We start from the raw sequence: 57,671 nt of genomic DNA, 5'->3' as shown, positions 1-57,671 counted from the left end.
ATCTAGAATTTCAAACCAAACTAGAATCTACGCCACCCCTACCCCTGCGGATGCTAGATTACTGGGTACGCTTGTATCGTTTGTATCGTCTACCAATAACGCAAGTTGTCGTATTACTGCTTCCCCCTGCACCAGGAACAGTAATTGAAACTGTCTTCTGTGTCGAAACTACCCGTCATGAATATCGCGTGATTCGTTTATGGGAAGAAAATCCTGAACTATTCCTCAATGAGCCCGCTTTGTTACCATTAGCACCACTGGCGGCAACCACGCAACCCCAAGCTTTGTTGCAACAAGTTGTGGTCAAAGTTAATCAACTTGAGCCAAGACAACGACCAGAAATTTCCGCGTATACCCAAATCTTAGCGGGGTTAAAATACAATCAAGACTTGATTCGACAATTATTTCGGGAGGGTATGATGCGCGAGTCAGTGATTTATCAAGAAATTCTCGCTGAAGGTGAACAACGCGGCGAACAACGAGGAGAACTAAGAGGACGAAAAGCAGAAGGGCAATTACTCATTCTCCGTCAACTTACTCGACGGGTGGGAGAATTACCCCAAGAGATGCTAGACCGGATTGAAACTCTCTCTTTAGAACAATTAGAAAATCTTGGTGAAGCATTGTTGGATTTTCAGGCGATCGCGGATTTAGAAACCTGGTTTGGTACATTAGACGTAGGAGTGAAAATAACGTAGGTACAATTTATGAATTATGCCTACCAAGGATTTCGGGCAACGCATAATTAATTTCACTCCTATGTCTATTAGATGAATTTTTCCATTTGAGCCAATGTCTGATGGCACTAGGGGAAAAAATAGTTTCAGAAGAACGAAAGCGAGTTGAGCTAGTCAGATTGCCATATTAGAGTTCAATTAACTTGAATCCCCAAGGTTTGAGAGCCGCTAAAGCTATTTCTTCATTTACACCCTCATAAGCTTCCCATTCCAACGGGTGTTCTTTAGGATGTCCGTCGCCGACATTACCTGCAACTTTAATTATCGGACAGTTGGCAATGCGATCGCGCTCTAGCCCTTTTGGGACTACTAGTTGGACTTTGTGACCAATAAATTTGGCTGTACTTTCTTCAGCAATCGATTCACGGATTAAACAAATATCACCAGCTGTCCCCCAAGTAGTTTGGTAGATGTGGAGGAATGATATATAAGGTGCTGGTTTGATGGATCTTTTTAGAACATGCATTATCTGTAATCCTTACACTATGAATCAAAAATCATAAATCATATAAGTATTTTCTATCACGTTCGTAGGGAAGAAGAATGTTTTTAACTCACTTTTTGCACTTAGTCTAAGTGATTAGAGACTTCTTGGTGGAATATAGTGGTTTTCTAGTCATAATACAGACCTAACCCCCAGCCCCTTCCCTTGTAGGGAAGGGGAGCAAGATCAGAGTGGAATGGCATACAAAGGAGCGATTGCTAGAACACGATAATTGCCCATAAACTAGCTGCCAAAGCGATCGCGGCTAGGTGTTGCCCAAGGAGGGATTTCACTGGTTGCTTGGCAATTTTTTGAGTTAATAACATAGTCATTAACACTGATAAAATTATCGTTGCACCTTGCAAAAAAGCAATCACAGCCGGGTGAGCAACCAATATTGGCAATTGTTCTCCACTCAAACCAAGAGTAGCAAAGGTAACAGGTAAAATCCGCCCGCCTTCGCCTAAGCCCAAACGCAAATAGTGAGCCAAGTTTCCGCCCAACACCAATGGTAAATAGCCATAAGCAAGTTCTACAAATGATTTTGGCTTTCGGTTAAAGTTCAACAATTTCAGCAAGCCATAAGCTCCAAAGGTAAAAATCGCTGGGATAATTAACACTAGCAGCGATAATCCGAAGTGCTGCCAAAACTGAGTTAAATCCAGTTGTAAACCCAACCAAGATTGTAATTCTGGCAAGCGATGCAGATATATCCCACCCAACAGCAAAAACAATAATGCTACTTCATAAGTGCGGGGTACATGAGTTGTCCACAATTCAATTCCAGGGGGACGCAAGTTGAATTCAACGGAACGATGGGGACAGGCTTTCAGGCAAGTCATGCACAATACGCAATCTCTGTTATCTTCTAACTGCGCGGGGTGGGAGTATAAAGGACATCCATTAGTCTCCATCCCTTCGCCCTTTTGCGGCCCACCTTTATAGCACTGATACGTCGTGCAACTGGCAGAACATATTCCTTGCTGGGCGCGGAGTTCTGTCATTGAGAGTTTGGCAAATAAACCATTCATCCCACCAATGGGGCAGAGATATCGACACCAAAACCGCCGCTCAAAAATGGCAGAGAAAATCATCGCCCCGGCGGTAATTAACAGCAGCAAACAAGCGCTAAGGTAAGCGGTATTTTCTAAATGCCAGAGTTCTTCCCATAAGAAAATTAGGGTGAATAAACCAAACATGAACCATCCGCCCCATTTTTCAGCTTGCTGTCTTGGCCAGCGTTTGAGTTGTCGTGGCCACAGCCAGAGAGATAACTTTTGGGTAATTTCGCCGTAAATCATGAAAGGACAAACAGAACACCAGATGCGTCCCAAAAAGGGAAAGAGAAATAAGAAGAATGGCCACCACCAAGCCCAAAATAGATTTAAGACGAAATTGCGATCGCGGGTTTGTGGCCCAATAAATAATATTGCAACGATGATTGCAAAAGCCGTTGCAGTAAAACCATAGTTAATGCGATCGGGCCACCAAGGACTACGTAAAAACCGCCGCAAACTAGGATAGGCATTTAACAGATTTACTCGAAATCGTTTTTTCTTAGTTTCGGCTGGCCAGAAAATTTCTTCTGTTAATTCATCAGTACCCTCAGCTTGCACGATCGCTCTTTCAACCAGATTTTTCAGTTCTTTGAGGTTCCCAGGAAAATCATAAGACTGGAGGCGACGCAAAGCTTCTGGGGTAATATGCGGTTTCGGAACGCCTCTAGAGCGAATGTAGAGACTAGTATAATATTCAACCTGCGCCTGAATATCAGCTTTCCGCACCCTTAGCGGCGGTACTTTAATAATATGACCAATACAGCGTTCAATTGTCGGCTGAGTTTTTTCTGAAACAATCAGAATTCTGGCTTTACTGGGGCGAGGTTCGGGTGCTGTTTCTCCAGAACGACTGACGGGGGTATACATGCCAGTTTTGAGCAACTGCGTCACGGTAGGTAATAATTCTTCGGGTAATTCTTGGATGTTGTTGAGAACTAAAGTACCTTCTCCCAACCATTCCAACAGTCCTGGTTTACCACCGGCTCGACCAAATAAGTCTGCGCCGCTAGTTTGCAGAATACCGCAATTTACTTTAATGATTGGTTCTCGCCGTTTTGGAGAACCAAAGTGGATGAGGGCTGCTATGTTATCTTTTTCTAGCCCTGGTTCTCCGAAAATATCCACTGATTTGCGGTCAGCAGCCGCTTCTCGAATTTGCTCCCGCAACCTCACAGCATAGCGACTTGTACCGACAATACCCCGTTGGGCTTTGGTAACTAAATATGGCCGCAAAGCTACAGAACGTTCTTGTTCATAGCCAAGTGCAGATGTTGCCTGAGCTAGTTCTTGAGCCAATTGACGCGAAAAAGCCTGAGCAATTTCGGGGTATTGGGTGACTAATTTCCGAAATTTATCAGCAGGTACAACCCACAAATGACATTCAGTTACTGTAGTAATTGTGAATGGAGTTAATTCTTCCAGCAGCAATTCTTTGAGTTCAATCACTGCTCCGGGAAGGAATCCACAAGCTAAGGCTGGGTTGCTTTGATTGGTGCTATTGCTTTCGAGCTGACCTTCTACAAGAATATAAAGGGCTTCTGGAGAATTGCCTTCACTAACCAAGTCAGTTTCGGCTGGTACAACTTGTTCTTCAATTACTTGTGCGATCGCATTTAACACTTCATCAGAGAGAATTCCTAAACTGGTGCGTTCTTGTAGCCATATAACCGTTTCTGGAGATGTCATCTTAAGTTCTCCGTGTAGGCTGTTATGTATAACAAGGATTAATTATCCCTTGAAAGCTGGTTAAAGAATTCATAATTTAGAACGAAGTTCAGATTGGACTACACTTTACCTTTTCCCTTAATTTCTCCAGTAAGTTCCAAGACCTATTTTCATTCTCAGAGATAAACAGAGGAAGCCAGTAGACTGCTTTCTCGATCAACCTATTACTATCATTATTTAAATCTTCAATTAATTTTACTACTGACTTAAATCCCAGTTTAGGAATTGCAAAATCTAACCATAATTTAATAGATTGAGCATTGGATTCTAAAACTCCATAGCTAAACATTTTTGTAACATAATCTTTTTTATGCAAGACCTTCTTTGCAATTACAATAGTAACAAGGCTTTTTTGTTCAACCATGATCTTGATAATTTCATATACTGCAACTTCTGGTATTGATTTCAGATAATCTAAAATTACCTTTTCCTCCTGAGAAGTTAAGGATCTATAAGTACTAATCTGTATTAATTGTTGAACACGAGCATTCATAAGTTATTGTCAAAATCCATAAGGTATGAAAAGGTTTAATGGCAAACCAGCGTTACCTGCTGAATTAGCTGATGGTTTGTAGTGACCAGAAACATTATTCCAATATTTAATTTGACCTTTATTATTTTTATTATGACCAAAGCGAATTTGACCTGCAAAGTCAACGTTGTTACCTCTTGCAATATCAATATGACTTCCCAAACTAAATTTTTGCCTTGCTATATATATCTGGCCTCTCTGTACTACAAAATTATACTCTCCATTAGGTGTAAACACTTTTTTGTGAGGTGTTTTATATCTCCACTTCTTGCCATCAAAGAAAAGTTCATTACGTCGAATATAAATAGGAATATCTTCGGGATATAGATTCGGAAAATATTCTACTCCTGAACTACCTCCTGATGGCAGTCCTGAATCAATAGTATGCCAAGGGCTAGGAAATAGTGCAGAATATTTTGGTACGTAAGAAAGTCTAAGTTGCACATCTGGTAAATTAATTTTAACAATCGATTCAGGAAAATTATGGCACTATATCTAGACTCAGCGATCGCATCTGAAGCCGAAGTTGTTCAGCTTTGGGGATGGGTGAAAGGCATTACCACAAATCCCACGCTGTTGTCTCAAAGCGATACTCCACCAGAAACCACGCTCAAAAATTTGGTTGCCTTGACCTCTGGCCCGTTATACTATCAACTTGTAGCATCTGATAAAGCTGGGATGCTAGCTGAAGGTAGAAAAGCTTTCAAGATTATTGGTTCACAAACAATTTTGAAGATTCCCGCAACACCGTTAGGTTTTGAAGTGGTGGCGAGTCTATCCTCAGAAATTACCTGTTCAGTGACAGCAATTTACAGTGCAGCACAAGCAGCAGTAGCACGGGAAGCAGGAGCTAAAATTGCCATAGCTTATGTAAATCGAGCTACGCGGTTGTTAGGTGACGGTATTGCCTTAGTGCGGGATATGGCTAGCGTCCTCAAAGGCAGTGATACAGAGATTTTGGCAGCTAGTATCAAATCTCCTGAAGAAGCAGCCGCATCATTGCAAGCCGGGGCCCATCATTTGACTTTACCATTGGCAATGTTGCAAGCGATCGCAACTCATGAATTTTCACAGAAAACTGTTGAAGAATTCGCTAAAGGAGGCATTGGTTTAAGATAATTCGTAATTCGTAATGGGCTAACGCCCCGCTCCGCTAACGTAATTCGTAATTAAATATGAGTTGGTCAGATATTCCTAATCTTTGGGTTCCTCTAGCACTTTTAGGTTTAATTATTGTCGCTGCTGTATTTTTTAGTCGTAGCAATTGATTACTAAAGTATTACAGTTGAAGTGGAGGTATTAGCTCTATGTTCGCTGTTGTCACACCCGATACAATCCATTTGCCCCCAGGCACAGTAGTACGCCTACCCGGAAGTTGGCAAGATTATCAAGCACTGAATAAACAACTAGGCGATCGCTCTTCGCCTCGTATCAAGTATCGAGATGGAGAAATTCTCTTGATGGCACCACTACCAGAACATGGGCGTAAAGTAAGTGTAATTGCAGATGTAGTAAAAGTTTTGCTCGATCATCTGGGGCGAGAATACGAGGCATTTACCCCAATCACAATGGAACTACCACAGGAAAGTGGTATAGAACCAGACTACTGTTTTTATATTGAAAACTGGCAGGCAATTGCAGGTAAAGATCGCATCAATTGGGGTGTTGATCCATCTCCCGATTTGGTGGTAGAGATAGACATCACCAGCTACACCGATGTAAATGACTACCTGCCTTATCGAGTACCAGAAGTTTGGTTGTTCAGGAAGAACCAGCTTGTAATTTACAGATTGCAAGGCGATGTCTACACTGTTGAAAGCAGTAGCCGTTATTTCCCTAATATCAATGTGTCAGAGATAGTCACAGAGTGTTTAAAAATTGCCTACGAGCGTAATACTAGCCCGCAATTCGGGAATTACGACGGAAGTTGACGAGTGAGAGTTAAAATTCCTACCTTGCGATGCTTGCTAGGACTACATACGTTTTAAATCTTGTAAAACTGCGGCGGCTGATTGATAGCGATCGCTAAAATGATAGCAAACCATTTTATCTAAAATGACCGCCAATTCTTCCCTGACTGGCACTGTATGCCGCCACATCACATTCCCCGTTTCTGGATCTGGATGGAGTTCTTGCGGTGGTATTCCAGTTATGGCTTGAATACCAATCATTCCTAAAGCGTAAATGTCACTACATAGGCGGGGATGACCGGCAAATTGTTCTGGAGGTGCATAACCCCGCGTCCCAATGGCTACTGTAGCTAATTCTGTTTGCTCGCTAGTCGGGGGTTGCATCAATTTGACTGCACCAAAGTCAATCAATACCAGCCGATTATCTTGATCGCATCGAATTATATTAGTTGGTTTGATATCACGATGAATCACTCGATGCTGGTGAACAAATTCTAGAACTTCTAAAACTTGCTTTAACATCTCTATGACAAATGATTCGCTTTGCACATCCTGAACAGGTGGTAATTCTTCACTTAAAGTATGTCCTTCGATATATTGTTGAATTAAATAGAATTCTTGGTCATCTTCAAAATAAGCAAGTAGTTCAGGAATCTGATGATGTTTACCCAAAGATTCTAATATCTCAGCTTCACTATGAAACAACCTGCGAGCAACTTGCAAAAATCGTGTATCTTGACGGGCTGGCATTAACTTTTTAACTACACAAGTAGGATTACCCGGTCGTTGAGTATCCTGTGCTAAATAAGTTCGACCAAATCCACCTGAACCAAGAACTTGAGAGATTTTGTAGCGTCCACCCAAAAGCAAATTACCTGATTTTATTTCTGGTGAATCAATTGGGAGAGGAAAACCAAGAGACGAATCGGGAATTGCGGTTTTGTCTTCTAAGAGTATATTTAATTGTGCGATCGCTTCTTGTTGTTTTTCAACTTGCAGAATAATCACCTGAGTTTGTCGCTGATTTTGGTAACTGGTATAAGCAATCACACAAATACTACTAACAACCAAAGTAAGAGCAGAGGGAATTAAAGGCACCCATCCAGCCTGCAAAAACAAACCAATGCAGATTCCTACTAACCCAAGTAGAGTTGTTCCTCCCACCACTAGCAACAGCAACGGATTTTGCCATCGCCATACGATAATTCCACCTAAAAGCGACCAGCACCACATCCAAATAAATTCTGCCCAGTCGGGCCAATACCAAATTAGAGGTCGCCCATCCAACACTGTACTGATGAGTTGACTTGCTATCTGTGCATGAATAAACAGAGCAGGCATTCTGGCTGGTTGATCTGGCAAAGTACTGTAGGGTGTATAAAATCCGCCTGGAGGTAAATTAGCCGCAGTAGTGCCGATAATTACAAGACGGTCTTTGAATAAACTGGAGTTAACTTGACCACTGAGGACTTGCGTAAGGGTTACTTGATCGGCAAAACTGTTAGGGTGACGATAATTTAATAATATTTGATAGCCATCTGTATCCAGATGTTGATAGCTACCGGAATTAGGTTGTAAACGTGGAAAGAGGATTTTACCTAACTGTAATTCTTTTTTATTAGTAAACTTGTATTCAATACCTTGTTTCTCTAGATAATTAATTCCTATTAGCGCCCCAAAAGCAAATGATGTTGTACATTTATTGTCTGTAGAGTAAGCAAATAACAAACTACGACGGAGAATTTGGTCGTTTTCATTGTCAGAAACGACATCGCTAAACCCAACATTATCTATAGGAAAATTGGGTGGTGGTGGAATTTCATCTCTACCCAAACTGCTGAACAAACAAGTGCTGACGATGTTATCTTGATTTTGGAAATTAATAGCCAAATTGTTGTTTTCTGGTTGGAAAAGATATAAACCAACAACTCGCGGTTGATAAGACTCGATTTTTTTTAATAGCTGATTGATTGTCCGATCTGATAGAGCCCATTTCTCTCGTTTAAGATCGTCGTCAGTGATTTTTACTAGCAAAATCCGCTGATCGGGTGCTTGTGCTGGACGCGATCGCAACATTTCATCATAAACTCTTAACTCCCAAGGCTGTAACCATTTGAGTTCCCGAATTCCCCAGATAAACACGGTAACTCCCGCACTGGTAACTAAAATAATCTGCAACCAGCTTTTGTTCTTGGAAGTTTCACGGGAATCCTGAACTTTGATAAAAGGGACACGGAGTTTTTTTAATAGTCCACTAATCACAGCATTGCGGCAGTAGCCTGAATTGGGTAGATGTTGCAGGCGGAAAAGTTAATTTTCGGACTCTAGGTTAAAAGCTAATTAACCTCAGCTTCTCTATTAATGTAGCAATTTACTTGCTAGTGAGAAATTTTGGCATATTCCTACTCTTAAAGAAAGCTGACACGCAGCATTACCAAAGAAATAAGCGATGTCTACGACAGGCTATGACGCTAGTTAGCTCTTATCCTCTCCCATTGCTCGCCATCGGAGTCGCGCAATAGCACTAATCATCTTTTTGAGATGTTGGAGTATCTTCAACAGCACTGGCAATAGAGAAAGAAATAGGATTAGTAGATGGTGTTAGTGAATCTAACCGGGGTTGTTCGAGCGATGCTTCGATACTCGGCTCGTCAAAATAGGAGCCCACAATCTTATCATAGTTAGAAGCAACAGCTAAAAAAGCGCCACCCAAAATATAGATAGGTAATGGCAGATTAAATTCTTGCAACCAGTCAAATAATTCCGCCAAGGCAAACAGCACTAAAAAGCAAGCAAGCCAAACTCTCATATTTTCTATTTCCTAGATTGGAACAACTCTATTAATAGCTTAAATAGCTTGCATGATAGTTGATGTAGTACATAACGATCAAATTACAACCTTTATAACCATAGATAGGTGCAGTCAGAGTTATAGCATCTGCTATATTGCAATATCTTGTAAAAAAATATATTTAGCCTATGACTGCAATCAAACAGCCAAGCATTGCACTGTTGGTTCGTGAGACTCGGCAGTGCCTCAAATTATCACAGGTAAAATTGGCAACGATGTTAGGGGTTTCATTCCACACTGTAAACCGATGGGAAAATGGACGAACACGACCTTCGCCACTCGCTATGAAACAAATTGAAAAGCTATTATACCAGATGGGAGAACCAGGTGAGGCGCTTTTAACGAAATATTTTTAATGGTAAATGTAACACCAGTAGCATCATAGATGAAGTACTACTACCCCATTCGTGAAAAATTAATGCCAAGCAAGTACTTTCAGCTTAATTTCACAGCCATCTTGCCAAATTATTAGAGCAAGGTAAATTAGTAGAAGCGATCGCTAACTTAATAGCTGAATAAACCTGCCTCTATGTGATTATTGTCGCTTTGTGTGATGCTTCCTAAAAGGGTTACTCTGGTGTACACAGAGATGTGTGTACACCGAAAAGAAAGGTTGGAAGAGAAGTCCTTCCAAAATTATTGAATTTGTGTTCTAAACCTCATCTATATTGAAACCTAGAGTTTTTTAAAAGATATATTTATGTAGGTTGGGTGGAGTGAAACGCAACCCAACATTACCACCTTCCCTATTTATGTTGGGTTACGCTATCGCTGCACCCAACCTACAAAACTACGGTTTTCAAGGTAGACGAGGTTTAGGTATCATAATCTGATTAGTTTCTATTTTTCGCTGATCAATGTTGGTGGAGTAATAGCTGCATATTCTTGGGATGTCAGCAGTGCTTCCTGAACATCAATCTTTTTGGGCAAGATTTTTTCGTTATAAAATAAATCGGCAACATTTTGTTGAGCTTTCATCAATTCTGGGGTAATTCCTTTTAATCGATAATTAGCGCGTCCAGAAATTATTTCTTGAATGGGTAAATCAATTTTAAGTACAGGTGCTATGAGTTTGGCTACTTCTTGACGATTTGCTTCAGCCCATTGACCATTTTTATCAATCTCTTCCAAGATAATCCGAAGTAATTCGGGATTTTCCTTAGCAAACTCCCGTGTTCCTACATAGTATCCGCCTGGAGTACCGATATTTGTCGCATCTCTCAGCACCCGCGCACCGTGGAGTTTTTCTACCAAAGCTAAATGAGGATCGCCAGTTACCCAAACTGGAATAGTGCCCTGAATAAATGCACCACGGGCTTCCACATTGGGCATACTCAAAACTTTAATATCACTGTATTTCAAGCCCACTTCTTCTAAAGCTTTGATGATGAAATAGTGAGAAGCTGAACCTTTTTGAAAGACTACTTTTTGCCCTTTGATTTGCGCTAAACTCTTAATTGGAGAACCTTTAGGAACTACGATCGCACTCCCTTTACCGGAAGTAGCAGTAATTCGTCTACCAGCAAGATAGACAATTCTTGCACCAGCAGCTTGGGCAAAAATAGGAGGAGTTTCTCCAACTGAACCGACATCAATTTTGCCAACATTCATCGCTTCCATAAGTTGCGGCCCTTGGGCAAATTGTGCCCACTCAACTTTAACACCCAAGGATTCTAAACGTTTTTCTAAAACTCCTCTCACTCTCACTAAGTCACCAGAGCTTTGATAACCCATTCGTAGAACTTTTGTTTTCAGAGCAATGGTTTTTGTTGCTGCTGGATCTGCTTTTGGTTCAGTTGCACTATTTGTATTTTCACTGGTCGATGTACAACTAATTAATGTGGTAGATAAAGCCAAAAAGCTAGGCATTACCAACAATGCAAATCTTCTGATAATTGGTGAAGTTTTGATTACCGTATTGCTCAACATTTTTACGACTCCAGGATAAAATAATCTTTACTATCAGGAAAAGATAAACTTTTAAATGATTTCAGCTTTCTAAAGTTAATGATTTTCTATTTAGATTTAATTGATTCTGGTATAAAAGCCGCATATTCTTCTGGAGCTAATACACCATCTCTAACATTAACTTTCTTTGGCAAGAGCCCTTGGCTGTACCATAAATCAGCAATTTGTTGTTGTTTAGTGATAACTTCTTCAGTAATTGGTAGCAATCCATAAGCTGATTTAGCTTGAATCTTTTTCAAGGTAGTAACATCAATACCAACATCAGGAGAAACAAGTTCTGCTAATTTATCGGGATTCTTTTTAGACCACTCATCTGCTTTTGTCAGCTCCTCCAGAAAAATTTTGAGAACTTCAGGATGCTCTTTCGCAAATTTACGCGAGGTAGAATAAAAGCTCCCTAAGTTTTGGAGTCCTTGTCCATCTATTAATACACGACCAATATTTTTTTGTACGGCTCTTGTAATATAAGGTTCCCAAGTTACCCAAACATCAAGTCCACCCTGGCTAAAAGCAACATTTGCATCTGGAGGTGGTAAGAAAATAGATTTAACATCAGTGAGCTTTAGCTGATCTTTTTGTAGCGCTTTCAGCAAAACATAGTGAGCAATAGAAGCTTTTTGAAAAGAAACTTTTTTGCCTTTAAAGTCAGCAGCACTTTTAATTGGAGAGTTTTTTGGCACTAGAAAAGAAACTCCTTTACCATTAAATGCTGTAGTTACCACATAGACAAGTGGTGTACCTGCTGCTTGAGCAAATATAGGTGGTGATTCAGCTGTGGCTGCAATGTCAAGAGAACCTGCGTTTAATGCTTCTAAAGCTTGTGGCCCAGCAGCAAACTCTAACCACTTGACAGTAAAATTTTTCGCTGCCAAACTTTTTTCTAGAGTTCCCTGTTTTCTCATAACTGCAAGAGAACCAAGCTTAGAAGAAACAATTCGCACTTCTTGCTTTTGGGGAGTATTAGAAACTGATTGATTTTGAGCATCTGTACTAATTGTAGATGCTTGGTTCTGAGTTGTTTTATTTTCTTGGCTGCAACCAACTATGCTGATTGGGATTGTTAGGGAGAAAGCAGCTACAAGTAAAGATAGATAGTTATGTTGAATTTTATATTTAGCTTTTGTTTTGATAGTTAGGCTTTTATTAGATATCAGATTTACTGTTCGCAAAAAAGGCTTTAAATTCTCGATTTTAGATTTTATCGGCTTGTTAATTGATATATGAGATTGCTGCAAATCTTTAAAAAATGCCATAAAACTCTATTGTCTCCTTCAATAGAAAACTTTTTACTGTAATATTATGTTTCAGCAAATTGGTTATTAAATACAGTTTATATCTCAATACGGTTCAGTTAAGGTTAGCGCTCTTTGTCAAAGTCATTTTTTTAATGAACCGCAGAGGCACAGAGTACACAGAGAGAATAAAGAGAAGGGAAAAATTGCTTGATTGAACTGTATTGGTTTATATATTATCGGATTTGGTCTTGGAATAAAGTGTTAATAAACACTACCTGGCAGAGATAAGAAGGTTTTTTGTAAATTTATTTTTGTGAGTGTGGTTTGAGCAATATTTATTTTAAGAACTAAAATTAAATAGAGTTTGTATTTGATTTATAAAAATCAGCACAACTCAAAAAGGGTTATTTAAAATTATTTTTGAAACTAATAAATTTCAGAGTAAAGTCAGATTAATATATAGATTTATTATGATAAACTAAGTGTTTTTTATTGTTTCGTTTAGAAACGAGGGTGGATGACTACCACCCCATTTTTAAAAGTAGATTTCAGTTTTTCAAGGCGTTATATCTATCTAGATAATAAAACCTAAAAAGGACGGCTACCTGCAAGACTAACTCGCTTCAAAACCCGTCGCTCATTTGGATCAAATGCTTGACGGTAATGCAAGGTAGCTTGATTATCCCAGTAGACAATATCACCTACAGACCATTTATGTTGGTAGTAGAATTTGGATTGATTTAGATGCTGGCGCAACTGTTCAATCAGTTTAGATCCTTCTTCTGGCTCTAACCCGACAACTTCCACTTCTGTAGCTGCATCTAAGTAAAGATGCTTTTTACCACTCTCTGGATGTGTCCTAACTAAAGGATGGGGAAAGATCGGACTGATTAAAGGAATAGTTTTGTCTAAACGATATAAAGAGCGGGGTGCATTCCGATCTCGCAAAAATGGGTTGTAGGTAATCAACTGCAAATCTGCAATCCGTTCTTTGGTGGTTTCATCTAACGCCTCATAGGCCAAATTTGTATTTAACCAATAAGTATTTCCACCATGAGTTGGTATTTCCAAAGCATAAAGCAGCGAACCACTAGATGGTGTGGGAGTCCATTTATGGTCAGAATGGAAAGTTAGTTCTCCAGTACCGGTATAGCCGCCATCGACATTAGAAATCGGAATCACCACTGGGGTTTCTCCTGGTTTAGAAGCCAAGACTGGAGTTTCATCAGATGGTACAAAGAGTGCGCCAAAGTATAGAGCGAAGTTCAAAAGCTGGTTATCAGAGAGTTTTTGGTCTTTGAAGATCAAGATATGGCGATCGCGCAGTGCTTGCTTAAGTTGTAATATAACTTCAGGTGCGATCGCTTGACTGGCATCAAGATCGGTAACTATCGCTCCCAAAGGAGCATCGATAGGACTTATTTTAACCTTGGTCAAAGTCGAGGTAGGCATAATATTCTCCTGTGCTTTAATTTCTTTTTGGGTATAACTACTTATTAGCTAATACATCTGAAGGAGTAATTTTGGCGTACTCTTCAGGGGTTAAAAAGCCATCTCTAACATTCACCTTTTTCGGGATAAGTCCGAGGCTGTACCACTTATCTGCTACTTCTTGTTGCTTGGTAATAGTTTTCTCAGTAATTGGTAGCAACCCATAATCATATTTATTGTGCATTATTTCTAGAGTCGGTGGATCTAGCTGAGTTACAGGAGCAAGCAGTTGTGCTACTTCTTTCGGATGAGCCTTAGTCCAGATTTCTGACTTTTCTAACTCCTCTAAAAACACTTTGATTACATCAGGATGAGCCTGATAAAATTGGCGCGAAGTTGAGTAAAAATTGCCAGTATCCCGCAACTTATCACCATCTGCTAAAACACGAGCTATTTTATTTTGTACATTTCTGGTACCGAATGGCTCCCAAATATACCAAGCATCCACCTTATTTTGGCTGAATGCCGCATTTGCATCTGCCGGTGCTAAGAAAACTGATTGGACATCGCTCAGTTTCAGCCCCACATCTTCTAATGCTTTAACTAGTAAATAGTGGCCGATAGAGGCTTTCTGAAAAGCTACTTTTTTACCCTTCAAATCAGCAACACTTTTAATTGAAGAGTTTACAGGAACTAAAAGTGAAATAGCTTTACCACTAGGACGTGTAGTAGCTAGATAAACAAGGGGCGCTCCTGCTGCTTGTGAAAATACAGGGGGCGATTCGGCTGTAGATGCAATATCCAATCCATTTGCATTCAAAGCTTCTAGCTGTTGTGGTCCAGCCGCAAACTCAGCCCACTGTACTTTAAAACCCAGAGGCTCTAATCGCTTTTCTAAGGAACCTTGCTTTTCTAAAACTGCTAAAGCGGAAAGTTGTTTTGAACGTACAATCCGCACTACTTGCTTCTCTGTAGTGCTAGATATGGCCACCGACTCAGGAGAAGCTGCTGACTGTTGAGCGTTATTTTTGGCTTCACTACAACTTGATAAGGTCGTCGATAGCATTAAGCAGTAGCCCAGAGCAAATAACAAAGAACGACGTGTTGTTCTCGGGCTTTTTCTGAATTCAAACTTTCCTTTTAAAGCTGGCATGAGTTGCTTTATTGATTCCCTCTAGGTGGTTAGAAAATGATGATTAATTGCAATATCAAGAACGAAAATGTTTTTTTGAAAGCTCCAATCAGTAAATGTTTTTATAACTTCAAAAACTTTACTTATGAAATTAGGGAAGAGAGTGGGTAATACCCACTCCGCAACGACTCGAGGAACTGAAAATTTAATAGTTAGGAGGCAAAAATTTAGGAAATGGAGTGAGAAAGGCTCACTCCAGTGTCGTGCTAGTGGAAGATTGAAATTTTTGAGTGAAACTCTGTTTTGTCAGCGTTCAATTTTGCTAGTGCTTCCAAGCGACTAGGATTGTAGCTTTGAGTTCTTCTGTGAAATGTCCAGATGGCTCAACTGCTAGTAGCGCTTCTCTGAGATCCTTTTCAAATGCTGGAGCTTTATCGCCATAGAAAATTTTCAAAGAGAAGGCTGTAGTGTATAAATAGCCGAGATAGCTATCGATAGTCCAAGATTTTTCAAATGGCACTTCATAGTTTTCTTGACGAGCAAAAGCTGAATTGCTAATTACGACTTCATGGGGAGGATCGACTGGCTTACGAGTCCCTTGTCCTCGTTGTCCAGTCCGCCGTTCTTCACCTAACCATTTTTTTACTACTCCAATAGCAGCTTGTTTCCAAGGTAGATTGCTTTCCCAAGGGTTATCACCAGTCTGAAGCAGTGCTAATCCACCATCATCAGTTAGCAATTCATAAAGGCGTTCAAGCACTAGTTCGCGTTCCATCCAATGGAAGGCTCTACCAATAGTGGTTAACTTAAATTTCCCTAAACTAGAGTCGATTAACTCTGCTCCTTGTTCTAACCAAGTAATATTATTTGCTCCGACTGCTGCTGCTTGGCGTTTAGCTTCTGCAATCATTTCTGGATCGGGGTCGATCGCAACAACTTCCTCAAATTGGGTTCGTAGGGGAATTGAAATTAATCCTGGGCCAGTACCTAAATCCAGGAGTCGTCCTTGACCATTGAGATTAAATATTTCGGCTAGTTTATCAAATACAATCGGTGGGTATTTGGTTCTATATTGAGCGTAGCCCTCAGCGGCTCCCTCAAATAAACTTGGGTCGTAGGTGGGAAGTGTTTTTAGTTGAGTCATATCAATTTTGGATTTAGGTAAGGGATAAGAAATAAATTTATCCAAATAAACGAACCACAGAGGCGCAGAGAAAGCAGAGAGAGGAGAAATAGAGAGGATTTTTGCATCAGTTTTAGGATATTTTTTCAACTCTTATTTCTCCGTGTCCTCTGCGTCTTTGCGGTTCGTTATTTCAGAGAAATGTAGAGTGGGCAAGGCCCACGCTACAAGTGAACAGAGGAAATGGAACATGGAACGTTGTAATTGTCCTTTGTCATTAGTCCTTTGCAAATGACCAATGACTAATGACTAATGACAGTTATTTCTTAGCCGCTAAATATTCGTTTGCGGCTTTCTCAACACCTGTACCCTTGAAGAAGTCTTGATTGAGGCTGGTGTACAACTCTAAGGGATGGATGGAGAGGAAATAGCGCAGGTCTTCTTCGGTAATGATTTCGCGTTCTGCCATTGAGTAAGCGTTGGCAGTAACGGCGGTGATATCTGGCACATCCCAGTGACCGGAATCTGAACCTAAGAAGGCTTTAACTCTATCGCCAAAAGGATTAGCTGCACGATTAAAAGCTTGGCTTACACGGGTATCGTCTGATTCTGTACCGAAGTAGAAATGATTCAAGAAGCGATCGCGCACATCTTCTGGCTTCTCAATTCCCGCTAGTTCAAATTCGTCGAGTTGGCCAGGATCTTCTGGCGCTAATAGTTGATGGTGGAATCCTAAACCGTCACCAATTTTATCTAAGCGTCCATCTACAAGTTCGCCACCGTAGCGAGTATACAACTCTACTAATGCTTCCTTGTCAATCAGGGCAGGGTTGTTATTTGACAACAAATGTTGTTTGTTGCGGGTTTCCCAGTGCCAAATAATATCAGCGTATAGACTAGCACCCCAAGCTGAACCACCTTCTAAGAAGGCAAACTTTAATTGTGGGAAGCGGCGGGTAACTCCACCAAAGAACAGCGATTTGCATAATGCTTCGGCTGCAAAGGCAAAGTGATTAATGTGATTGTACTGAGCGTTGGTGACAGAACGCTGTGTTGTCCAACCTTGGCTAGAAGCGTGAGTTGTGGGTACAACTTTCAGTTCTACGCACTTAGCCCAGAATGGATCGTAATCATATTGGCTATCTAAGCCAAAGTTATCAATCCAAACCACTTCGTTAGCGACTTCTTTGCCATATTTTTCAAAGGCAGGAATTGGCCGACGGACGTAACCGGGGATTTGAATTGCTTTGAGTCCCAGAACATTTACCGCATATTCCAATTCTTCAATCCCTTCTTCGGGAGTATGCAGGGGAATGGCGGCGATGGGTGTTAAGCGATCGCTATAAGGACGGAAAATATCAGCATGGTAGGTGTTAACTGCTCGACAAACAGCCCGCCGCATTTCTTCGTTGCCGATATTCGGGGCCATCGTTGCCAAGTTGGGGTACACAACGGCAAAGTCTGTACCTGCTTCTTGCAAGCGCTCATGCAACAACTTGGGCAAGCTAATGGTAGCCAAATTCAAAGTATTTTTTGTTGGACGACCCCACCAGTTAGGGCGATTGGAGCGATAAGCAAAACGTTCTTCCCAACTTTGCTTGTACCACTTAAAACGGGAAGCTCCCGGTAAATTTTCTTTGAAACGTTCGACAATTTCAGTTCCACCAACTTGCTCTAAATAATCCAAGACTGCTGGTTCAAATTCTTGGGTATGTACATCAGTGTCAATGATCGGATAACCAAGTTTTTCCCGAATTTGAGCAGACCTAGTTTTTTGTGGGCGGTCTAGAGCGATCGTCATGATAGTTTACCCTAATTATTCAAATGTTTGTAGGGATTGGTAAAGATGTAGAATCAATCCTTTGTAGAGACGGCGATTTATCGCGTCTCTTAGCTTAATTTCCCAGCCACAAATTCATCTGCTGTTTTCTCGACGGCCGTACCCTTAAAAAAGTCACGATTCAGGCTGGTGTACAACTCCAAGGGATGAATTGACAGGAAGTATTGCAAATCTTCTTCGCTGATAATCTTGCGTTCTACCATTGAATAAGTATTAGCAGCGATCGCAGTAATATCAGGTACGTCCCAATGACCAGAATCGGAACCCAAGAAAGCTTTAACGCGATCGCCATAAGGGTTAGCTTTCCGGTTAAAAGCTTGAGCTACACGGGTATCATCTGATTCTGTGCCGAAGTAGAAATGATTCAAGAAGCGATCGCGGATATCTTCTGGCTTGGTAACTCCTGCAACGGCGAATTCATCCAAATCACCAGGCTCTAGGGGAGATAATAACTCAGCGTGGAAACCTAAACCGCTACCTAGTTGATCCAAACGGCCATGTACTAATTCGCCACCGTAACGGGTATATAGTTCTAGTAATTCTTCGCGCTCGATATTGGCGGGATTGTTATTTTCCACCAAATGATCTTTATTGCGAGTATCCCAGTGCCAAATCAAATCGGTGTACAAACTAGCACCCCAAGCTGCACCTCCTTCTAAGAAAGCAAACTTGAGTGTGGGGAAGCGGTGAGTTACACCACCAAAGAATAAAGATTTACATAATGCTTCCGCAGCCGATGCAAAGTGACCAATATGGTTGTATTGGTAATTGCTAATGGAACGGCGATTGATCCAGCCCATACCGGAAGAGTGGGTGGTGGGAACAACTTTCAGTTCTACGCACTTTGCCCAGAAGGGATCGTAATCATATTTACTATCCAACCCAAAAGTGTCAATCCAGATGGCTTCGTTGGCTACTTCTTCGCCATACTTCTCAAAGGCGGGAATCGGGCGGCGGATATGTCCGGGGATTTGAATGGCTTTGAGTCCCAGAATATTTACCGCATATTCCAATTCTGCGATCGCCTCTTCGGGCGTATTCATTGGGATAGCAGCAATGGGTGTTAAGCGATCGCTATAAGGGCGGAAAATATCAGCATGGTAAGTATTAGCTGCACGACAAACAGCCCGCCGCATTTCTTCATTGCCGATGTGTGGAGCCATCGTTGCCAAGTTCGGGTACACAACGGCAAAGTCTGTACCAGCTTCTTGTAAGCGTTCGTGGAGTAACTTTGGCAAACTAACGGTAGCTAAATTTAAAGCGTCGTTAGTGGGACGAGTCCAGAAAGGAGGACGGGCGGTGCGGTAAGTGCGGCGTTCTTCCCAAGATTGTTTAAACCATTTAGAGCGAGATGCACCGGGTAAGTGTTCTTGAAAACGCTCTGCGATCGCAGTTCCAGCAACTTGCTCTAAATAGTCTAAGAATGCTGGGGGAAATTCTTGAGTATGTACATCGGTATCAATGATCGGATAACCAAGTTTTTCGCGGATTTGAGCAGACTTGGTTTTATGTGGACGGTCTAGTGCAATAGTCATGGCCATTTTACCTAGATTTTCAAATGGATTGGTCAAGAGGGAAGCGGAAAGTTACAGGACTTACGGAAAATAATGGAAAAACGAACCGCAAAGGCGCAAAGGACACGAAGGAATGAGAGTTTCAGAGAGTTATTGCGTGAGTCCTAAGTTTATAAGCTTGGAAGTTGAGCCTTTGAGCTTGGAAGTTGAACCTTTGAGCTTGGGAGTTGCGCCTTTGAGCTTGGGAGTTGCGCCTTTGAACCTGGAAGTTGCGCCTTTGAGCTTGGGAGTTGCGCCTTTGAACCTGGAAGTTGCACCTTTAAGCTTGGGAGTTGCGCCTTTGAGCCTGGAAGTTGCACCTTTGAGCTTGGAAGTTGCACCTTTGAGCTTGGAAGTTGCACCTTTGAGCTTGGAAGTTGCACCTTTGAGCTTGGAAGTTGCACCTTTGAAAGACTTAATTACAGAAATTTGTTTTTCTTGCTCAGAAAAGTTACTGATTTCTGCCTCCTCATCTTCTTCATCTCCCCTACTCTCCACTCCCCATTTCTTATTTTTCTTCAGCAACCCAGTCTGTTAATTTAAAGTCCGACTTTGCTAAACCCTGCGAGACTAAAAATTTCTTTGTTCCCTCTAAAAGTTTCACTCCGTCGGCTGGTAATGGTTCTTCTGATACCTGTTTGAGTGGGAACGATACTTTTATAATATCGATGGGATATTTAGTAGTTTGAGCATGATACTGATAATATTCTTCAGAATTAGTTTTTAAATCCTTAGCTGCTTCTGTGAGAATTGCATTAAATTTCTGTGGGAAATCAGGCTGTTTTGCCAGAAAACTTTCAGTTGCTACAACTAATGATGTCCCTGAAAGACCCTTATGATTCGCAGAAGAATCAATAACTGGAAACCCTTGTGATTTCAGAAAAGGCCCTAGATCGCTAGAGGTTGCATAAGCTGCTACATCACCACGTTCTAAAGCCGCTTTTGCCTCAGTAGTCATTAAGTGAACAACTTTTACATCCTTGGCAATTTTAGCTTCAGCTAATAGACCCAGCAGGTATCGGTGCATATAAGAGCCTTTTTGGGTAGCTATTTTTTCACCCTTAAGTTCAGCAAGCGATCGCGCACCATTCTTTTTCGCTACTAACCAGGCGGTTGTATTAAATTGGCTAATCCGCAACAGTCGGGTTTCTTGACCCCTAGCTTTCAAAACTATGGCTGGTGTATCGCCTAAAGAACCAACATCTAATTGTCCGGCGACAAGCGCCTCATTTAGATCCGGCCCGTTAGGAAACCTTGCAAAAGTAATGTTTTTAAATCCCACTTTTTGCAACTCACGCTCTAATATTCCCTTTTTCTTTGCCCAACCAAGTGCCCCTGTAGGTTCTGAACTACCTACATAACCTATTCGTAGGGTAGAAATATTATTAGATGCAGCAACAGCGTTGTTAACATTAACAGCCTCAATGGATTGAGCAGATTTAGTTTCGCCTTGGCTACATCCTGTAGTTACTAGCAGTAGGACACAAGCTACTGAGGTTGATAATCTTGTACTAGACATAAGGTATCTAGGGCGTGTTTCCAAACCTCTCGTTAAGCAACCTCGTCTTTGAAGATCCCCCCAACCCCCCTTAAAAAGGGGGGCTTTAAGAATTTCTTTTCCCTCCTTAAAAAGAAGGGCTTTAAGAATTTCTTTTCCCCCCTTTTTAAGGGGGGTTAGGGGGGATCTTCGAGTTTGAAAACAGTCACTAGACTCAAAATACCTAATTTTTATAGGACTACGTTCTGCTTCCTGCTTCTTGCTTCCTGCCTTTTTTAATGCCAGCATGACTTTTTTCTCCGCCGCACTACTTCATCTGCTTCAAAATTTGGAATGTTTGATCCGCTTTTGCTGTTGAAGTGCGTTTATGCCCCCAACCGATGTTTTCCCGGTAACTACCCAGCAGCCCAACTTCTGCCAATTCTGCCTCGTTGACTAAAGTCTTCATATCGCTTTCTGGTGCAACATAAAGGGCATCAACTGGACAATACAATTCGCACATATAACAGGTTTGACAGTCACTCTGTCGGGCAATAGTTGGCGGCGCATCAGCTACACGGTCAAACACGTTGGTTGGACAAATATTCACGCAGATATTACATTTTATACACCGCGATTCGCTGACCAACTCAATCACACTGCTGCTCCTATTTTAGATAAAGGCTTTTCTGTACTTAGCGGCTGACTCTTCACCCAAACCTGATCTAATCCGCCGCTAATCAGGTGATGTTGCTGGTTAGCATCAAGTTCTGGATAGTCTTGATGTTTGTGCATCCCACGAGTTTCTTTACGTTCAATGGCACTACTGTACATCCATCGTGCTGTGGCTACCATTGCCGTAGCTTCTCGCGCCCGGATTAGCTCTTTATCTGATGTTACCTGGCTGTTGCGGAGTTCTTGCCAAAGATGATTTAGCTTACTCAAAGACTCGGTTAAGCCTTGTTCTGTACGGAAATAGTTCTTTTCGTAGGGGAATACTTCAGCTTGGACTGCTTGAATAATTTCATCAGTCGCTAAGGAGCGATGCCTTCGGCGGCAAGCTACGCTCCCACTCTGTAATCCTACCTCTCCAACACCCTTAACTTGTCGTTGAGTTTTGTATTCTCCCAAGCTGCGGCTATATTCAGCAGCCGATTTACCCGACCAATAGCCAGAAGATATTGCCCAAGCTGCGTTGTGGCTACCACCGCCAGTAAATCCGCCACAAATTAGTTCGCGTGTAGCCGCATCTCCAGCAGCGTAAAGTCCCCGCACTGAACTAGCACAACTCTCATCGACAATCCGAATTCCTCCCGTACCGCGCACAGTTCCCTCTAAACGCAGAGTCACAGGGAAACGTTGGGTAAAGGGATCGATACCTGCACGATCGAAGGGTAAAAAGAAGTTGGGCTGTGCTAAACGCATAGATGGCCGCATCGATTCCGCCGCTTTGTCTATGATGGCGTAAACTGGCTGTTGCAGTAATGTCTGGGCAATTACTGACCGTCTATGAGAACTTGCACCCGGAATCACACTACCGTCTTCGTAGGTGAAAGTTGCCCAATTATAAAACAGGGTTTTGGTAACTGAAGAAAAAGCGGGGGAGATGCCATAGGCATTGGAAAATTCCATACCTGACATCTCAGCACCTGCTTCAGCAGCCATCAGATAACCATCCCCTGTCAGGACGTTGCATCCTAACGCTTTACTGAGAAACGCACAGCCACCTGTGGCGATAATTGTGGACTGCGATCGCACCACCCATTTCTCACCAGTCTGACGGTTCACACCTGTTGCACCAGCAACAGCACCATCGTCATCTACCAGTAGTTCTAAGGCGGGGCTGTTATCTAAAATCTTGACTCCTGCCCGTTGAATTTGCCGCCGCATCAGCCGCATATACTCAGGCCCTTGCAGTGATCGCCGATAGGGTTTGCCTTCATCGTCGGTAGGGAAGGGATAACCCCACTCTGCTAGCTGATTGACGTTTGCATAGGTCTGATCCAGTACTCGATCCATCCAATTGCGATCAGACAAAAACCCACCTAACGATTCCCGACTCGCCTTTGCAGTTTCTCGTGCTTCTGGGTCAGGCGGCACATACCACACACCATTTCCAGATGCCGCAGCGCATCCAGTCGTACCACAATATCCTTTGTCTACCAGGACAACTTTTGCTCCATTTGATGCAGCACTCCAAGCCGCCCAAGTTCCAGCTGGGCCACCCCCAATCACAAGCACATCTGCTTCTAAGTCGAGTTCAAAATCGGTTGTTAACGTCTTCAGCATCTAGCATTTCCCTCTATCGATAAAGTCTTAAGCATCAAGTCTTCACCCCATCGATGCTGCAAAATATTCAGAAATCTGTTTGCCCATTTACTTGAGGACTTCTCAGTAGCCTCTATTTATGGCTCATTTAGCCAGAATAAAAATCCTTTAACTTGATCGATGAACCGTAGTTTATTTATATAACAAAGCTTTCCACAGTTTGAGATAAAAAGCAAGCATTTTAACAAATTCAAATGTAAATTTATCAAAACAGAATTCAGGTGTCAGGACGAGCTAAACCCTAGTTATCCGCTAATAGAATTAATAATGAATTCTCTACAACGGAGGATAGCAAGGCCACGAGCGGTAGAAATGTCTTAAGAATCCTCATCTCTTTTAAGGTGGGGAGCCTCAACTAGTTTGTCAGTATTATGATGTGTTGAATTAGGAGATTTAGAATAGAAGCCACCTATCTCTGCCAAAGTATAAAGGGGTCTAGCTTTAACTTCTTCATAGATGCGCCCTATATATTCGCCTAAGATGCCAACACTGACTAACTGCACAGATCCGAGAAAGAAAATTGCCATCAAAATAATCGTGAACCCGGTTAAAGGCGAATGGGGGAGAAAAAGCCGCCAATACAAGATTAATAAAGCCATGAAGATAGCCGCCGCCGCCGCTAATAAGCCTAAGTAGGTTGACAACCGCAGTGGCACTATTGAAAAGGATACTAGACCATTAATAGCAAGGGCCAAAGATTTGCTGAAAGTGTATTTAACTTCCCCAGCAAAGCGGGGATCGCGCTCGAACCGAATTGCTGTTTGCTGAAAGCCAACCCAAGAACGCAAACCACGAATGTAGCGGGTACGTTCTGGCATAGAATTGAGAATATCTACAATTTGCCGATCCATTAAACAAAAATCACCAGTATCAGTAGGAATATATACATCTGCAAGCTTCTTGAGGAGACGATAAAAAAAGTAGGCAGTAAAACGCTTAAACCATCCTTCCTTGAGACGTTGAGTGCGTTGAGCGTAGACGACCTGATAGCCCTGTCGCCATTTTTCAATCATGTCTGGGATTAGTTCTGGCGGATCTTGTAAGTCAGCATCAAGGATGATAATAACTTGACCCCGAACAAAATTAAGACCAGCAGTAACTGCAATTTGATGACCAAAGTTACGAGCAAAACTCAGGTAGCAAATGCGTGGGTCTTTTTGATGGAGTTCTCGTATTAATTGTAAGGAGCGATCGCGGCTACCATCATTGATTAAAATTAATTCGACAAGACCATCTAGCCGATTCATTACTGCACTTAGTCTGCGGTATAGTTCGGGTATAATTTCTTCTTCGTTATAAATTGGAACAATCAATGAATACTTTGGTAGCATCTAGGAATTCCGTTTAATTTTGCAACAGCCAAGCTGACAGACTGCTTTTCATGATAAATGGTTTGGTTCTCAGTATACTTAGCAAGATTCAAGTCAGATTGTTAGAGTTTATTTATTCTCCGGGTTGATGTCATCTGAAGAGTCAGATTCTCTCAGGCTTTCTACAGCTTTTTTAGGAAAAGTCCGACGATGGCGATACCAAGTAGACCCTGCTACCAGTATTCCAGTTAAGCCCAAAGCGAGTACTAGCGGCAAAAAATCACCTGTTTTGACTGCTTTTAAACCAGAACTACCTAGTAGTACAAAAGGTAAGACACTAGGAACAGTACCAAGTGTTGTGCCTACAACATAATCTTTAAAGCTAATCGAAGTCAGTCCAGCAACAAAGTTTACTAAGCCATAAGGCATGATTGGTACTAGTCGGATGGCAAACATATAAAAAAGCCCTCCACGCCGTACCTCAGCATCCATAGCTTGCCAGCGTCCTGCTAGTCGTTTTGCAACTGTTTGCCGTCCAATGGTTCTAGTAAAAACGAAAGCAATTATTGCCGCAATTATTGCTCCAACACTAGTCCAGAAAGTACCCAGCCAAGGGCCAAAAATTGCACCTCCAGTCAAATTCAACACTGTTGAGGGCAGAACTAACATAGTTGCTACAACATACAAAGCAACATAAATAATCGGTGCCCAGATACCAGAAGCTTTCAGCAAAGCCTGAATTTGTGCTGGTTCAATGCCACCAATCAGGTATACTGCTATACCAGTTGCAATTATGCAACTCAGTGTGAGTAGTAAAATACCAGTTTTCAAGTTCCACACTAGAACTCTACTCCTACTTTTTTTGTAACACAACCCATCTTTCGCAAATATCCTTTTTAATTAACTCGCATAAACGAGTCAAAAACAAAATGTCCTCAAGATGTTTTTCACAGCCGGAAGAATCTTGAGAACAGTTAAGTTTTTGACAATCCATTATTAAGGATATGCCAGTGTAGCGATATTTGTTCAGTCTGGGGAATGTCAAGGGGGCAGGGGGCAGGGGAGGCAGGGGGAGACAAAGAAACAAGTGTATTCAGAGGTATTGCGGTAGTAAAAAGTACTAAAAGGTTCTCTTTACTTCCCCCTGCTCACTTCACGATGATCTCACTTTTTCGCGTTGCTCCCCCTGCCCCCTGCTCCCTGCCCTCTACCTCCCCTGCCTCTTCGGTCAAAGTTCTACATTACTAGAAAACCTATATCTTTAGTTTTCCCGATTAAAACCTAAAGACAGTACGAACCCAAGCAAATAAACTATCAGGATTGTTGGCATCAGAGTCCGGTGCAGTAATCCAGATTAAACCCGGTGTCACCTCAATATTATCTCCGATTTTATATTGGTAAAATGCCTCAACGTGCAGGGAGGTATCTTTGTCTGCTTGTCCAGCACCTGCTCCCAAATTTACACCCTGACTGAGCCTGGTAAGTTTCGGCTCCATACCAACTAAAATCCCCCCTAAAGCACCCTCACTAAAAAGATCCGGGAATGCTAGTCCTACGGCCCAATCCATTGCACTACCATCACCGCGCCCCAAATAGCGGTGCGCTCCATAACTTATCCATCCATTAATTGCCAACTTGGAATTAACTTGATAGAACGCCTGTAGTCCATAAAGATTGGCTACAGTTCCCGCTCCAGCTACGGTGCTGTTTACCAGGTTACTACCGACTGCTGGACCGAAGTTTGTTCCGCTTAGACCTTGGGTATTCGCTGGACTATAAGTATTGACGTAAGTTGCCGCTACCCGAAAATTTCGATTAGAGGAGTAGTAAATTATCTGTGCCAGAGCTAAATACCTGCCTGTAAATAAGCCATTATTAGCTGTGGGATTACCGCCGTTTGGTGCGCTATACGCTATCCCCACTTGAACCTGTTTGCCTAATTTTTGGAGTATGGCAATTCCGGGCCCGCTATCTCCATAGTTATAGACTAAAGACCGCCGTGAAAATCGTGAAATTCCATTAGCGCCGGTTGCAGAAGACGATTCAAAATATGGATTGATAGGGCCAGAAAGACCTATCTCACTAGCTCCATCAGACAGAGCATAAATGTTAACTTGAGTATCTGGATTAGGTAAAAAACGATACCGCACACCACCGAGAAGAATAGTATTACGTGCAAAGGTAATACTGGAGTTATCAGCAGTTCTCCCCTCAAAAGTTCCTAATAATCCGGCTCTTGTTTGTCCCAATGATTCAATATTTCCACCTGACAGCGATAAGCTTAGTGAATCTTTACCGTTAAAACTGGTGTTTAACCGTAAAGAAGTTGAACCTTGAAGTGTGACATTGCGAGGTGCGGGTCTTTTGCTAACGACATTATTGCCAGCCAGAAGTGAGCCAAGAACAATCTGCGCTCGACCTATGAGTTTAGTTGTGGTTGTAAACTGATTTGCCTCTAATTTCGCAGTCCGCGTTTCCAAGTTATCTAAGCGTCCCCGAAATTGAGCAAGTTCTGGAGAAAATTGTTCTTGTAGTTTTTTGATGGCATCCAAGTCTTCTCGTTTGACCAAATCTGCCGTTGAAGTCGCTATTAATTCATTGAGGCGATCTAAAGCAGCATTCAACCCAGCAGCAAATTCATACCGTGTTAGGGCACGATTCCCTTTAAATGTGTCATCTGTATATCCAGCAATTACACCGTAGCGCTCCACCAAAGACTGTAATGCTTGAAATGCCCAATCTGTGGGCAAAACATCTGACAATTGTGAGACGGATGTTACTTGTCCTGCTGCATTATTTGGAGCTTTTTTATTAGTCGGTGGTGCAACTTCCAACAATTGCGAGACAGGTGTGACTCGTTCTGGGTTGGTAGCCTTTTTACTAGTTAGCGGTGGAATTGAAGAAGAAGGTAGGACGCAGGATAGCGCACAGGAAGCAGGAGGAGATGCGATCTCTCCTGGCCCTTTGCCTTCTGTCTCTATCGTTGAACTTTCTAGTGTTTGATTGACAATTGCTTCTGGAGCTTTGTTCACTTCTGCTTCAGCAGTAGATACATCAGATTTAGGGAGTTCAGCGTGACTTTTTACTGGATAAAAAACCAGAATGGCTAGAATATCTAGCAACAAGAACGTGAACATTATGTATCTATATTTAGAGCGAAAATTCGACATTACTCTTGAACTCCTCAACCTGAAAAACGAATAAATTAGCTCTAGCTTTGACAGAGAAACTAGCAGAAATTATTGATGAAATATTTGTGCTAAACCATTAGTTAATGAGTTAGCAAAGGTTCCCCTAGTAAGAAAAGTGCAAATCCGCGATAAGTATCGTAACCATTACTAGGTAATTCAGTGTAGACTCCAAAACTCATAGAAAATTCTCAAAACAAAATTCAAAATTCGGTTTGATATTGGAGCGCAACTGGTGAGATAAGGCAACAAAATTCATCAATGGCTACTGGCATCGACTAAATCTTGAATTAAATTCAAGGTATTGATTGACAATTAACATTAGCTGAATACACTAATTAGTAAGCAGCTAGATTTCACAATCTCAGTTGTTAAGAAAAGCAGATAAAACTATAAGTCGATAGATTTACCGGATTTTGCGTAAAATTATCTTTGCATAGAGCTTGTTACAATGCAAGACCCAGTATTTATTCATGAAGAGAAAATATATCAAAATTATTGGTTAGGTCAACTCAACCCAAGCAACTGCGATCGCGTGAGTAGGTCGGCGAAGTTAAAGCTAACTGACTAAGGCTGTCATTTGTCCTTTGTCATTGGTCATTAGTAAGGGTTTTACAGCAGTTTGCGTTTCGTAACATACTTAGATTTTTTTCACGCCAGTTTACTTAGCGTGCCGTAGGCGATCGCCGCAGATAGTTCACTCGGTAAAAATCCCCTATATTTATGGGGATTCCTCCCAATACTTCCCGCTTTGTGCATTTTTAATTCGGAATCGGATTTTGGGTAAAGGGAAAAGGGTAAGGGTTAAAGGTTTTTTCTTTCCCCTTCCCCCTTTCCCCTTAACCTAGAAGTATTGGGATTCCTCCTGCCTCCTGCCTCCTGCCTATTGCCTCCTGCCTCCTTTTTGCCTTACTCGATTAAAAGTTGTATTTTCCAACACAGCAATTCTGACTACAAAAGTGTCAAAATTACCCACTAAGAAGTTCTCTATTCAGGCAGCCCTTTTTTACTAATGGTTAAATTAGGCTTGATTTTTAGATAATATCGGGTAGAATTTTGTCTATAAAATACGGCAATTCGATCGGATAATCGTATATTAAGTTCTCATACCCTGATAGATATGGAAATTCTCTGGTTTATTCCTACTGGATCTCATGACGGACGCTATTTAGGTACAGATATTGGCTCTCGTGTTGCCACACCTGATTATTTGCAGCAAATTGCCCAAGCTGTGGATAGTTTAGGCTACACAGGCGCATTGTTACCTACAGGGAGTTCTTGTGAAGATGCTTGGATAACTGCCGCTGCTTTTATATCTGTCACCAAGCAGATGAAATTTCTCGTGGCAATTCGTCCAGGAATTACTTCTCCAGGTGCTGCTGCACGGATGGCAGCAACATTTGATCGGATTTCTAAAGGAAGATTGTTAATTAATGTGGTGACAGGTGGAGATCCGGTGCAACTCGCTGGAGATGGCTTGCATCTTAGTCATGACGATCGCTATGATTTAACCGATGAATTTCTTACCGTTTGGCGGGGTATCGTCAGTGGGGAAACAGTCGATTTTAAAGGAAACTACCTGGATATCAAAGGTGGTAAACTCCTATTCCCACCAGTCCAAAAACCCTATCCACCATTGTGGTTTGGTGGCTCATCTGCGGCTGCAAAGCGGGTTGCTGCTAAACATATAGATGTTTATCTAACTTGGGGCGAACCTCCACAGCAAGTTGCTCAAAAGATTGCTGAGGTTAAACGATTGGCGGCTGAACAAGGTAGAACAGTCCGCTTTGGGATTCGCTTACATGTAATTGTGCGAGAAACCGAGTCTGCGGCTTGGGATGCTGCCAATGAGTTAATTAAGTATGTTGATGAGGATGCGATCGCAAAAGCTCAACAACACCTAGCTAGTTCTGATTCTGAAGGACAGCGACGGATGAGTCAACTACATAGTGGTAGTCGAGAAACCCTAGAGATTAGCCCCAACCTATGGACAGGAATTGGATTAGTGCGGGGTGGTGCTGGTACAGCCCTAGTTGGAGATCCCGATACTGTTGCCGCTAGGATGCTGGAATATCAAGATTTGGGCATAGAAACCTTTGTGTTCTCTGGATATCCCCATTTAGAAGAGGCATATCGCACAGCTGAATTATTATTTCCACGTTTACCTTTGCAGAAACAAACTGCACCGCTAACGCCACCAGTCTTGAGTACTGTTAGCGAAATAGTTAGCAGTGAAAAATTTGCTAAACAACTAACGAGCGCTTCATGAATAATTCGTAATTCGTAATTTGCTCTTTAATTACGAATTATGTTGACGAAGCTTCTAGATTCATCTTTGCGGAAATCTAAAATCCCATGACTATTACCCTTAAACACACCAAAAGAAACAATAATATATCCCTGAGCGAGGTGTTAGAAAACCCGCAAATCGATAAAATAGTTCCCTGGATTGTGCCCGTTCTAGTGCTAGTACTTTGGGAATTTGCTTCCAGAACTGGTTTACTTTCAACCAGAATTTTACCTGCCCCTAGTGGCGTAATCGCTACAGCCATTAGACTAGCCTCCACCGGAGAACTTTTTCAGCATATAGGAATAAGCGCTGGACGGGCGATATCTGGTTTTATAGTTGGTGGCAGTATTGGGTTCGGTTTGGGATTGCTCAATGGCTTTTCCCGTATAGCAGAAAAGTTATTGGATAGTTCCTTGCAAATGCTCCGTACTATCCCTAATCTGGCATTAATTCCCCTGGTAATTCTCTGGTTTGGTATCGGCGATCAAGCTAGATTATTTTTAGTGTCTATGGGAGTATTTTTCCCGTTATATCTTAATACATTTCATGGCATTCGCAGTGTAGATCCTGGACTGATTGAAATGGGAAAAGTCTATGGATTGAAAACCCCACAACTTCTGTGGCAAATTATTTTTCCAGGAGCCTTATCTTCAATTCTCGTCGGTGTCCGTTTTTCTTTGGGGATTATGTGGCTGACATTAATTGTGGCAGAAACGATCGCAGCAGATTCTGGACTTGGTTATATGGCAATGAATGCCCGTGAATTTATGCAAACTGATGTTGTGGTTTTGAGTATTGTTATCTATGCACTGCTGGGTAAATTAGCAGATGCTGTTGCCAGAGGATTAGAAACCAAATTCTTGGCTTGGAATCCTAACTATCAAAGATCATAAATGGCAAAATCACCAAGAGCAAAACTTAAATGTCTTGATTCTAAGTGTGATTTTCAATGCAATATGTTACCCAAAAATTCAATCCCAATTGTTCTAAAAAAATGAGGTTTTGCAAGTGATTTATAATGTACAAGGTACGCAACTAAGTATTTTGGATTTGACGAAAGCTTTCGGGAAGAAAACTGTTTTAAACTCGCTAAATTTAGAAGTTGAAGCAGGTGAATTTGTCGCTATCGTCGGACGTAGTGGTTGTGGTAAAAGTACCTTATTGCGTCTGGTATCAGGATTAGATAAAGCAACTTCAGGCGGAATACTGCTGGATGGAGAACCACTGCGTAGACTCAGCCGCTCTGTAACAGTGATGTTTCAAGACCCCCGTTTACTGCCGTGGAAGCGCGTTGTTCAGAATGTGGGGTTAGGCTTGGAAGGCAATTGGCGTGAAAAAGCTTTGTGGGCACTCGATAAAGTCGGACTCAAAGATAGAGCTGATGAGTGGCCTTATGTCTTATCTGGTGGACAACGGCAACGGGTGTCATTGGCAAGGGCATTAGTTAGTCAGCCCCGTTTGTTGTTGTTAGATGAACCTTTAGGAGCATTGGATGCTTTAACTCGCCTAGAGATGCAGGGTTTGATTGAGAACTTATGGCAAGAGCGGAGATTTACTGCATTTTTAGTGACTCACGATGTAGAAGAAGCTGTGGCGTTGGCAGACCGAGTGATAGTGATTGATGAAGGACAGATTTCTCTCGATCTACCTGTGAAACTTTCACGCCCACGAGATAGAAGTAGTGAAGTGTTTATCAATATTAGAGAAGCAGTTCTCCAGCGAGTAATGAGCAATGAAAGTACTCAGTCAAATAACCAATTGTTGCAGTTGAGTAGTTGAGATTTAGCTTTCGTTAGTTGATTAATGTAATGCTTGAGGTAGCTGTGGTAAAAATAGGCTACTTCGAGAATCAATGTTATTAATATAGTTATCTAATCTGCGGAAAATAATTTTTTATCGAGACAGGAGTCAAGAGCCAGAATTACATTAGGTATTCTGACCAAAAAAGCGCTTGATTTTTAATTCTCCTTCAAAGCAAACCGCAGAGACGCAGAGAACACAGAGAGAATAAAGAGATATTGCCACAAATGATTTAGTAAATAGTGCTTTTATTTATTAGTAAATCAGAAGCAATTTATAGAGATATTTCTGTAAAGAGAAAAGAGGTTATCTACCATGAAACTGATCTTACCGCTCGATCTCGTTGCTGATATTGAGCCTCATCTACCGCCTGATACAGAGGTTGTCACAGTAGATGTTGAAGGAAATTTAGATGGGGATACTACTGATGCTGAGGTTTATTTTAGTTGGTTTTTAACCAGAAGTCCGACGCTACATAAAATAATAGCAGCAGCACCTGCACTACGTTGGCATCATGCACCAAATGCAGGAGTGAATCACATCCTGACACCAACTTATTTGGAAAGAGATATTATCCTCACAAATGGGGCTGGGGTGCATGGAGTTCCGATCGCAGAATTTGCGATCGCTTATATCCTAGCTCATGCCAAACACCTGCAAGAATTATATACTCTACAAGCGGAACGTCACTGGAAAAGAGGCTTTGCCATCCAAGAATTGACAGATGCGACCTTACTAATTATCGGTGCCGGTGGTATTGGTCAAGAAATCGCCGCCCGTGCCAAACCCTTCGGCTTAAGAATTATTGGCAGTCGCCGTCATCCCCAAGAGCTACCAAATTTTGATAAAGTAGTGGGTGCTGATGAATGGCGATCGCTCCTGCCAGGAGTTGATTATGTAGTTATTGCAACACCCCTAACTCCAGAAACCAAAGAATTTATTGATGAATCTGTATTGCGATCGCTCCCAAAACATGCCTACCTAATTAATATTGCTCGCGGTGGTGTAGTCGATGAATCGGCTTTAATAAAAGCACTCACAGAAGGTTGGATTGCAGGTGCAGCATTAGACACAGTTAACTCAGAACCGTTACCACCCGAAAGTCCTTTGTGGTCACTTCCTAATATCTTTATCACACCTCATACTTCAGGCCATTCACCAAGAAGCAAACAGCGTTCAATAGCACTATTTATCGACAATCTGAAGCGTTACCAAGCTGGTCAACCATTACGAAATGTAGTAGACAAAGAAGCAGGATACTAAATAATTAAAAATTAAAAATTAAAAATGAAGAGGTGTTGCCGATTGGGTTACACAATCCAAAATCCAAAATGGAATTAGGGAGTAGCAAATGGTGAAACTGATTTTACCCGATCATCTCATTGCTGATATTGAGCCACACCTACCATCTGATATAGATGTTGTGGAGGTGGATAGTGAAGGTAATCTTGATGGTGATGCCAGTGATGCAGAAGTTTATGTCAATGGATTTTACTTGAAAACTTCTACTCTTGACAAAGTGCTGACAGCAGCACCTAGGCTGCGTTGGCAACAGTCACCGAGTGCTGGCGTGAATCACATCCTTACGCCAAATTTTTTACAAAAAGATATTATCCTGACTAATGGCGCAGGGGTTCACGCGATTCCAATTTCGGAATTTGTACTAGCATTCATGCTGTATCACGCCAAGAATCTGCGAAAATTGCAAACTTTGCAGGATGAACACACCTGGGTAAGAGGAGTGTTTCTCGAAGAGTTAGCAGACGCGACTTTATTAATTCTCGGCACTGGGAATATAGGTCAAGCGATCGCGTCTCGTGCTAAAGCCTTTGGTGTTAAAGTTTGGGGGAGCCGCCGCCATCCCGAACCTCTACCGAATTTTGACAAGATTGTTGGTACTGATGAATGGCGATCGCTCCTACCAGCAGCCGACTATGTAGTAATTGCCACGCCACTAACCCCAGAAACGAAAGGCTTGATCGATGAAGCCACCTTACGCTCTATGCGTCAGTCTGCTTACTTAATTAATATTGCTCGTGGTGCGATCGTTGATGAAACAGCATTATTCACCGCACTAAGTGAGGGATGGATTGCAGGTGCTGGATTAGATACAGTGGCTACAGAACCTCTACCACCGGAAAGTCCCTTGTGGTCGTTGCCGAACGCCTTTATCACCCCCCATTGTTCAGCCCTGTCACCACGACTGAAAGAGCGCATAGCACAATTGTTTATCGACAATCTTAAACGCTATCAAACTGGTCATCCCTTGCGGAATGTCGTAGACAAGAAAGCAGGATACTGATTGGGAATTGGGAATTGGGAATTGGGGACAAGGGGAAAGACTTGTTTCAAGTTCTCATCTCTTGTCCCCTTGTCTCCCCTGCCCCCTGCTCCCCTACCTCTTCGGTCACTCTCCAAACACAAGAATCAAAAGCAATGCTTAAACCTTAGACTAGGGTTGGGTTTGTGGCTTTATTTTCTAGTATGATAAATATCATCGTCGCTTTATCATGAAACTCTTGTGTAGCAAAGACTTCATCTTTTATCTGAGGAAAGTGACACAAGCTGTTTACGGACGCGCTCACTTCCTTTATGGATGGGAGAAACAAGCCAAATCCTCTTTCCTCCTGCCTCCTGCCTCCTGCCTCCTGCCTCCTGCCTCCTGCCTCCTGCCTTGTTTCTTGAAAGAGGGATATCTAGAGAAGCAGTCCAGTAGAAGTAGTGGATACTAACTTTGGATACTTTTAGTATTTTTTCAATTGTTCTAAATAAACAGCAACCACTATCATAATGCTGTTACATCTTTGTTAAGAATAGTTACAAGTTCTTAACACAAGGAAATATCTCGTATGGAAGTCTCACTTGAAAAGAATGCACCACATCGGGTTGTCATTGTTGGTGGTGGCTTTGGTGGACTGTATGCAGCAAAGGGTCTGAATGCAGCGAATGTAAATGTTACTCTCATTGATAAACGAAACTTTCACCTATTTCAGCCACTTTTATATCAAGTTGCCACAGGTACGCTATCACCTTCTGATATTTCCGCACCATTGCGATCTGTATTCAGCAAAAGCAAGAATACAAAGGTGTTGTTGGGAGAAGTAAATGATATTGATCCAAAAGCGCAACAAGTTATTTTGGGTGATGAAGTAGTACCTTATGACACATTAATTGTTGCCACAGGTGCTAACCATTCCTATTTTGGTAAGGATCATTGGGAAGAAGTTGCTCCTGGCTTGAAAACTGTGGAAGATGCGATAGAAATGCGTCGCCGGATATTTGGCGCATTTGAAGCAGCAGAAAAAGAAACTGATCCCGAAAAACGCCGTGCTTGGTTGAGTTTTGTGATTGTAGGGGGTGGCCCGACTGGTGTAGAATTAGCAGGTGCGATCGCAGAATTGGCATACAAAACTCTCAAAGAAGATTTCCGCAGCATCGACACTTCAGAAACGAAAATTTTACTATTACAAGGGGGCCCTCGCATCCTCCCACACATGGTGCCAGAGTTATCGGCATCAGCAGCAGTATCTTTGCAAAAGTTGGGTGTAGAACTCCACACTCACACCAGAGTGACAAATATTGAAGGTGATATTGTTACTTTCAAGCAAGACAATGAATTTACAGAAATTGCCTCAAAAACTATCTTGTGGGCAGCAGGTGTTCAAGGTTCCCCAATGGGGAAAGTCTTAGCAGAAACTACAGGTGTAGAGCGCGATTACTCTGGGCGTGTAATTGTAGAACCTGACTTGTCTATCGAGGGTTATGACAACATTTTCGTAATTGGAGATTTAGCCAACTTCTCCCATCAAGATGCTAAACCTTTACCTGGTGTTGCACCTGTAGCTAAACAACAAGGAGAGTATGTAGGTAAACTAATTCGACGACGGCTTCAAGGTAAGACTTTGCCACAATTTCATTACAACGATGTGGGTAGTTTGGCGATGATTGGGCAAAATTTAGCTGTTGTAGATTTAAGCTTAATCAAACTCACAGGTTTCATTGCTTGGGCATTTTGGCTATTAGTTCACATCTACTTCTTAATCGAGTTTGACACTAAATTACTAGTAGTATTTCAGTGGGCATGGAATTATATCACTCGCAATCGTCGCTCTAGATTGATTACAGGTAGAGAAGCTTTTGTAGAACCAAAAACTGTTAACAATATAGTGCAACAGCCTTCTGGGACACCTCTGTAACTTGATCACAGCATTTGTCGACTGGTAGAATCGTCAAAGATGTAGTGCAGTGAATAATGGAGCGAACGAAAGTATCAAACATCTACCAAACTGGTGAAGTCTGCCAAATTATAGCTAAGGAAAACCCCCAATTTAGGGGCAAGCGTGGGTGTTGGCATAGCCTCTTCAAAAACTATGCGTTTTGTCAACTACTTCTACTCGACTAGCACCTTAGCAGAGGTTCTGAGGTAGAAATATTTATCAACCAAATCAATGTTGTCGTTGATAGCCTGATATAGATAGCCCCCTTACCGCTTACGCGGTGAGGGGGTTGGGGTTCTTGTACCTCACAAAGGCTGAGAACTGCTATAAGAGGATGTTTGAAAAGTCCTCTTGACCCTGATTCTCAGGTAGAGGCAATTCATGAATTGCCCCTACCGTGTGTAGTTTTGTATAAGTTCTATTAAATTAACCCGTGAACAAAATCGAATTGAACATTGCCAAAAATTGTCTGCAATGCTACGCTGTGACTGAAATTGTACATACTATTAAGTATGTATAAATTTCAGAGTTCATTTAATCATTAGCTTAGTTAATTTAAGTAAAAGAATGTTAACTTTCTTGTTAACCTGCATATAATACCGAGTTAGCTCCGATAACTGAATCGTATAGCTAAATTGGTTGTCTAATCCAAATTAATCAGGCTTTATTTTTGATTAAAGCCACACATAACTTATTGATATAATCCCTCCCTAAACCTCTCCTCCACAGAGATAGAGGGGCTAATTCTTACTACCCTTACCTTTTAGTGAAGGGTTTAGGGATTAAGTTTGAGTGCAATTTTTACAAGGCAACAAATTATTATCGACACCATTTTTCTTAAATTTTCTGGAAAAGCTTTGATTGCTTTTGAATTGCAATACTAGTAGTTAAAAATCCTACTACATCATCAGAAATTCTCATTAGATTAGCTTTTGCCTCCATTTGTAATCTAGATGAGTGTATATTTTCATGTCCATAATTGCTAAGGATGAATATAATGACTCGTTTATCCAGCCCGATTGAAAACTTAAAAAATTACTATACAGTTGTAGTTATTGGTTCTGGTTATGGTGGTAGTATTGCCGCATCGCGTTTAGCACGAGCCGGGCAGCAAGTGTGTATTTTAGAGCGAGGGAAAGAATTCCAACCTGGTGAATATCCCAAAACTCAAAGTAAAGCATTGGCACAAATGCAGATAGATTTGCCACAACATCATCTAGGTTCGCACACAGCTTTGTATGACTTCCATGTGAATAAAGACATTAATGTATTTATTGGTTGTGGACTAGGTGGAACATCTTTAGTTAACGCCAATGTGTCATTACAAGCTGAACCGCGTGTATTTGCAGATTCACGCTGGCCAAAGGAATTGCGTGATGATGTTGGGACTTTATTAGCCTCAGGTTATCGTCGTGCGGAGGAAATGCTCAAACCTACTCCCTACCCCGAAAATTTTCCTCCTCTGCCAAAATTACAAGCTTTAGAAAAATCGTCTAAATATTTGAATGAAAAGTTCTATCGTCCCCCCATCAATGTGACATTTCAAGATGGGGTGAATCATGTCGGTGTAGAACAAAACAAATGTAATCTCTGCGGTGATTGTGTTTCTGGCTGTAATAATAAAGCCAAAAACACCGTGTTGATGAATTACCTCCCAGATGCAAAAAACCACGGTGCAGAAATCTATACACAAGTTTCCGTGCGACGAGTTGAACGTCAGGGGAATCGCTGGCTAGTCCATTACCAATTATTAAACACAGGCCAAGAAAGCTTTAACGCTCCCACAATGTTTGTCAGTGCTGATATTGTGATTCTGGCGGCTGGGACATTGGGATCTACAGAAATTTTGCTGCGTTCTCAAGCTGCTGGTTTAGCTGTATCTGAGAAATTGGGACATAATTTTACAGGGAATGGTGATGTCCTAGCTTTTGGCTATAACACTGAGCAAGTAATTAACGGTATTGGTTTTGGCGATCGCCCGGAGAATGCCCAAGAACCAGTAGGGCCATGTATCACCGGCATCATAGATATGCGAGAACAGCCCCAATTAGATAACGGGCTAGTGATTGAAGAAGGCTCAATTCCTGGAGGTCTGGCTGCTATATTACCCCAAACCCTTGCGGCGGCTGCCAAAATTTTAGGTAAGGACACCGACTCTGGTTTAGGCGATCGCATCGAAGAAAAAATCCGCGAAGTTGAGAGTTTGACTCATGGTGCTTACACTGGTGCAGTCCGCAACACCCAAACCTACTTAGTCATGACCCATGATGATGCAGCCGGACAAATGTACTTAGAAAATGACCGTCTCCGCATTAAATGGCAAGATGTAGGAAGTCAACCCATTTTTCAACGAGTCAATAATCGTCTTACAGAAGCCACCGAACCCCTAGGTGGTACACAAATTCCTAATCCCATTTGGTCTGATGCCTTTGGTCATGACTTAGTTACAGTCCATCCACTAGGAGGCTGTATCTTAGCGGAGGATGCTGAACACGGTGTTGTCAACCATAAGGGACAAGTATTTGCTAGCAACCAAGGAACAAACGTCTACGAAAATTTATATGTTGCTGATGGTTCAATAGTTCCTCGGACATTAGGTGTAAATCCACTACTGACAATCTCTGCTCTAGCGGAACGCTGCTGTACCCTCATTGCTACAGACCGGGGTTGGACGATTAATTATGATTTGACTACCCCAACCATAGTCACCGGTGACACTACCCGTCCTACCAAAGTCGGCATTCAATTCACCGAGACCATGCGCGGCTACTTTTCTACCGCAGTCAAAGACGACAACTATCAGCCTGCATTCTGGCAAGGCAAACAAGACAACTCGCCTCTAGAGTTCACCGTTACAGTAATTGCCGATGACTTAGACAAACTACTCAACGACCCCGAACACCTAGGGAAAATAGTTGGTATAGTTAAAGCCCCTGTTTTATCACCAGAAGCCCTAACCGTCACCAATAGCGATTTTAATTTGTTTGTTGTCCAACAAGGCCAACAAAAAACCAGACAAATGCGTTATCGCTTACACATGATGACGCAATCAGGACAACGTTATTACTTGAAAGGCTTCAAGCAAATTCATGATGATCCAGGATTCGATGTTTGGTCTGATACCACCACACTATTCATCACCGTTTATGAGGGCGACAGTGAAAATGATCCCATCGTTGGTCAAGGCATTCTCAAAATTCAGCCGATGGACTTCATCAAACAAATGACCACTATGAAAGTTACCAACGCAGATACTGTTGGGGAACGCCTACAAGCAATAGATAGATTCAGTCGTTTCTTTGCCGGTACTTTAGCGGAAGTCTACATTTAACTTTAGGAGGCGGGAGCTATGACAATACGGTTCGGTTAAAGGGGAAAGGGGAAAGGGACTTATGTTTTGAATACATCATTTCCCCTTTACCCCTTACCCTTTACCCAGACCACAAGGAAAGTGAAAAATGCTTATCCGAACCGTATTGGGAGCGATGAGGCAGAGGGAAGGAGGCAATGCCCAATGCCCTAATCTATTAACAAATTTATCAAAATGAACACCACAACATATACTCAATCTTTACGAGAAAGAATAGTACCTTTTACTAGCAAAGATGGCTTTGAATGCAACTTAATTAACGTTAGAGGTGAAAACCCTCCTTCTAAATCGCCTGTATTACTAGCGCATGGTGCAGGAGTCAGAGCCAATATCTTTCGCGCTCCTGTGGATACTAATATAGTTAATTACTTAGTTGCTCATGGTTATGACGTATGGTTAGAAAACTGGCGTGCCAGTATTGACTTAAATCCTAATCATTGGACACTTGACCGAGCCGCAGTGAATGACCATCCACAAGCGGTGAAAACAATTGTCGAAGAAACGGGTTATGAAGAAATCAAAGCTATCATCCATTGTCAGGGATCTACTAGTTTCATGATGTCTGTGGTGGCTGGCTTAGTCCCACAAGTCAAAACTATTATTAGCAATGCCGTTTCACTGCATCCGATTGTACCCTCATGGTCATCTTTCAAAATCAATTTTGCAGTACCAGCAGTCAATTTACTCACCGATCATTTAAACCCACAATGGCAAATAGATTCACCAAGTCTAGCTGCAAAAATCATCTCTCTGTTCGTGGGTCTTACGCATCACGAATGTAATAATTCAGTCTGCAAACAAGTTAGCTTTACTTATGGGACTGGCTTTCCGGCATTGTGGGAACACGCCAACCTCAACGAAGCCACCCACGAATGGCTGAAGCAGGAATTCGCTTATGTGCCGCTCAGTTTTTTCGCACAAATGTCTCAGTGCATCAATCGTGGACATCTAATTTCTGTTGATAACTTCCCCAATTTACCAAAAAATTTTATTGCCCAACCACCAAAAACCGATGCCCGGATTGCATTTTTTGCTGGGCAACTTAACCGTTGCTTTCTCCCACAAAGTCAGATAGAAACTTTTAAATATTTTGACTCTCTGCATCCTAATTACCATGCTTTACACGTTCTGGATAACTACAGCCATTTAGACATATTTATGGGTAAGAATGCAGCCCAAGATGTGTTTCCGTTAATGCTTGCAGAATTAGAAAAGACTGTTTGAAAAATGCAAATTTTATTCTCTAGACCTTTGTTACTTCTCTCTATCAATAAATTTAATTATGTGTGAAAAAATATGATACCTCAACGTTTAAAACAACAAACAGGACTTTATGCCCTAGTTGATGGCATACCTTTTCAATTACCCGTTAATTCTGAACACACACCAGCGTTGATGGCGGTATTTCCGATTAACGCCGATCGCGCTAAAGAATTGATTCCAGCCAAAGAAGTACATCCTCTGCGACTATGGAATAATCAGGGGTTGTTAGTGATCACGGTGATTAATTATCAGATTACTGACATTGGTAAATACATCGAATTTAGTATTGCGATCGCCTGCACTCATGGCGCAAAACCAGCCCCGCCATTACTACCTGCTTTATTGATGCAACAGTACGGCACTGGGCAGTATGTACTTGATTTACCTGTCAGTACTGAAATTTCTGTCAAAGGTGGTAAAGGAATTTGGGGAATGCCCAAACATCAAGCTAACTTGGACTTTGTGATTGGCGATCGCACCGTCAGCAGTCAATATGATTTAGATGGGCAACTAGTGATGAAAATTGAGGTTGCCAAACCCGCCAAAGCTTGGTTTCCCCTGAAAATGGGTGCAGCAAACTACTGTGCATTTCGCGGGATGTTGATGAAATCCGTGATTTACTTTCAAGGGAAATTGGGATTTTCGCTGTTCAAACCAGGTTCAGCCAAACTTACCATAGGCGATCATCCCCGTATCCAATCACTAAAACACCTAGAGATTAGCCCCGAACCTATATTTACAGGCTTTTTCCCGGAAATCACAGGTATGCTAGATGACCATTTGGAAAGTTGGTTTCTTGGCTACGACACACCCCCTACACAACAACCAGAAGGTTTAGAAAGTGTAGTTAATTTAGGTTTGGGTCAAGAATGGCTACCAGCGCCAAAGGCTTTGCCCAAGGATGATCAAGCCGAGATGTATGTAGTACCACTTAAAAATTAATCAAAAATATGATGAATAACGGTAAAGTACTCCACTTATCATTAATTGGCATTGCCATTTTCACCATTGTGAGTGGATTGTTGCAAATGGTTTTGCCTAGTTTAATACTCTACATTGTCTCAGCAGAAGTAACCCCGACTAGCCAGCATTTTTTTGCCATCATCGGTATGTTTATGCTGCTGTTTAACGGCGCACTGTTACAAGCATTAATCAGCCCACAACCCCAACCTATTGTCTTAATTTGGGCAGGATTACAAAAATTTGGTGCTTCAATAGCCGTTTGTTTGGCTGTTATCAAGCTAATTTTTTCCCCATTCGCGCTGCTAATTGCTGGTTTTGACCTGTTATCAGGAGTATTAATTTTCTGGTACTTGTTTCGCTTGCGTACTTTTACACCAGGATACACTTATGAGCAACCAACCGCATAAACCTTACGGCACTCCTGAACCAACATACTCAGGGAATAAACGTTCCTTGATCTTAGCTGGTGGTGGAATGCGTGTAGCTTACCAAGCTGGAGCTATCCGCGCCTTATTCGAATCAGGACTGTGTTTTAATCATGCGGATGGTACTTCGGGCGGTACGATGAATTTAGCAATGCTGCTATCTGGACTATCGCCGATTGAGATGTGCGATCGCTGGCGGACTTTGAATGTTAAAGATTTTGTCTCCTTTATCCCTCTAGAAAAATACCTCAAAGCCTGGGATTTGTTGTCTATGGGAGATGCAGACGGCATTATTGATCGCGTTTTCCCCCACTTGGGAATTGATATCAGCAAAATCAATGCCTCGGAGGGAATGCAAGGTACATTTAATGTTTGCAACTTTACCCACAAAACGAATGAAGTCATTTCCCACGATCGCCTAGATTTAGATTTATTGGTTGCGGGGATTTCTCTCCCCATCTTTATGCCACCTGTACAGAAAGGCGATTATCTCTACATGGATTCCGTGTGGATTAAAGATGTTAATCTCATGGAAGCGGTGCGCCGGGGTGCAGATGAACTTTGGGTATTGTGGTGCATTGGCAATAGTAGCGAATATCAAACGGGAATTTTTAATCAATATGTCCACATGATGGAACTGAGTGCGAACGGGGCATTTTTTGAAGAGTGCGATCGCATCAATGAAATCAACCAGAGAATTTTGCAAGGGGAGACAGTCTACGGACATACCCAACCAATCAAACTCCATCTCATCAAACCCGCTTATCCTTTACCTCTTGATCCTGATTACTATTTGGGAAACATTGATGGTGCAACTTTGGTTGATATGGGTTACGCCGATGCTAAACAATATTTGCAAACCATGTCATCCGCAGGATTGCCCTTCCAGCCAAACGTGACCCGAATGCACGACAATTTGCCAGGAATGACTTTTCGCGAAAGGATGGCGGGTGCGTTTGTTTTAAATGAGACTGACCCGATTCAGGGTGCAGCAAAAGGCAAAACGCACAATTCCTCACTCTCATTGCAACTGACAATTAACATTTGTGACTTAAAACGTTTTTTGAGTGATAGCACTTTTACTGCTAGTATTGCTGGCAACATTAGTTTTGCAGATTTTGGCGAACACATTCCCCTCAAAAGAGGCGTGTTTAACCTGTTTTCTCATAACCATAATCCCGGATATAAATACATTACTTATGAACTTGCTTTTGAACATAGTAATCAAGATTATTACTTAGTAGGCAAGAAAGAACTGCATAATGATCCGGGATTTGATTTGTGGCAAGATATGACAACTATCTATACTTACCTACATCAAGGTACAGATGAAAACAGTCCCATTATCGGTGCAGGAATTTTAACCCTAGATGTGGGTGACATAGCCAAGTGCGTTTCCGGGTGGCGAATCACTAACGCCAAGTCACTGACAGAGAAAACTACATTATTGGCAGAGTTTGGTAGTTTTTTCTGGGGCAATATTTGGGAAACTTACCAACCGTAAATTCCAAATTAAACCTCTGCTGAGTGGAGTATAAAGGTTTAAGGATGTAGGGAAAATACATTTTCATTGTTTAGTTGTGCAATTTTCTCTTGAATCCTTCCTGCCTTCTCCCAAAGGGAGACGCTAAAAGCGATCTGCCTCCCGCCTTCCAATACTTTTCGGTTAAACCCAATAATCTCTCTTTTGCTCTGGGGAAAGGTTAAAGGGTAATGGGGAAAGGGAAATTCAAACCTTTTCCCTTTCCCCTTTCCCCCTTAACCGAAAAGTATTGTCCCGCCTTCTGCCTTCTTTCACAACTTTTCAGGAGAAATTAACATGAGCGATCGCCTTACGCCTTTACCCTCATCATTCTTATTCGGTGTTGCAACTGCTGACCATCAGTGTGAAGCTTACGATTCCCAGTTTGAAGATATTCGGGATGTATGGGAACGTCGTCGCGGTATTACGGTCAGGGGTCGAGCCACTGACTTTTGGCATCGCTACGCTGAAGATATTGCCTTAGCTCAATCCCTTGGTTGCAAGTCCTTCCGGTTTTCGATCGCTTGGTCACGGGTAGAACCTGAACCCGGTAAGTTCAGTGAAGAAGCTTTTGAACATTATCGCCAAGTAATTGAAACTATCAGATCGCATGGTTTAGAACCAATTGTAACTCTGCATCACTTCACCCATCCCATCCATGTAGAAGCACGGGGGGGTTTAACTGCGCCAGAATTTCCAGCTATTTTTGCTAACTACGCCACAGAAGTCGCCAAGCGTTTGGGTCATTTAGCACGTTATTGGATTAGCTTTAACGAACCTAGTCAATTAATTTACGGTTACATCAAACCTTGGTGGGAAAGAGCCTATTTTATGCCCCCAGGTTTGGAGCGTGGTGCAACTATTGCCGATCAAATGACCGCCGTGCAGAAACTTATGCGGAATTTGTTTGTCTCCCATACACGCGCCAGAAATATCCTCAAAGAGTACAACCCAGATGCTCAAGTGGGAGCAAACCCCATGTTATTGGGTCTGCCTCTATGGTTGCAGAAATTGGTGGATCGCAATGTTACTAATCTGCGTCGTCCCGAAGATATGATTTCTCAGGGTAAACGTTTTACTGAGCGCAGTTTGTTGGAAAAGGGAAAAGTTGATATTGTCATTGCTAATTTGACTATTACCGCCGAGCGACAACAGCAAGTAGCGTTTTCGGAAACTTATTATCAGGCGGGACAATTTCTCTTAGTCAAAGCCAGCAGTCCCATTCAGCAACCAGAAAATCTGGCTCAGAAAACAGTAGCAGTTGTCAAAAGTTCGACGGCAGAATCTACCATAGAATACCTGTTACCCAGAGTTGAAGTCAAAGTAGTAGAAGATTACGCTGATGCCTTGCAAGCCTTGGATTATGAGCAAGTGAGTGCCATTCTTGCAGATGACACAATTCTCTTGGGTCTGATGAGACAACACCCAGGGCAATATCGACTGGTGGGTAAAAATAATGAAGGGCTGACAGTAGAGAACTATGGCGCAGCTGTAGTTAAAGGCGATCGCGCCCTATTGAATATTGTAGATACAGTAGTGCGACAGTTTAAAGAATCCGGGGCTTGGCAAGCTAGCTATAGTCATTACTTCCCCAATCAACCCGTCCCAGTTGTACCGAAAATCGGTAGACGTTCAACCCTAGCTGACATCACCACAGGCGGATCTTCTAGTCCAACTATCGGACAGCCTCAACCCGGTACACCACTGCGACGCATTCAAGACCGTGGTTATTTAGTTGTCGCAGTCAAAGAAAACGTACCTGGGTTTGGCTACCGCGACCCCAAAACCGGAGAATTTAGCGGCTTAGAGATTGATTTAGCACGTTTAATCGCCAAGCAAATCTTCGGCGATCCCAGTAAAGTGAAATTTGTTGCCGTTTCCACCCAACAACGTTTACCCGTACTGCGATCGCTCACCCGCATCTTTGACCCAATTTTCAAGATTTTCAGCGTACTTTCCACATCGCTGACAAGTAACTGGTGGCACTTAGGTATGGCTGGGAAATTACCCACATTCCTCTGTCCTCAAGAATGTGTAGGTCAACAAGATTTTGTTGGTTTTGACTATTATTGGGGCATTAGCAATCTCCGACTCAACCGCATTCAACAATTAATGGATGCTGCTTTTGGACGTTTTGGTAATGCGCCAGTTTGGTCTGGTGTTCTCTACGATATGCTCAAATTTCACGCCCAGTTATTCCCCGATAAAGAAATTATGATTATTGAGAATGGCTGTGTAGAAGTAGCCGATAAAGTCGTCAAGCGTGAAGACTACATTCGCCAGCATCTCCAACAAGTGCAACGCGCCCGTCAAGACGGGATAAACGTCATCGGTTATGTCTCTTGGTGTATCACCTCCAACCGTGAGTGGGGTCTGAAATTTGGCCCAGATAGCGATTTTGGGCTATATCACATTGACCTAGATACAGACCCAGAACTCAAACGCCAACCAACCCCAGCCGCTAACTTATACCGCGATATCATCAAACAAAACAGCGTCTAATACCAATCCAAAATTCAAAAATCCATATTTTACAAGGGTTTCTGAGAAATATGTATTGGTGAATTTTGGAGCAATACGGTTCAGTTAGTGCCAAAAACCTTTCAGGACTTACGCAAAAACTCTCTGAAAATCTTATTCCTTTGTGTCCTTTGTGTCCTTTGCGGTTCGTTTTTTCTTAATTTTCGCTAAGTCTTGTCCTTAACTGAACGGTATTGAATTTTGGAGGATTGCTACAAACCACAAACCCTCCGAGTTTAAAAAATCATATATGTAGAGACGCACAACTTCGCCTCTTTACATCTCACTCAACCCCTTAATACCCATGCCCAAAACAGTTTTCATCACCGGAACATCCAGTGGAATTGGGAAATTCACTACCATATACTTCGCGCAACAAGGCTGGAACGTTGCAGCCACGATGCGAAACCCCAGCCAAGACCAGAATTTCCGTGAATTTTCTAACATCAAAGTATATTTTTTAGATGTTACAGATAATAATAGTATTCAAACTGCGATCGCTTCTGCCATCCAAGATTTTGGTCAAATTGATGTTTTAGTAAATAACGCTGGTTATGGTGTAGATGGTGTATTTGAAGCCATGACTGATGAAATAATCACCAAACAATTCAATACCAACGTCTTTGGGTTGATGCGAATCACACAAGCGATCATTCCTCATCTGCGTCAACAAGGCGGTGGCACTATTATTCAAATTGCCAGTATGGGAGGACGAATTACTTTCCCCTTGTATAGCATTTATCACAGTTCCAAATGGGCGGTAGAAGGGTTTAGTGAAGCTTTGCAATATGAATTAGAACCGTTCAATATCAAAATTAAAATTGTTGAACCAGGTGTGATTAAAACCGAATTTTACGAAAATAATCGAGCGATCGTGCGTGATGATTTGCCCATGTATCAACCATTAGTAGATACTGCACAAAGGGTATCCCAAGAAGCGGGAAGAAAAGGAGAGCCTCCAGAATTAGTTGCTCAGGCAATATTTAAAGCAGCCATTGATCGTAGTTATAAAATGCGCTATCCCGTTGGTCAACCTGCGCCCATTTTGCTTATGCTACGTAAATTGTTGCCCGATTATTGGTTTTTCTCCATCATCAAACGTATTTATAAAGTATAAATATACCTAGTTAAAAAACTATCTGCTTACCTGAGATTTACCACAATATAATTGGTAAACCTGCAATGATAGAGGCAATACCTGTCCAAAGAGTGAACTGCTCAAGATTTCCTTCATCTAAAGCAAGACTCATTTGCTTAATTGCTGATAATAGTCCAGCTAATAGTAGTACAAAGAATGCAAAATATCTTAAAGCAATCATACTTTGCCCTACTTGAATGTAAAAGTAAACATAATAGGTTTCTAACAGGCTCTACCATGTTTTTCTGTTTCAGATTTAGCACTTTAGAGGCTAAATTATTAAACCAATTCCCAATTTTCAACGCCACCGTGTAATAAATTTGTATATTTGTAGTAGGGGTGCAAGACCTTACGCCCCTACCCAAACACAGGGATGGGATGTTTTTTTACTGGAATTCCCTAAACACAGCGATAATGATTGATTTTGAGCCTTGGGATAGGTTATTGCGTCAGTATGTTGATCAACAGGGTCGTGTAGACTATTTTGCTTGGAAAACAGAGCAACCTCAAGCGCTAGGAGATTGGTTGTCAAGTCAAGCAAATCTGGATTTTACATCTAATTGCAGCACTTTTGAGCAATTGGCATTGTGGATCAATCTTTACAATGCGTTCACTATTTCGGCAATTTTGGAGATGTACCCACTTGAGTCAATTCGTCCGCAAATCTTAGGCATTCCCAACTGGCTGGCTTTTTTGTGGTTCTTTCAACGTCGTAGTTATTATATATTTGACGAACGTTACAGTTTAGCCCAAATAGAGAACTCTATTCTGCGGGAGAAATTACAGGAGCCGCGAATTCATTTTGCAATTGTCTGCGCTTCGGTTGGTTGCCCATTACTGCGTGCTGGAGCTTATTTTCCTGAACAAGTTACTCAGCAGTTAGATGAAGACACCCGTCGCTTTATTAATAATCCTGAAAAAGTCCGTTATGACTCAGATAGTAAAACGCTCTACTGTAGCAAAATCTTTAAATGGTATCGTCAAGACTTTCTCAAGGTTACATCCTCCATTCCAGAATATATCCGCTCTTACCTAGAAACAGATTTGCCTTTGCAAGCCTCAACGCCGATTTCCTATCTCTACTATGACTGGAGCCTGAATCAGCGAATATCTTGATAAAATTGTTTGAGATAATTTGCATCAACGCCAATCCCCCACAAAAAACCGATATAAAGGTAAATTGCAGTTGCTTTGAAGCTACCCCATTTTGCGACGCGTCGATCTGAAGATTGCACAATCCGGTTTACCTGATAAATACGCCCTTTTTTAGCCAATTTCAGGCATAAATCTCCATCCTCCATAATCGGCAATGCCTGATCAAATCCATCGCAATCCCAAAAGTCAGTACTACGACAAAACATTACCTGATCTCCAAACAAAAGACGTAATCCTCGAAAAAACAGGTACGGTTTAAATAACAGTGGTGCGTAATAGGTTTTGAGATAATTATGTAGAGAGACACCCCAGCGAGTGGTTTGAGATCCACTCATCAGAGAAATAAACCCCCCACAGGCAATGGTTGGCTCTGCTAAGGTTTGCTCTATTACAGTGATTAGGTCATCCGGCACCCAAGTGTCTGCATGAAGAAAGCAAAGGATATCTCCCGTTGCAGCCGATGCACCGTAATTCATCTGAATAGAACGCCCACGCTGCTCAGATGAGATAACTTGTAGACATAGCGACTGATCGAATAACCCGAAGCATTGTTTTGCAACTGCCACTGTCTCATCTTCGCTGCCACCATCTACCACTATCACTTCCTTTGCAGGAGGATTAAGTAAAGTCAGTTGGCGCAATGTACGCCCTAAGCTAACTGCTTCGTTTAAAGTCGGAATGACAATCGAAACTTGAGACATGCAGCAAGAGTAGTTTTATTAAGAATTTGATACTAGGATAAACAAATGTATTTACTTAAAATTTACCACTCCTGAGCATGGTTTGTAGGTTTTAGCAGTTTTCCCCATATTGCATTATAAGGATGTACAAGCTGTGTCTGATGCTCGTCTTTAAAAATAAGCCTCCCTTCATTTGCCCACTGAAAAATCCCACCGCTCAAGTTATAAATGCACTTCATCCCGGCTTGCTCAAGCTGTTGGGCTAATTTGGCGCTCCGGTAGCCAACAGCACAGTAGATAACAATTTGTCTATCTTTTGAAACTGTTGAAAGTGCTGCTAAGTCAGGTGTTAGATGATCTATACACACTGCTGTTTTGATGTGGCTTACCCCATATTCTGTTTGACTTCGTGCATCTAGCAGTAATGGCCGTGGCTTTGCAGAATCCAACAGTAATTGAGCTAATTGGTTGCAATTAATTTCCTTAACAGCAGGAAACTGAAATCTGATCAGAAGTTTAAGAAAGTTAAACGTTAACGATCGCACTTGTAAAAATACCCTCCGCTAATGACTGCTCGTTCTTCCTCTGTTAATTCCTGTTTTCGACCAAGTTAACTTTGAGTCTAAGCCAGAATCGGTAAAGTAATCACAAATTCTGTTCCTTGGCCAGGAGTAGAATTCACATTCAAAGTTCCGCCATGTTTTTCTATAACAATGGACTGAGCGATCGCTACAACACCACTCACTGTATCCCCAACTATCATCAGATATTTACGGTTCCAACGATCTACAATAAACCCAGCGATCGGAGCAATCAATACTTGTGGCAATTGTGCAAACAACCCAAACAACGCTATTGCTGTAACCTGATGCGTTAGTTCCCATATCCAGATAGTGAATGCGAAGCCAGTCATCCCACTACCAATAATAGAAACGGTTTGACCAAGCCAAATAATGATGAATATACGCACTTGTATGAGTCTTAAATTATAGGTTTGTGGCGGTTGGCAAATTAACCTTCAATTAATCTTGATGGTTCTTTGATAGTTCTATTACCTGATTGTGGCGGACAGATTTTTCTCGGTAGCGATGTTGGTACATGACAAAGCCACTTATAAATAAAATCAAGGGTGATAATCCAACAAATACGTAGAGAATGCGCGTGGATAAACCGCCAAAGGTACCATAGTGTAGGGGAATAAAAGAGTTGAGGATGCGATCGCCCAATGTCTCCAGCCATCAGATTATAATGGAGTTCATACAGCAGAAGAATCAATGTTCTGTCCGATTGCTCACCCATGATTGCACCAGTATAAGGATTGACAAAAACATCTATCCCTTTGTCATCAGGATCAACGAAGGCAAACATAATTGGTTCATTTAGCTCTGAAGGGATATAGACTTTATTGAGTTTTAAGTCCTTTCGGGATGAATCATATTCCGCTTTCACAGTATTTACCACTGACTCTAGAGACATTGGCGCTTCTTGGGGAGAGATATATCCAAACTGTTGGGCTACTAAAAAGTGGTTAATTTCCTTCTGAAAGACCAATAAACTACCTGTCAAGCCAATTATAATCAGCACAAATCCCATAGCTAAACCGAGGTAGCGGTGTAGAGTAAATGCCCAGTTACGGAATGTCTTGGATTTCATTGCAGATATCCTTTACATACATTGATTACCCTTCTCATTCCTCCTGATAAAGGGGAAGAAAACTGATTCCTTCTCCCTCGCCTTACTAAAATGAGGTTTAAAGAGAATTTAAAAACTGAATGAAATTGTGCCCTGAGCTGTAAAAGGTGCTTGTGGGAATACATAAAAGCCGTTGGTTTCGTAGTATTTCACATCAAACAGATTTTTGAAATTGAGTGCGGCTCCCCAATCATTACGTTTGTAGAAGATAGTCGCATCGGTTCTAACATAGGAAGGAAGAGTAAACGGATCGCTCTGGTTAGTAATGCGATCGCCTATAAAAAATAACTCTGCACCAAAACCGAACCCTTGCAAATCACCACTCTGGATTTCATAAGTTGTCCATAGACTAGCGCCGTGATAGGGTGCATTTACCAAACGCGAACCTTTCAAAGAAGGATCGTTGTCTTCGCTGACATAGGCATCATTTAGGAAACCAGAAGCTACTATCTTCCAACCGGGTGTAATTTCTCCTGCCACATCCAGTTCAATTCCGCGACTTTTTACCTCTCCGACTGCAAAGAATACATCAGGATTATCAGGATCAACTGTCGGTATATTGGTCTTTGTAATATCATAAGCTGCTAACGTCAGCGATATCTGAGTTCCACTATCAGACGGGCGCTTCAAATCTGTTTCTGGTGATTCTTATATTGCTGCGATTGAATTTTCTCAACCTGTAAAAGCGATGGCGCTTACCAGTTATGCTAATGCAACTCAACCAGGTTCAGCCTCTGCTGGCGATCAGTTGAAATTATTCGCCCGCAAGCAGTTGCGGCAAGTTTGGTTCTCATACCAAGATGTTCTATCCCATTTGGCTGAACGCAAGGTATTCTAAAATTCAATACAGCTTCAATTTAGTAAGCAATACTTGTTGGGTTTGGGGGAAAGGTTTTGTATTTTACCTTTCCCCTTTTCCGACAAGAGTGCAAAAAGCACTTTTGCAAGAAGTGGAATCAATGGGATCAGAAAATCGGGCACAGATAGCGATCGCTACCTGCTACAAAAAGAAAGTAGATGAACCGATTAAATATTCGCTGCGAGAATCAAGATTTGGGAGTAGTCAAAGCTAAGAAATCCCTTTACCTTAATCTCTGACTGATGGGGCGGATCTGGGAACACTAAATGCTAAGGTCTTAAAAATTCAAAAGAATTATGATTAGCAGTGTAGTTACCATTCCCGGCTATCAAGTCAGCGAAGAACTCTACAACGGTTCTAGAACCCTAGTTTATCGAGCAGTTCGAGAGAGTGACCAACAGCCTGTAGTCATCAAACTGCTGAAAAATCCTTATCCCAGTTTTTCTGAACTAGTACAGTTTCGCAATCAATACACGATCGCTAAAAATCTCAACTCACCCTCGATCGTCCAAACTTACAGCCTGGAATCCTACCAGAATGGCTATGCGCTCGTAATGCAAGACTTTGGGGGAATTTCCCTGAAAACAGAGATGGGCGCAAAGCAACATTCACTTAGGGAATTTTTGCCCCTGGCTATATCTCTGTGTGAGACCTTAGATATTCTAATTCGCAATCGCATTATTCATAAAGATATTAAACCTGCCAATATTCTGATTAATCCAGAAACAAAACAAGTTAAATTAATCGATTTTAGTATTGCATCTCTACTGCCAAGAGAAACTCAAACTTTAATCAGTCCCAACGTATTAGAAGGAACACTTGCTTATATTTCCCCAGAACAAACTGGAAGAATGAATCGGGGAATTGACTATCGCACAGATTTTTATTCTTTGGGTGTAACTTTTTACGAATTACTGACAGGGGGATTACCATTTAAATCAGCTGGCGGCTTGTATTGGTAATCAATTTGATTTGCATATATTGGCAATTGTTTATCAACAATCCCCAACCGAAACCGCCGCCGCATTATGGGCAGCATTAGAGTTCGGCTTGATTTTGCCAACTAGCGAAGTTTATAAGTTTTATGCAGGGCACGAAAATCAAGCAACTAATCAGGAAATCGCTCATTCTGTAACATATAAATTTCTACACGATCGCGTCCAACAAGCCGCTTACTCACTGATTCATGAAGATCATAAACAGACAACCCATGTCAAAATCGGTCGCCTGCTGTGGCAAAATACCCCGGAAGCTGAACTAGAAAATCAGATTTTTGCGATCGCTAATCAGCTAAATATTGGGCTTGAACATTACCATCAACCTACAGAACGCCATGAACTCGCACAGTTAAATCTCATGGCTGGGAAAAAGGCAAAAGCCTCAACTGCATACAGTTCAGCCATTGCTTATCTGAAAACAGGTATCCAGTTACTACCATTTAACCCTTGGGAATCTGACTACAATCTGACCTTAAGCTTGTATAACGAAGCCACCGAAACCAGTTTTCTATGTGGCGAAATTGACGCAATGGAAGATTTCGCCCAGGAAATTTTACAACACGCAAAAGCGATCGTTGATACAGCTAAAGTTTATGAGGTAAAAATTGAAGCTTACATAGCTCAAGGAAAATTTTTGGTAGCTATCGATACAGCTATGCAATTTTTGCAGTTGCTGGGCATTGAGTTCCCTCAAGAACCAACGGCATCAGATTTTGTTCTGGCTTTGCAAGAAACTGAAGCTAGCTTAAGTGGCAAAACAGTTGCTGAATTGGTTGATTTGCCAGAGATGCAGAATCCCGAATTACGTGCAGCCTTGCGTGTTTTAGTTAAAGTAACAACTCCTGCTTATATGGCAAAACCTGAACTTCATCGTTTGGTGGTGCTGAAGAAAGTTGCTCTTTCTGTAAAATACGGAAATACTTCCGCTTCTAGCTTCGCTTACTCAGGGTATGGACTCATGCTTTGTGGTCAACCAGGCGGTATCTCAACAGGTTATGAATTTGGGAAGTTAGCCTTGCAACTGCTGTCTAAGTTTCAAGATCGGGAACACGAAGCAAGAGTCCTCGTAGTCGTTCATCTTTGTGTCGCCCATTGGAAAGAGCCTGTAACAGCAATGCTCCAGCCATTACTACAAGCCTATACCAGTGGGTTAGATAGTGGGGATTTGATTTATGCTAGTTATGCTGCCCACCTTTATTGCTTGCAAGCTTACATTGCTGGTCAAGAATTAACCAAATTAGCTGATGAATTAGGGATTTATGGGGCAGCAATAGAAAAAATCAACCAAAAACATACACTCAATTACAACAATATTTACTACCAAGTAGTCTTGAATTTAATCGAGTCAAAAACTACTCCTTGGGAATTAGTTGGCGCAGCCTACGATGAAAGGTCAATGCTGACTTTACATGAGCAAAGTAATGATGGCGCTGCTTTGTGGCATTTCTTTGTCAACAAATTGATGCTTTGTTATCTGTTTCAAGCATTGGATTTGGCAGTGGAATATACTGTCAAAGCCAAACAATATTCCGGTTCAGGATATGCTACGGTGAATCTTCCAATATTGAACTTTTATGATTCGCTGCTGCAACTGGCTTTATTTCCGACATCGCTAGCCGAAGAACAACAGAGAATTTTACAGCAGGTAGCAGAAAATCAGGACACGATGCAACAGTGGGCAAATTATGCACCCATGAATCATCTGCATCGATTCCAGTTGGTGGAGGCAGAAAAGTATCGGATACTGGCACAAAAAACCGCAGCAATGGAATTTTACGACCTTGCCATTGCTGGAGCAAAAAAAAATGGCTACATCCAAGAAGCAGCACTTAGCAATGAACTGGCTGCCAACTTCTACCTCGACTGGGGCAAAGAAAAAGTTGCCCAAGCATACATGGAACAAGCTTACTACTCCTATGCCCGTTGGGGTGCAAAAACCAAACTAGAAAATTTAGAACGACGTTACCCAGAACTTTTGCGAGTGATTGTGCAACAGAAAAACCTCAAACTCAACTCGCAAGAAACACTATGTAATACTGTAATATCCAGTACCTCTAATCACTCCTCAACCCAGATATCAAGTTCATCCAGTAGCGTCAATTCAGTGCTGGACTTTGGATCTGTTTTTAAAGCCTCCCAAGCAATCTCTACCGCAATTCACTTAGATCAATTAATCCAGACGCTAACTCAGATTATTCTCGAAAATGCTGGCGCTGATAGATGTGCGTTAATTCTCTTTCAAGATGGGTCATGGCAAGTGCGGGCGATCGCCACCTTAGAAGATACTATGTTGCAAACAGCACCTTTAGATAATCATCCTAATGTCCCAGTCAAACTGATTCAGTATGTGAAAAATACCCTAGAAACAGTTGTAATTGACGATCTCAAAACCCATCTGCCTAGTGTGATTGGGGAATATATGCGCCAGCATCAACCCAAAAGTGCGCTGTGTATGCCAATTCGTAACCAAGGGCACTTACTGGGGATTTTGTATTTAGAAAATCAGCTAACAATGGGTGCATTTGCGGGCGATCGCCTAGATGTACTACAATTATTAACCACTCAAGCGGCGATTTCCCTCGAAAATGCCCTACTCTACAATACTCTAGAGCAAAAAGTAGAGCAGCGTACCCAAGAACTCTACAGCAAAAATCAGCAATTGTCGCATACTCTCCAGGAATTACAACAAACCCAAGCCCAATTGATTCATGCTGAAAAAATGTCGAGTTTAGGGCAAATGGTTGCTGGCATTGCCCATGAAATTAATAACCCAGTCAACTTTATCGCCGGCAATATTAGCCATCTAAAAAATTATTTCCAGGACTTGCTAAGTGGTATTAGGCTCTATCAACATCAATATCCACAACCTACTACTGAAATTCAAACTTATTTCCAGGAAAAGGATTTAGATTACACAATCAAAGACGTACCAAATCTAATAGATTCAATAGAACAGGGTAGTCAACGCATTCAAAATATTGTCTTATCTCTGCGGAATTTTGTCCGCCTTGATGAAGCAGATATCAAAGCCGTAAATATTCATGATGGAATTGATAATACTTTGTTAATTCTGCAACATCGACTCACCAAAATTGCCATCATCAAAAACTATACCGATCTTCCAAAAGTGAGTTGTCACGCCAAACAAATCAATCAGGTAATCATGAATGTCTTGAATAACGCTATTGATGCCTTAAATGAAGCAAAAATCACAACTCCTACTATTACAATTCGTACCGAACTGAGCAATTCTCTAACCAAGAGTGTGAGCATTTGCATTGCCGATAATGGAACTGGAATTTCTGATGAAATGCAAAAACAAGTATTTGACCCCTTCTTTACAACAAAAACTGTCGGTAAAGGAACGGGATTAGGACTGACCGTAGCTTACTCTATTATGTCAACTCATGGCGGACAAATTAACGTCCTTTCTAAGTTAGGACAGGGGACAGAATTTGAGATTATTTTACCTGTCCAAGAATAAAGGTGGCAGGCAATACGGTTCGGATAAGGGAGTTCCAGTTAAAAAATATCCAGGGTCAAAACGCTTGCCAGATAAGGAGGTGACGGATAGCGCTGACACAGCCATTCTAAGAATTTCATATTGCCTCAGTGGCTAATTTTCCCATTTATACTCCATTGGGGATTCATGGCAAAGAATTCAAAAAGATAAAATTATAAAGAACTGTCAGAACGTAATCATGTCAGCTATCCAAACAACTGTAGTTATTGCCATGACGGTCGATGGAAAGATTAGCTCCGTAGATCCTCAAGCAGGCGGTAATCCTGATGCAGCCGATCAAGCACACGTAGAGTATGAAGTCTCACTTGCTGATCTAATCCTGGTAGGAGCAGGAACGATTCGGGCTGGAGACGTAATTTTTTCAATTCGCAATCCCGAATTATTAGCAGCGCGCGAGGCTCGGGGTCAGTCTCGCCAGCCTATTGTTTGTGTTGTCTCAGGTTCCCTTGACCTATCGCTGGACTCCCCTTTTTTGAGCGAGGACATTGAGCGATGGATATTTACGACACGGACTGGTTTAGAGCGTAGTTCTGATACAACAAGTTTGCAAAAACTGGCTGAATTAATTGATTTGGGAGATACAGACCTGGACTGGAATCGAGCCTACAGCTTGATGGCAGAGCGCGGTATTCACAAGGTCGTTGCTTTAGGAGGAGGCTATTTAACAGCATCTCTAGTAAAGGCTGGGCGAATTGACGATTGGTGGTTGACAATCTGGCCCGTCATTTATGGAGGAAAGGATGCTCCTACCCCTGTGGAGGGAGAGGGTTTTATTTCCACTGTTGCTCCTCATCTGGAACTCATCGAAACTCGTCAAGTTGGAAGTGAGTTGTTTTTACACTACCAGACGATCAAGTAAGAATGCGCTGTCATAATTAAGCTAACGCGCCTACATATTGCAATATTTTCCGTGTAGACCGTCATTAGTCATTAGTCATTAGTCATTAGTCATTTGTCATTTGTCAAAAGTGTTTACCAAGGACAAAGGACAATTGACAAAGGACAACCTCACCAGTTGATGTGCAATCTTATTTGTGTAACAGCTTACAACTAAAAAGCGCCCTCCCGAAGTGGGAGAGCGCTTTCTTATTTAGCTAATTGAGTTAATGCTTGAGAATTAACCGTTGATAGCAGGAGCAGAAAGAGCAACAGGAGCAGATTCAGCAGATGCCAAATCTAGAGGGAAGTTGTGAGCGTTACGCTCGTGCATTACTTCCATACCGAGGTTAGCGCGGTTGATTACATCCGCCCAAGTTGCAATCACACGACCTTCAGAGTCAATGATTGATTGGTTGAAGTTGAAACCGTTCAAGTTGAACGCCATTGTGCTTACACCCAAGGCGGTGAACCAGATGCCGATTACAGGCCATGCTG

At 41.8% G+C, this 57,671-nt stretch carries 47 protein-coding genes and 3 pseudogenes (1 of these 50 running past the window's edge); 23 read left to right on the top strand and 27 right to left on the bottom strand.

Features of this window, described 5'->3' with window-relative positions:
• A protein-coding gene (locus IQ274_RS20755; RefSeq protein ID WP_163932341.1) for a DUF4351 domain-containing protein crosses the window boundary here: on the top strand, nucleotides 1-698 show its 3' portion. 172 nt of this gene lie to the left of the window's left edge; only the last 698 of its 870 coding nucleotides appear in the window; the start codon falls outside the window, past its left edge; it ends in the stop codon at nucleotides 696-698.
• A 166-nt stretch (nucleotides 699-864) separates the two neighbouring features.
• On the opposite strand, the gene IQ274_RS20750 is transcribed toward IQ274_RS20755, so the two are convergent.
• The 4 genes from IQ274_RS20750 to IQ274_RS20735 form a co-directional block, all read right to left on the bottom strand.
• Complete coding sequence (locus tag IQ274_RS20750) at nucleotides 865-1,203, bottom strand: hypothetical protein (protein WP_163932338.1); 339 nt, start codon at nucleotides 1,201-1,203, stop codon at nucleotides 865-867.
• 236 nt (nucleotides 1,204-1,439) lie between these two features.
• Nucleotides 1,440-3,965, bottom strand: a complete 2,526-nt coding sequence (locus IQ274_RS20745) for a sigma 54-interacting transcriptional regulator (protein WP_194143297.1) — start codon at nucleotides 3,963-3,965, stop codon at nucleotides 1,440-1,442.
• 88 nt (nucleotides 3,966-4,053) lie between these two features.
• Nucleotides 4,054-4,497 carry a hypothetical protein gene (locus tag IQ274_RS20740; RefSeq protein ID WP_194143296.1) on the bottom strand — a complete coding sequence of 148 codons (444 nt, stop codon included), beginning with the start codon at nucleotides 4,495-4,497 and terminating at the stop codon, nucleotides 4,054-4,056.
• 9 nt (nucleotides 4,498-4,506) lie between these two features.
• The gene (locus IQ274_RS20735) at nucleotides 4,507-4,980 is read right to left on the bottom strand and encodes a hypothetical protein (RefSeq protein ID WP_194143295.1); all 474 of its coding nucleotides are present in this window, start codon (nucleotides 4,978-4,980) and stop codon (nucleotides 4,507-4,509) included.
• 39 nt (nucleotides 4,981-5,019) lie between these two features.
• Between IQ274_RS20735 and IQ274_RS20730 the strand changes: the two genes are divergently transcribed.
• Together IQ274_RS20730 and IQ274_RS20725 are read left to right on the top strand one after the other, a co-directional pair.
• Nucleotides 5,020-5,655 carry a transaldolase family protein gene (locus tag IQ274_RS20730; protein ID WP_194143294.1) on the top strand — a complete coding sequence of 212 codons (636 nt, stop codon included), beginning with the start codon at nucleotides 5,020-5,022 and terminating at the stop codon, nucleotides 5,653-5,655.
• A gap of 188 nt (nucleotides 5,656-5,843) precedes the next feature.
• On the top strand, nucleotides 5,844-6,467 hold the full coding sequence (locus tag IQ274_RS20725; protein ID WP_322745272.1) for a Uma2 family endonuclease: 624 nt from the start codon (nucleotides 5,844-5,846) through the stop codon (nucleotides 6,465-6,467).
• A gap of 42 nt (nucleotides 6,468-6,509) precedes the next feature.
• On the opposite strand, the gene IQ274_RS20720 is transcribed toward IQ274_RS20725, so the two are convergent.
• Nucleotides 6,510-8,708, bottom strand: coding sequence for a CHASE2 domain-containing protein (locus IQ274_RS20720; RefSeq protein ID WP_194143293.1), 2,199 nt, complete (start codon nucleotides 8,706-8,708; stop codon nucleotides 6,510-6,512).
• A 262-nt stretch (nucleotides 8,709-8,970) separates the two neighbouring features.
• Nucleotides 8,971-9,255: a hypothetical protein gene (locus IQ274_RS20715; protein WP_163939113.1), complete on the bottom strand. Its 285-nt coding sequence runs from the start codon at nucleotides 9,253-9,255 to the stop codon at nucleotides 8,971-8,973.
• Between the two features lie 170 nt (nucleotides 9,256-9,425).
• Here IQ274_RS20715 and IQ274_RS20710 point away from each other — a divergent pair, with 170 nt between their 5' ends.
• Complete coding sequence (locus IQ274_RS20710; RefSeq protein WP_163939115.1) at nucleotides 9,426-9,653, top strand: helix-turn-helix domain-containing protein; 228 nt, start codon at nucleotides 9,426-9,428, stop codon at nucleotides 9,651-9,653.
• Nucleotides 9,654-10,137: 484 nt separating this feature from the next.
• On the opposite strand, the gene IQ274_RS20705 is transcribed toward IQ274_RS20710, so the two are convergent.
• The 14 genes from IQ274_RS20705 to IQ274_RS20640 form a co-directional block, all read right to left on the bottom strand.
• A complete protein-coding gene (locus IQ274_RS20705) occupies nucleotides 10,138-11,226 on the bottom strand; it encodes a sulfonate ABC transporter substrate-binding protein (protein WP_163928637.1) in 1,089 nt (362 codons plus the stop codon).
• Between the two features lie 86 nt (nucleotides 11,227-11,312).
• On the bottom strand, nucleotides 11,313-12,518 hold the full coding sequence (locus IQ274_RS20700) for an aliphatic sulfonate ABC transporter substrate-binding protein (RefSeq protein WP_163928638.1): 1,206 nt from the start codon (nucleotides 12,516-12,518) through the stop codon (nucleotides 11,313-11,315).
• A 570-nt stretch (nucleotides 12,519-13,088) separates the two neighbouring features.
• Complete coding sequence (locus tag IQ274_RS20695; protein ID WP_163936585.1) at nucleotides 13,089-13,952, bottom strand: TauD/TfdA dioxygenase family protein; 864 nt, start codon at nucleotides 13,950-13,952, stop codon at nucleotides 13,089-13,091.
• A 37-nt stretch (nucleotides 13,953-13,989) separates the two neighbouring features.
• Entirely contained in the window at nucleotides 13,990-15,084 is a 1,095-nt protein-coding gene (locus tag IQ274_RS20690; protein WP_163936588.1) for an aliphatic sulfonate ABC transporter substrate-binding protein, read from the bottom strand.
• A 301-nt stretch (nucleotides 15,085-15,385) separates the two neighbouring features.
• Nucleotides 15,386-16,207: a class I SAM-dependent methyltransferase gene (locus IQ274_RS20685; RefSeq protein ID WP_194143317.1), complete on the bottom strand. Its 822-nt coding sequence runs from the start codon at nucleotides 16,205-16,207 to the stop codon at nucleotides 15,386-15,388.
• A 298-nt stretch (nucleotides 16,208-16,505) separates the two neighbouring features.
• Nucleotides 16,506-17,987, bottom strand: a complete 1,482-nt coding sequence (locus IQ274_RS20680) for an amidohydrolase family protein (protein ID WP_163936594.1) — start codon at nucleotides 17,985-17,987, stop codon at nucleotides 16,506-16,508.
• 89 nt (nucleotides 17,988-18,076) lie between these two features.
• A complete protein-coding gene (locus IQ274_RS20675) occupies nucleotides 18,077-19,561 on the bottom strand; it encodes an amidohydrolase family protein (RefSeq protein ID WP_194143292.1) in 1,485 nt (494 codons plus the stop codon).
• A 129-nt stretch (nucleotides 19,562-19,690) separates the two neighbouring features.
• On the bottom strand, nucleotides 19,691-20,077 hold the full coding sequence (locus IQ274_RS20670; protein WP_194143291.1) for a hypothetical protein: 387 nt from the start codon (nucleotides 20,075-20,077) through the stop codon (nucleotides 19,691-19,693).
• 10 nt (nucleotides 20,078-20,087) lie between these two features.
• Nucleotides 20,088-21,098 (bottom strand): ABC transporter substrate-binding protein, encoded by a 1,011-nt coding sequence (locus tag IQ274_RS20665; RefSeq protein WP_194143290.1) that lies wholly within the window; start codon nucleotides 21,096-21,098, stop codon nucleotides 20,088-20,090.
• Nucleotides 21,099-21,384: 286 nt separating this feature from the next.
• On the bottom strand, nucleotides 21,385-21,714 hold the full coding sequence (locus IQ274_RS20660) for a 4Fe-4S binding protein (protein WP_194143289.1): 330 nt from the start codon (nucleotides 21,712-21,714) through the stop codon (nucleotides 21,385-21,387).
• Nucleotides 21,711-23,345, bottom strand: coding sequence for an FAD-dependent oxidoreductase (locus tag IQ274_RS20655; protein ID WP_194143288.1), 1,635 nt, complete (start codon nucleotides 23,343-23,345; stop codon nucleotides 21,711-21,713). Before IQ274_RS20655 ends, IQ274_RS20660 begins: the two co-directional genes overlap by 4 nt.
• Before the next feature lie 356 nt (nucleotides 23,346-23,701).
• Complete coding sequence (locus IQ274_RS20650; protein ID WP_194143287.1) at nucleotides 23,702-24,715, bottom strand: glycosyltransferase family 2 protein; 1,014 nt, start codon at nucleotides 24,713-24,715, stop codon at nucleotides 23,702-23,704.
• Nucleotides 24,716-24,823: 108 nt separating this feature from the next.
• The gene (locus IQ274_RS20645) at nucleotides 24,824-25,534 is read right to left on the bottom strand and encodes a VTT domain-containing protein (RefSeq protein WP_163936615.1); all 711 of its coding nucleotides are present in this window, start codon (nucleotides 25,532-25,534) and stop codon (nucleotides 24,824-24,826) included.
• A gap of 434 nt (nucleotides 25,535-25,968) precedes the next feature.
• Nucleotides 25,969-27,864: an iron uptake porin gene (locus IQ274_RS20640; protein ID WP_194143286.1), complete on the bottom strand. Its 1,896-nt coding sequence runs from the start codon at nucleotides 27,862-27,864 to the stop codon at nucleotides 25,969-25,971.
• A gap of 1,138 nt (nucleotides 27,865-29,002) precedes the next feature.
• Between IQ274_RS20640 and ssuD the strand changes: the two genes are divergently transcribed.
• From ssuD to IQ274_RS20565, 14 genes are all read left to right on the top strand, one after another.
• The gene (gene ssuD, locus IQ274_RS20635) at nucleotides 29,003-30,151 is read left to right on the top strand and encodes an FMNH2-dependent alkanesulfonate monooxygenase (protein ID WP_163926741.1); all 1,149 of its coding nucleotides are present in this window, start codon (nucleotides 29,003-29,005) and stop codon (nucleotides 30,149-30,151) included.
• Nucleotides 30,152-30,237: 86 nt separating this feature from the next.
• Nucleotides 30,238-31,065 (top strand): aliphatic sulfonate ABC transporter permease SsuC, encoded by an 828-nt coding sequence (ssuC, locus tag IQ274_RS20630; protein ID WP_114081405.1) that lies wholly within the window; start codon nucleotides 30,238-30,240, stop codon nucleotides 31,063-31,065.
• A 115-nt stretch (nucleotides 31,066-31,180) separates the two neighbouring features.
• Nucleotides 31,181-31,951 (top strand): ATP-binding cassette domain-containing protein, encoded by a 771-nt coding sequence (locus tag IQ274_RS20625; RefSeq protein ID WP_194143285.1) that lies wholly within the window; start codon nucleotides 31,181-31,183, stop codon nucleotides 31,949-31,951.
• 336 nt (nucleotides 31,952-32,287) lie between these two features.
• Nucleotides 32,288-33,235: a D-2-hydroxyacid dehydrogenase gene (locus tag IQ274_RS20620; RefSeq protein ID WP_194143284.1), complete on the top strand. Its 948-nt coding sequence runs from the start codon at nucleotides 32,288-32,290 to the stop codon at nucleotides 33,233-33,235.
• Between the two features lie 88 nt (nucleotides 33,236-33,323).
• Nucleotides 33,324-34,274, top strand: coding sequence for a D-2-hydroxyacid dehydrogenase (locus tag IQ274_RS20615; RefSeq protein WP_194143283.1), 951 nt, complete (start codon nucleotides 33,324-33,326; stop codon nucleotides 34,272-34,274).
• Between the two features lie 547 nt (nucleotides 34,275-34,821).
• A complete protein-coding gene (locus IQ274_RS20610; RefSeq protein WP_163926737.1) occupies nucleotides 34,822-36,168 on the top strand; it encodes an NAD(P)/FAD-dependent oxidoreductase in 1,347 nt (448 codons plus the stop codon).
• A 1,018-nt stretch (nucleotides 36,169-37,186) separates the two neighbouring features.
• Entirely contained in the window at nucleotides 37,187-39,520 is a 2,334-nt protein-coding gene (locus IQ274_RS20605; protein ID WP_194143282.1) for a GMC family oxidoreductase N-terminal domain-containing protein, read from the top strand.
• A gap of 213 nt (nucleotides 39,521-39,733) precedes the next feature.
• Nucleotides 39,734-40,783, top strand: a complete 1,050-nt coding sequence (locus IQ274_RS20600) for an esterase (protein WP_194143281.1) — start codon at nucleotides 39,734-39,736, stop codon at nucleotides 40,781-40,783.
• Between the two features lie 72 nt (nucleotides 40,784-40,855).
• Entirely contained in the window at nucleotides 40,856-41,764 is a 909-nt protein-coding gene (locus IQ274_RS20595; protein ID WP_194143280.1) for an acetoacetate decarboxylase family protein, read from the top strand.
• 8 nt (nucleotides 41,765-41,772) lie between these two features.
• Nucleotides 41,773-42,192: a patatin gene (locus tag IQ274_RS20590; protein WP_194143279.1), complete on the top strand. Its 420-nt coding sequence runs from the start codon at nucleotides 41,773-41,775 to the stop codon at nucleotides 42,190-42,192.
• Nucleotides 42,173-43,714 (top strand): patatin-like phospholipase family protein, encoded by a 1,542-nt coding sequence (locus tag IQ274_RS20585; RefSeq protein ID WP_194143278.1) that lies wholly within the window; start codon nucleotides 42,173-42,175, stop codon nucleotides 43,712-43,714. The genes IQ274_RS20590 and IQ274_RS20585 overlap by 20 nt, the downstream gene beginning before the upstream one ends.
• Before the next feature lie 315 nt (nucleotides 43,715-44,029).
• Complete coding sequence (locus IQ274_RS20580; protein ID WP_194143277.1) at nucleotides 44,030-46,234, top strand: family 1 glycosylhydrolase; 2,205 nt, start codon at nucleotides 44,030-44,032, stop codon at nucleotides 46,232-46,234.
• A gap of 322 nt (nucleotides 46,235-46,556) precedes the next feature.
• Nucleotides 46,557-47,369 (top strand): SDR family oxidoreductase, encoded by an 813-nt coding sequence (locus IQ274_RS20575; protein ID WP_163926730.1) that lies wholly within the window; start codon nucleotides 46,557-46,559, stop codon nucleotides 47,367-47,369.
• Between the two features lie 435 nt (nucleotides 47,370-47,804).
• On the top strand, nucleotides 47,805-48,506 hold the full coding sequence (locus IQ274_RS20565; RefSeq protein WP_163926729.1) for a DUF547 domain-containing protein: 702 nt from the start codon (nucleotides 47,805-47,807) through the stop codon (nucleotides 48,504-48,506).
• Here the strand turns inward: IQ274_RS20565 and IQ274_RS20560 are convergent.
• From IQ274_RS20560 to IQ274_RS20540, 6 genes and pseudogenes are all read right to left on the bottom strand, one after another.
• Complete coding sequence (locus IQ274_RS20560) at nucleotides 48,491-49,246, bottom strand: TIGR04283 family arsenosugar biosynthesis glycosyltransferase (RefSeq protein ID WP_163926728.1); 756 nt, start codon at nucleotides 49,244-49,246, stop codon at nucleotides 48,491-48,493. The two genes, IQ274_RS20565 and IQ274_RS20560, sit on opposite strands and share 16 nt — an antisense overlap.
• Nucleotides 49,247-49,308: 62 nt before the next feature.
• Nucleotides 49,309-49,674 carry a rhodanese-like domain-containing protein gene (locus IQ274_RS20555; protein WP_228058275.1) on the bottom strand — a complete coding sequence of 122 codons (366 nt, stop codon included), beginning with the start codon at nucleotides 49,672-49,674 and terminating at the stop codon, nucleotides 49,309-49,311.
• Nucleotides 49,675-49,847: 173 nt separating this feature from the next.
• Entirely contained in the window at nucleotides 49,848-50,195 is a 348-nt protein-coding gene (locus IQ274_RS20550) for an MFS transporter (protein WP_163926726.1), read from the bottom strand.
• A gap of 52 nt (nucleotides 50,196-50,247) precedes the next feature.
• Nucleotides 50,248-50,451, bottom strand: a complete 204-nt coding sequence (locus IQ274_RS36635) for a PepSY domain-containing protein (RefSeq protein ID WP_228058280.1) — start codon at nucleotides 50,449-50,451, stop codon at nucleotides 50,248-50,250.
• Nucleotides 50,452-50,508: 57 nt separating this feature from the next.
• Nucleotides 50,509-50,818 (bottom strand): annotated as a pseudogene (locus IQ274_RS20545) (PepSY domain-containing protein); the annotation flags it as partial.
• Between the two features lie 168 nt (nucleotides 50,819-50,986).
• Entirely contained in the window at nucleotides 50,987-51,547 is a 561-nt protein-coding gene (locus tag IQ274_RS20540) for a TonB-dependent siderophore receptor (protein ID WP_194143276.1), read from the bottom strand.
• Between the two features lie 22 nt (nucleotides 51,548-51,569).
• Between IQ274_RS20540 and IQ274_RS20535 the strand changes: the two genes are divergently transcribed.
• The 5 genes and pseudogenes from IQ274_RS20535 (at nucleotide 51,570) to IQ274_RS20520 (ending at nucleotide 57,156) form a co-directional block, all read left to right on the top strand.
• Entirely contained in the window at nucleotides 51,570-51,755 is a 186-nt protein-coding gene (locus tag IQ274_RS20535) for a hypothetical protein (protein ID WP_163926758.1), read from the top strand.
• Between the two features lie 88 nt (nucleotides 51,756-51,843).
• Nucleotides 51,844-51,990: a hypothetical protein gene (locus tag IQ274_RS20530; RefSeq protein ID WP_194143275.1), complete on the top strand. Its 147-nt coding sequence runs from the start codon at nucleotides 51,844-51,846 to the stop codon at nucleotides 51,988-51,990.
• Between the two features lie 82 nt (nucleotides 51,991-52,072).
• A pseudogene (locus IQ274_RS37760) lies at nucleotides 52,073-52,717 on the top strand (serine/threonine protein kinase); the annotation flags it as partial.
• A 40-nt stretch (nucleotides 52,718-52,757) separates the two neighbouring features.
• Nucleotides 52,758-56,258 carry an ATP-binding protein gene (locus IQ274_RS20525; protein ID WP_322745269.1) on the top strand — a complete coding sequence of 1,167 codons (3,501 nt, stop codon included), beginning with the start codon at nucleotides 52,758-52,760 and terminating at the stop codon, nucleotides 56,256-56,258.
• A 217-nt stretch (nucleotides 56,259-56,475) separates the two neighbouring features.
• Nucleotides 56,476-57,156: a RibD family protein gene (locus tag IQ274_RS20520; protein WP_194143274.1), complete on the top strand. Its 681-nt coding sequence runs from the start codon at nucleotides 56,476-56,478 to the stop codon at nucleotides 57,154-57,156.
• A 258-nt stretch (nucleotides 57,157-57,414) separates the two neighbouring features.
• Here IQ274_RS20520 and IQ274_RS20515 read toward each other — a convergent pair.
• Nucleotides 57,415-57,671: pseudogene (locus tag IQ274_RS20515) on the bottom strand (photosystem II q(b) protein); the annotation flags it as partial.

Origin of the sequence: Nostoc sp. LEGE 12447 (assembly GCF_015206985.1) — a bacterium.
In the GTDB taxonomy this organism is placed as follows: Bacteria; Cyanobacteriota; Cyanobacteriia; order Cyanobacteriales; family Nostocaceae; genus Nostoc.
Note: the sequence above shows the minus strand (reverse complement) of the source record. Positions and strands in the feature narration are given on the sequence as shown.

Bases quoted from the DNA above. Each gene is read 5' to 3' on its own strand.
- IQ274_RS20615 (WP_194143283.1), top strand. From the start codon at position 33,324: ATGGTGAAACTGATTTTACCCGATCATCTCATTGCTGATATTGAGCCA.
- IQ274_RS20590 (WP_194143279.1), top strand. From the start codon at position 41,773: ATGATGAATAACGGTAAAGTACTCCACTTATCATTAATTGGCATTGCC.
- IQ274_RS20690 (WP_163936588.1), bottom strand. From the start codon at position 15,084: ATGCCAGCTTTAAAAGGAAAGTTTGAATTCAGAAAAAGCCCGAGAACA.
- IQ274_RS20580 (WP_194143277.1), top strand. From the start codon at position 44,030: ATGAGCGATCGCCTTACGCCTTTACCCTCATCATTCTTATTCGGTGTT.
- IQ274_RS20710 (WP_163939115.1), top strand. From the start codon at position 9,426: ATGACTGCAATCAAACAGCCAAGCATTGCACTGTTGGTTCGTGAGACT.
- IQ274_RS20585 (WP_194143278.1), top strand. From the start codon at position 42,173: ATGAGCAACCAACCGCATAAACCTTACGGCACTCCTGAACCAACATAC.
- ssuD (WP_163926741.1), top strand. From the start codon at position 29,003: ATGGAAATTCTCTGGTTTATTCCTACTGGATCTCATGACGGACGCTAT.
- IQ274_RS20695 (WP_163936585.1), bottom strand. From the start codon at position 13,952: ATGCCTACCTCGACTTTGACCAAGGTTAAAATAAGTCCTATCGATGCT.
- IQ274_RS20600 (WP_194143281.1), top strand. From the start codon at position 39,734: ATGAACACCACAACATATACTCAATCTTTACGAGAAAGAATAGTACCT.
- IQ274_RS20640 (WP_194143286.1), bottom strand. From the start codon at position 27,864: ATGTCGAATTTTCGCTCTAAATATAGATACATAATGTTCACGTTCTTG.
- IQ274_RS20610 (WP_163926737.1), top strand. From the start codon at position 34,822: ATGGAAGTCTCACTTGAAAAGAATGCACCACATCGGGTTGTCATTGTT.
- IQ274_RS20575 (WP_163926730.1), top strand. From the start codon at position 46,557: ATGCCCAAAACAGTTTTCATCACCGGAACATCCAGTGGAATTGGGAAA.
- IQ274_RS20745 (WP_194143297.1), bottom strand. From the start codon at position 3,965: ATGACATCTCCAGAAACGGTTATATGGCTACAAGAACGCACCAGTTTA.
- IQ274_RS20700 (WP_163928638.1), bottom strand. From the start codon at position 12,518: ATGGCATTTTTTAAAGATTTGCAGCAATCTCATATATCAATTAACAAG.
- IQ274_RS20655 (WP_194143288.1), bottom strand. From the start codon at position 23,345: ATGCTGAAGACGTTAACAACCGATTTTGAACTCGACTTAGAAGCAGAT.
- IQ274_RS20620 (WP_194143284.1), top strand. From the start codon at position 32,288: ATGAAACTGATCTTACCGCTCGATCTCGTTGCTGATATTGAGCCTCAT.
- IQ274_RS20725 (WP_322745272.1), top strand. From the start codon at position 5,844: ATGTTCGCTGTTGTCACACCCGATACAATCCATTTGCCCCCAGGCACA.
- IQ274_RS20685 (WP_194143317.1), bottom strand. From the start codon at position 16,207: ATGACTCAACTAAAAACACTTCCCACCTACGACCCAAGTTTATTTGAG.
- IQ274_RS20665 (WP_194143290.1), bottom strand. From the start codon at position 21,098: ATGTCTAGTACAAGATTATCAACCTCAGTAGCTTGTGTCCTACTGCTA.
- IQ274_RS20715 (WP_163939113.1), bottom strand. From the start codon at position 9,255: ATGAGAGTTTGGCTTGCTTGCTTTTTAGTGCTGTTTGCCTTGGCGGAA.
- IQ274_RS20520 (WP_194143274.1), top strand. From the start codon at position 56,476: ATGTCAGCTATCCAAACAACTGTAGTTATTGCCATGACGGTCGATGGA.
- IQ274_RS20650 (WP_194143287.1), bottom strand. From the start codon at position 24,715: ATGCTACCAAAGTATTCATTGATTGTTCCAATTTATAACGAAGAAGAA.
- IQ274_RS20750 (WP_163932338.1), bottom strand. From the start codon at position 1,203: ATGCATGTTCTAAAAAGATCCATCAAACCAGCACCTTATATATCATTC.
- IQ274_RS20675 (WP_194143292.1), bottom strand. From the start codon at position 19,561: ATGACTATTGCACTAGACCGTCCACATAAAACCAAGTCTGCTCAAATC.
- ssuC (WP_114081405.1), top strand. From the start codon at position 30,238: ATGACTATTACCCTTAAACACACCAAAAGAAACAATAATATATCCCTG.
- IQ274_RS20705 (WP_163928637.1), bottom strand. From the start codon at position 11,226: ATGTTGAGCAATACGGTAATCAAAACTTCACCAATTATCAGAAGATTT.
- IQ274_RS20595 (WP_194143280.1), top strand. From the start codon at position 40,856: ATGATACCTCAACGTTTAAAACAACAAACAGGACTTTATGCCCTAGTT.
- IQ274_RS20680 (WP_163936594.1), bottom strand. From the start codon at position 17,987: ATGACGATCGCTCTAGACCGCCCACAAAAAACTAGGTCTGCTCAAATT.
- IQ274_RS20605 (WP_194143282.1), top strand. From the start codon at position 37,187: ATGACTCGTTTATCCAGCCCGATTGAAAACTTAAAAAATTACTATACA.
- IQ274_RS20740 (WP_194143296.1), bottom strand. From the start codon at position 4,497: ATGAATGCTCGTGTTCAACAATTAATACAGATTAGTACTTATAGATCC.
- IQ274_RS20730 (WP_194143294.1), top strand. From the start codon at position 5,020: ATGGCACTATATCTAGACTCAGCGATCGCATCTGAAGCCGAAGTTGTT.
- IQ274_RS20560 (WP_163926728.1), bottom strand. From the start codon at position 49,246: ATGTCTCAAGTTTCGATTGTCATTCCGACTTTAAACGAAGCAGTTAGC.
- IQ274_RS20565 (WP_163926729.1), top strand. From the start codon at position 47,805: ATGATTGATTTTGAGCCTTGGGATAGGTTATTGCGTCAGTATGTTGAT.